Origin of the sequence: Luteolibacter flavescens, from assembly GCF_025950085.1 — a bacterium.
Classification (GTDB): domain Bacteria; phylum Verrucomicrobiota; class Verrucomicrobiia; order Verrucomicrobiales; family Akkermansiaceae; genus Haloferula; species Haloferula flavescens.
The window spans coordinates 1-54,094 of the sequence record NZ_JAPDDS010000015.1 but is presented as its reverse complement, the minus strand read 5'-3'; the positions used below and the strand labels follow the sequence as shown (position 1 = coordinate 54,094).

General features: G+C 65.3%; 58 protein-coding genes (1 of these 58 cut by a window edge). 30 read left to right on the top strand and 28 right to left on the bottom strand.

Going from position 1 to position 54,094, the window contains the following annotated elements; translation table 11 throughout:
• The 3 genes from OKA04_RS20755 to OKA04_RS20745 form a co-directional block, all read left to right on the top strand.
• A protein-coding gene (locus tag OKA04_RS20755; protein WP_264503135.1) for a hypothetical protein crosses the window boundary here: on the top strand, positions 1-321 show its 3' portion. Its footprint begins 219 nt before the window's first position; the window shows 321 of its 540 coding nt (coding positions 220-540); its start codon lies off the left edge, out of view; its stop codon occupies positions 319-321.
• Between the two features lie 97 nt (positions 322-418).
• The gene (locus tag OKA04_RS20750; protein WP_264503134.1) at positions 419-1,060 is read left to right on the top strand and encodes a DNA alkylation repair protein; all 642 of its coding nucleotides are present in this window, start codon (positions 419-421) and stop codon (positions 1,058-1,060) included.
• A gap of 5 nt (positions 1,061-1,065) precedes the next feature.
• Entirely contained in the window at positions 1,066-1,452 is a 387-nt protein-coding gene (locus OKA04_RS20745; RefSeq protein ID WP_264503133.1) for a YybH family protein, read from the top strand.
• A gap of 15 nt (positions 1,453-1,467) precedes the next feature.
• Here OKA04_RS20745 and OKA04_RS20740 read toward each other — a convergent pair whose 3' ends face one another.
• Positions 1,468-1,983, bottom strand: coding sequence for a hypothetical protein (locus OKA04_RS20740; RefSeq protein ID WP_264503132.1), 516 nt, complete (start codon positions 1,981-1,983; stop codon positions 1,468-1,470).
• 23 nt (positions 1,984-2,006) lie between these two features.
• Positions 2,007-2,387 (bottom strand): hypothetical protein, encoded by a 381-nt coding sequence (locus tag OKA04_RS20735; protein WP_264503131.1) that lies wholly within the window; start codon positions 2,385-2,387, stop codon positions 2,007-2,009.
• A gap of 85 nt (positions 2,388-2,472) precedes the next feature.
• Between OKA04_RS20735 and OKA04_RS20730 the strand changes: the two genes are divergently transcribed.
• A complete protein-coding gene (locus tag OKA04_RS20730; protein ID WP_264503130.1) occupies positions 2,473-3,243 on the top strand; it encodes an alpha/beta fold hydrolase in 771 nt (256 codons plus the stop codon).
• An 18-nt stretch (positions 3,244-3,261) separates the two neighbouring features.
• Positions 3,262-4,077 carry a 1,4-dihydroxy-2-naphthoyl-CoA synthase gene (gene menB / locus OKA04_RS20725; RefSeq protein ID WP_264503129.1) on the top strand — a complete coding sequence of 272 codons (816 nt, stop codon included), beginning with the start codon at positions 3,262-3,264 and terminating at the stop codon, positions 4,075-4,077.
• Between the two features lie 39 nt (positions 4,078-4,116).
• Here menB and OKA04_RS20720 read toward each other — a convergent pair whose 3' ends face one another.
• Entirely contained in the window at positions 4,117-4,785 is a 669-nt protein-coding gene (locus OKA04_RS20720) for an EF-hand domain-containing protein (protein WP_264503128.1), read from the bottom strand.
• A 495-nt stretch (positions 4,786-5,280) separates the two neighbouring features.
• Here OKA04_RS20720 and OKA04_RS20715 point away from each other — a divergent pair, with 495 nt between their 5' ends.
• The 7 genes from OKA04_RS20715 (at position 5,281) to OKA04_RS20685 (ending at position 12,245) form a co-directional block, all read left to right on the top strand.
• A complete protein-coding gene (locus OKA04_RS20715) occupies positions 5,281-6,576 on the top strand; it encodes an autotransporter outer membrane beta-barrel domain-containing protein (RefSeq protein WP_264503127.1) in 1,296 nt (431 codons plus the stop codon).
• Positions 6,577-6,676: 100 nt separating this feature from the next.
• Positions 6,677-7,552: a 1,4-dihydroxy-2-naphthoate octaprenyltransferase gene (menA, locus tag OKA04_RS20710; RefSeq protein WP_264503126.1), complete on the top strand. Its 876-nt coding sequence runs from the start codon at positions 6,677-6,679 to the stop codon at positions 7,550-7,552.
• A 13-nt stretch (positions 7,553-7,565) separates the two neighbouring features.
• The gene (locus OKA04_RS20705) at positions 7,566-8,528 is read left to right on the top strand and encodes an enolase C-terminal domain-like protein (protein ID WP_264503125.1); all 963 of its coding nucleotides are present in this window, start codon (positions 7,566-7,568) and stop codon (positions 8,526-8,528) included.
• The gene (locus tag OKA04_RS20700) at positions 8,510-9,601 is read left to right on the top strand and encodes an AMP-binding protein (RefSeq protein ID WP_264503124.1); all 1,092 of its coding nucleotides are present in this window, start codon (positions 8,510-8,512) and stop codon (positions 9,599-9,601) included. Before OKA04_RS20705 ends, OKA04_RS20700 begins: the two co-directional genes overlap by 19 nt.
• Positions 9,602-9,752: 151 nt before the next feature.
• Positions 9,753-11,288 carry a PhoH family protein gene (locus OKA04_RS20695; protein ID WP_264503123.1) on the top strand — a complete coding sequence of 512 codons (1,536 nt, stop codon included), beginning with the start codon at positions 9,753-9,755 and terminating at the stop codon, positions 11,286-11,288.
• 117 nt (positions 11,289-11,405) lie between these two features.
• Complete coding sequence (locus OKA04_RS20690; RefSeq protein ID WP_264503122.1) at positions 11,406-11,942, top strand: RbsD/FucU domain-containing protein; 537 nt, start codon at positions 11,406-11,408, stop codon at positions 11,940-11,942.
• A gap of 18 nt (positions 11,943-11,960) precedes the next feature.
• Complete coding sequence (locus OKA04_RS20685; protein ID WP_264503121.1) at positions 11,961-12,245, top strand: ribonuclease III domain-containing protein; 285 nt, start codon at positions 11,961-11,963, stop codon at positions 12,243-12,245.
• A 204-nt stretch (positions 12,246-12,449) separates the two neighbouring features.
• Here OKA04_RS20685 and OKA04_RS20680 read toward each other — a convergent pair whose 3' ends face one another.
• The gene (locus tag OKA04_RS20680) at positions 12,450-12,926 is read right to left on the bottom strand and encodes a hypothetical protein (protein WP_264503120.1); all 477 of its coding nucleotides are present in this window, start codon (positions 12,924-12,926) and stop codon (positions 12,450-12,452) included.
• Positions 12,927-13,030: 104 nt separating this feature from the next.
• Between OKA04_RS20680 and OKA04_RS20675 the strand changes: the two genes are divergently transcribed.
• A complete protein-coding gene (locus tag OKA04_RS20675; RefSeq protein WP_264503119.1) occupies positions 13,031-13,504 on the top strand; it encodes a hypothetical protein in 474 nt (157 codons plus the stop codon).
• Here OKA04_RS20675 and modB read toward each other — a convergent pair.
• Genes modB through OKA04_RS20650 form a run of 5 tightly spaced genes read right to left on the bottom strand, consistent with a single transcriptional unit; the run spans position 13,499 to position 17,734 of the window.
• Positions 13,499-14,164 carry a molybdate ABC transporter permease subunit gene (gene modB, locus OKA04_RS20670; protein WP_264503118.1) on the bottom strand — a complete coding sequence of 222 codons (666 nt, stop codon included), beginning with the start codon at positions 14,162-14,164 and terminating at the stop codon, positions 13,499-13,501. The two genes, OKA04_RS20675 and modB, sit on opposite strands and share 6 nt — an antisense overlap.
• Positions 14,165-14,893 carry a molybdate ABC transporter substrate-binding protein gene (gene modA, locus OKA04_RS20665; RefSeq protein WP_264503117.1) on the bottom strand — a complete coding sequence of 243 codons (729 nt, stop codon included), beginning with the start codon at positions 14,891-14,893 and terminating at the stop codon, positions 14,165-14,167.
• Positions 14,890-15,381 (bottom strand): molybdopterin-dependent oxidoreductase, encoded by a 492-nt coding sequence (locus tag OKA04_RS20660; protein WP_264503116.1) that lies wholly within the window; start codon positions 15,379-15,381, stop codon positions 14,890-14,892. Before OKA04_RS20660 ends, modA begins: the two co-directional genes overlap by 4 nt.
• Positions 15,371-17,311 carry a TonB-dependent receptor plug domain-containing protein gene (locus OKA04_RS20655; RefSeq protein WP_264503115.1) on the bottom strand — a complete coding sequence of 647 codons (1,941 nt, stop codon included), beginning with the start codon at positions 17,309-17,311 and terminating at the stop codon, positions 15,371-15,373. The genes OKA04_RS20660 and OKA04_RS20655 overlap by 11 nt, the downstream gene beginning before the upstream one ends.
• A 60-nt stretch (positions 17,312-17,371) precedes the next feature.
• Positions 17,372-17,734 (bottom strand): winged helix-turn-helix domain-containing protein, encoded by a 363-nt coding sequence (locus OKA04_RS20650; protein WP_264503114.1) that lies wholly within the window; start codon positions 17,732-17,734, stop codon positions 17,372-17,374.
• A gap of 50 nt (positions 17,735-17,784) precedes the next feature.
• Between OKA04_RS20650 and OKA04_RS20645 the strand changes: the two genes are divergently transcribed.
• Entirely contained in the window at positions 17,785-18,834 is a 1,050-nt protein-coding gene (locus OKA04_RS20645) for a thiamine pyrophosphate-dependent dehydrogenase E1 component subunit alpha (protein ID WP_264503113.1), read from the top strand.
• Between the two features lie 113 nt (positions 18,835-18,947).
• On the opposite strand, the gene OKA04_RS20640 is transcribed toward OKA04_RS20645, so the two are convergent.
• Positions 18,948-19,817, bottom strand: coding sequence for a LysR family transcriptional regulator (locus tag OKA04_RS20640; protein ID WP_264503112.1), 870 nt, complete (start codon positions 19,815-19,817; stop codon positions 18,948-18,950).
• 77 nt (positions 19,818-19,894) lie between these two features.
• On the opposite strand from OKA04_RS20640, the gene OKA04_RS20635 reads away from it, so the two are divergent.
• Entirely contained in the window at positions 19,895-21,091 is a 1,197-nt protein-coding gene (locus tag OKA04_RS20635; protein ID WP_264503111.1) for an MFS transporter, read from the top strand.
• A gap of 90 nt (positions 21,092-21,181) precedes the next feature.
• Here the strand turns inward: OKA04_RS20635 and OKA04_RS20630 are convergent, their stop codons facing one another.
• Both OKA04_RS20630 and OKA04_RS20625 read right to left on the bottom strand, forming a co-directional pair.
• Entirely contained in the window at positions 21,182-21,619 is a 438-nt protein-coding gene (locus OKA04_RS20630; protein WP_264503110.1) for a GNAT family N-acetyltransferase, read from the bottom strand.
• Positions 21,616-22,146 carry a GNAT family N-acetyltransferase gene (locus OKA04_RS20625; protein ID WP_264503109.1) on the bottom strand — a complete coding sequence of 177 codons (531 nt, stop codon included), beginning with the start codon at positions 22,144-22,146 and terminating at the stop codon, positions 21,616-21,618. Before OKA04_RS20625 ends, OKA04_RS20630 begins: the two co-directional genes overlap by 4 nt.
• A gap of 90 nt (positions 22,147-22,236) precedes the next feature.
• On the opposite strand from OKA04_RS20625, the gene OKA04_RS20620 reads away from it, so the two are divergent.
• From OKA04_RS20620 to pheT, 5 genes are all read left to right on the top strand, one after another.
• Positions 22,237-23,205: an ankyrin repeat domain-containing protein gene (locus OKA04_RS20620; RefSeq protein WP_264503108.1), complete on the top strand. Its 969-nt coding sequence runs from the start codon at positions 22,237-22,239 to the stop codon at positions 23,203-23,205.
• Between the two features lie 91 nt (positions 23,206-23,296).
• Entirely contained in the window at positions 23,297-25,015 is a 1,719-nt protein-coding gene (locus OKA04_RS20615; protein WP_264503107.1) for a cation:proton antiporter, read from the top strand.
• Positions 25,016-25,074: 59 nt separating this feature from the next.
• Positions 25,075-26,091 carry a phenylalanine--tRNA ligase subunit alpha gene (gene pheS / locus OKA04_RS20610; RefSeq protein WP_264503106.1) on the top strand — a complete coding sequence of 339 codons (1,017 nt, stop codon included), beginning with the start codon at positions 25,075-25,077 and terminating at the stop codon, positions 26,089-26,091.
• A gap of 33 nt (positions 26,092-26,124) precedes the next feature.
• Positions 26,125-26,604 (top strand): Imm50 family immunity protein, encoded by a 480-nt coding sequence (locus OKA04_RS20605; RefSeq protein WP_264503105.1) that lies wholly within the window; start codon positions 26,125-26,127, stop codon positions 26,602-26,604.
• Between the two features lie 69 nt (positions 26,605-26,673).
• Positions 26,674-29,052: a phenylalanine--tRNA ligase subunit beta gene (pheT, locus tag OKA04_RS20600; protein WP_264503104.1), complete on the top strand. Its 2,379-nt coding sequence runs from the start codon at positions 26,674-26,676 to the stop codon at positions 29,050-29,052.
• Positions 29,053-29,157: 105 nt separating this feature from the next.
• On the opposite strand, the gene OKA04_RS20595 is transcribed toward pheT, so the two are convergent.
• From OKA04_RS20595 to OKA04_RS20580, 4 genes are read right to left on the bottom strand one after another with little or no spacing between them, the layout of a single operon-like run.
• Positions 29,158-29,877, bottom strand: coding sequence for a hypothetical protein (locus tag OKA04_RS20595; protein ID WP_264503103.1), 720 nt, complete (start codon positions 29,875-29,877; stop codon positions 29,158-29,160).
• A 7-nt stretch (positions 29,878-29,884) separates the two neighbouring features.
• Entirely contained in the window at positions 29,885-30,604 is a 720-nt protein-coding gene (locus tag OKA04_RS20590) for a hypothetical protein (RefSeq protein WP_264503102.1), read from the bottom strand.
• A gap of 7 nt (positions 30,605-30,611) precedes the next feature.
• Positions 30,612-31,328, bottom strand: a complete 717-nt coding sequence (locus OKA04_RS20585) for a hypothetical protein (protein ID WP_264503101.1) — start codon at positions 31,326-31,328, stop codon at positions 30,612-30,614.
• Positions 31,329-31,335: 7 nt separating this feature from the next.
• Positions 31,336-32,049 (bottom strand): hypothetical protein, encoded by a 714-nt coding sequence (locus OKA04_RS20580; RefSeq protein WP_264503100.1) that lies wholly within the window; start codon positions 32,047-32,049, stop codon positions 31,336-31,338.
• Between the two features lie 92 nt (positions 32,050-32,141).
• Between OKA04_RS20580 and OKA04_RS20575 the strand changes: the two genes are divergently transcribed.
• Together OKA04_RS20575 and OKA04_RS20570 are read left to right on the top strand one after the other, a co-directional pair.
• Entirely contained in the window at positions 32,142-32,987 is an 846-nt protein-coding gene (locus tag OKA04_RS20575) for a transglutaminase-like domain-containing protein (RefSeq protein WP_264503099.1), read from the top strand.
• Positions 32,984-33,865: a transglutaminase family protein gene (locus OKA04_RS20570; protein WP_264503098.1), complete on the top strand. Its 882-nt coding sequence runs from the start codon at positions 32,984-32,986 to the stop codon at positions 33,863-33,865. Before OKA04_RS20575 ends, OKA04_RS20570 begins: the two co-directional genes overlap by 4 nt.
• A 268-nt stretch (positions 33,866-34,133) precedes the next feature.
• On the opposite strand, the gene OKA04_RS20565 is transcribed toward OKA04_RS20570, so the two are convergent.
• From OKA04_RS20565 to proS, 3 genes are all read right to left on the bottom strand, one after another.
• Positions 34,134-34,838: a hypothetical protein gene (locus OKA04_RS20565; RefSeq protein ID WP_264503097.1), complete on the bottom strand. Its 705-nt coding sequence runs from the start codon at positions 34,836-34,838 to the stop codon at positions 34,134-34,136.
• A gap of 37 nt (positions 34,839-34,875) precedes the next feature.
• Positions 34,876-35,397 (bottom strand): hypothetical protein, encoded by a 522-nt coding sequence (locus tag OKA04_RS20560; RefSeq protein WP_264503096.1) that lies wholly within the window; start codon positions 35,395-35,397, stop codon positions 34,876-34,878.
• 337 nt (positions 35,398-35,734) lie between these two features.
• Positions 35,735-37,252 carry a proline--tRNA ligase gene (proS, locus tag OKA04_RS20555; RefSeq protein WP_264503095.1) on the bottom strand — a complete coding sequence of 506 codons (1,518 nt, stop codon included), beginning with the start codon at positions 37,250-37,252 and terminating at the stop codon, positions 35,735-35,737.
• 218 nt (positions 37,253-37,470) lie between these two features.
• Between proS and OKA04_RS20550 the strand changes: the two genes are divergently transcribed.
• The 3 genes from OKA04_RS20550 (at position 37,471) to OKA04_RS20545 (ending at position 38,759) form a co-directional block, all read left to right on the top strand.
• Positions 37,471-38,181 carry a hypothetical protein gene (locus tag OKA04_RS20550; RefSeq protein ID WP_264503094.1) on the top strand — a complete coding sequence of 237 codons (711 nt, stop codon included), beginning with the start codon at positions 37,471-37,473 and terminating at the stop codon, positions 38,179-38,181.
• A 63-nt stretch (positions 38,182-38,244) separates the two neighbouring features.
• Entirely contained in the window at positions 38,245-38,454 is a 210-nt protein-coding gene (locus OKA04_RS24790; protein WP_425503705.1) for an addiction module protein, read from the top strand.
• The gene (locus OKA04_RS20545; RefSeq protein ID WP_264503093.1) at positions 38,451-38,759 is read left to right on the top strand and encodes a type II toxin-antitoxin system RelE/ParE family toxin; all 309 of its coding nucleotides are present in this window, start codon (positions 38,451-38,453) and stop codon (positions 38,757-38,759) included. The genes OKA04_RS24790 and OKA04_RS20545 overlap by 4 nt, the downstream gene beginning before the upstream one ends.
• A gap of 242 nt (positions 38,760-39,001) precedes the next feature.
• On the opposite strand, the gene OKA04_RS20540 is transcribed toward OKA04_RS20545, so the two are convergent.
• Positions 39,002-40,045: a 3-deoxy-7-phosphoheptulonate synthase gene (locus tag OKA04_RS20540; RefSeq protein WP_264503092.1), complete on the bottom strand. Its 1,044-nt coding sequence runs from the start codon at positions 40,043-40,045 to the stop codon at positions 39,002-39,004.
• A 254-nt stretch (positions 40,046-40,299) separates the two neighbouring features.
• Here OKA04_RS20540 and OKA04_RS20535 point away from each other — a divergent pair, with 254 nt between their 5' ends.
• Both OKA04_RS20535 and trxA read left to right on the top strand, forming a co-directional pair.
• Positions 40,300-40,977: a hypothetical protein gene (locus tag OKA04_RS20535; protein ID WP_264503091.1), complete on the top strand. Its 678-nt coding sequence runs from the start codon at positions 40,300-40,302 to the stop codon at positions 40,975-40,977.
• Positions 40,978-41,185: 208 nt separating this feature from the next.
• On the top strand, positions 41,186-41,506 hold the full coding sequence (gene trxA, locus OKA04_RS20530) for a thioredoxin (protein ID WP_264503090.1): 321 nt from the start codon (positions 41,186-41,188) through the stop codon (positions 41,504-41,506).
• An 82-nt stretch (positions 41,507-41,588) separates the two neighbouring features.
• Here the strand turns inward: trxA and OKA04_RS20525 are convergent, their stop codons facing one another.
• Positions 41,589-42,548: a nitric oxide synthase oxygenase gene (locus tag OKA04_RS20525; RefSeq protein ID WP_264503089.1), complete on the bottom strand. Its 960-nt coding sequence runs from the start codon at positions 42,546-42,548 to the stop codon at positions 41,589-41,591.
• A gap of 113 nt (positions 42,549-42,661) precedes the next feature.
• On the opposite strand from OKA04_RS20525, the gene purU reads away from it, so the two are divergent.
• Positions 42,662-43,522, top strand: a complete 861-nt coding sequence (gene purU / locus OKA04_RS20520) for a formyltetrahydrofolate deformylase (RefSeq protein ID WP_264503088.1) — start codon at positions 42,662-42,664, stop codon at positions 43,520-43,522.
• A gap of 239 nt (positions 43,523-43,761) precedes the next feature.
• On the opposite strand, the gene OKA04_RS20515 is transcribed toward purU, so the two are convergent.
• Both OKA04_RS20515 and OKA04_RS20510 read right to left on the bottom strand, forming a co-directional pair.
• Entirely contained in the window at positions 43,762-44,361 is a 600-nt protein-coding gene (locus tag OKA04_RS20515) for a type II secretion system protein GspG (RefSeq protein WP_264503087.1), read from the bottom strand.
• Positions 44,362-44,409: 48 nt separating this feature from the next.
• Positions 44,410-44,958, bottom strand: coding sequence for a shikimate kinase (locus OKA04_RS20510; RefSeq protein ID WP_264503086.1), 549 nt, complete (start codon positions 44,956-44,958; stop codon positions 44,410-44,412).
• 112 nt (positions 44,959-45,070) lie between these two features.
• Between OKA04_RS20510 and OKA04_RS20505 the strand changes: the two genes are divergently transcribed.
• Positions 45,071-46,111: an L-threonylcarbamoyladenylate synthase gene (locus tag OKA04_RS20505; RefSeq protein ID WP_264503085.1), complete on the top strand. Its 1,041-nt coding sequence runs from the start codon at positions 45,071-45,073 to the stop codon at positions 46,109-46,111.
• A gap of 664 nt (positions 46,112-46,775) precedes the next feature.
• Here the strand turns inward: OKA04_RS20505 and OKA04_RS20500 are convergent.
• The 4 genes from OKA04_RS20500 to murI all read right to left on the bottom strand — a co-directional run bounded on the left by OKA04_RS20500 (position 46,776) and on the right by murI (position 51,666).
• Positions 46,776-48,167 carry an FAD/NAD(P)-binding protein gene (locus OKA04_RS20500; protein ID WP_264503084.1) on the bottom strand — a complete coding sequence of 464 codons (1,392 nt, stop codon included), beginning with the start codon at positions 48,165-48,167 and terminating at the stop codon, positions 46,776-46,778.
• A 116-nt stretch (positions 48,168-48,283) separates the two neighbouring features.
• Positions 48,284-49,027 carry a hypothetical protein gene (locus OKA04_RS20495; RefSeq protein WP_264503083.1) on the bottom strand — a complete coding sequence of 248 codons (744 nt, stop codon included), beginning with the start codon at positions 49,025-49,027 and terminating at the stop codon, positions 48,284-48,286.
• Positions 49,028-49,184: 157 nt separating this feature from the next.
• A complete protein-coding gene (locus OKA04_RS20490; RefSeq protein WP_264503082.1) occupies positions 49,185-49,772 on the bottom strand; it encodes a hypothetical protein in 588 nt (195 codons plus the stop codon).
• 1,090 nt (positions 49,773-50,862) lie between these two features.
• Entirely contained in the window at positions 50,863-51,666 is an 804-nt protein-coding gene (gene murI, locus OKA04_RS20485; protein WP_264503081.1) for a glutamate racemase, read from the bottom strand.
• An 85-nt stretch (positions 51,667-51,751) separates the two neighbouring features.
• Here murI and OKA04_RS20480 point away from each other — a divergent pair, with 85 nt between their 5' ends.
• Entirely contained in the window at positions 51,752-53,053 is a 1,302-nt protein-coding gene (locus OKA04_RS20480; RefSeq protein ID WP_264503080.1) for an NAD(P)/FAD-dependent oxidoreductase, read from the top strand.
• 294 nt (positions 53,054-53,347) lie between these two features.
• On the opposite strand, the gene OKA04_RS20475 is transcribed toward OKA04_RS20480, so the two are convergent.
• Positions 53,348-54,010, bottom strand: coding sequence for a substrate-binding domain-containing protein (locus tag OKA04_RS20475; RefSeq protein WP_264503079.1), 663 nt, complete (start codon positions 54,008-54,010; stop codon positions 53,348-53,350).
• Positions 54,011-54,094 lie beyond the last annotated feature (84 nt).

The following is a 54,094-nucleotide window of genomic DNA, read 5'->3' as shown; positions in this document are numbered from 1 at the left end:
TGGTTCAGCGGATTTCAGGACCGCCTCGATCTCTACCGAGTCCGGGTGTCGCGCGAGGAGTTCGCGAGTCTCCGGCAGGCGGTTCTTTCGAGTGCTGCGGAGGGGGTGAGGGTGGATGATGCGGACGACCTCTCGTCGTGCCCGTTCGGCTTCGCGACCGCGTGGCCACAGATTCCTGAAGGCTCGGAGATCCCCGCATGGTGGCAGGTGTCGCAGCTTCGTTCTTTCGACAGCTTGCGGTGGCAGAGGTCCGATGGTGGCCATTGGCTTTGCCATGATCCGGAGAGGGAGGTGCTGTTCCTTTTAAGCTACGATGGATGATCGAGGGGACGCCGAGCGGTCGTCTCAGGGGCTAGTAGTCCGGGATTGTTTTCGCGCGGCTTGCCTCGGAGGTTTGCAGTGAGAAGATGCTGACGCCATGGCCTTGACTGCGAGAGCTGAGAAATTGGTCGCCGAGTTGACCGGGGGGAACCTGAAGATGGGGGACCTCAAGAAACGCGGGGCGGAGATCAAGCGGGACCACGGGCTGGCGATGGAGCTCTGGTCCACGGGGAAGTATCACCCGCGTCTCTTGGCGACGCTCATCTTTGACAAGAAGCTGCTCACGGAGGAGGTGATCGATGGCTTGGCGGCGGACATGCTCGGGCATGATGCGGCGGAGCGCTGCCAGCTTGCGGACTGGCTGCTGGCGAACCAACTGATGAAGGACAAGAAGCTCGTCGCGCTGCTGGAGTCGTGGCAGCGGAATCCATCCCCGATCCTGCGCCGCCTCTTCTGGTATCATCAGGCGCGGTTGCGCTGGATGGGGCAGGAGCCTCCGGGGAATGGCGCGGAACTGATGGAAGCGCTGGAGCGCGGATTGGCCGACGAGGAGTCGGAGGTGCAGTGGACGATGAATTTCTGCGCGGGCCAGATCGGCATCCATGAGAAGAAATTCCGATCCCGCTGCGTGAAGCTGGGGGAGGCGCTGGGACTCTACAAGGGCGAGCGGGTGTCGAAGGGCTGCACGCCATCCTATCTGCCGGAATTCATCCGCATCGAGGTGGCCAAGCGGGAATGACGACCATGACTGCCGACGAGAAGCAGGTCCGCGAGACCCATGACACGTGGATCGCCGCGGTGAATGCGGCGGACCTGGGCACCTTGCTCGGGATGGTGACGGACGATCTGGTGCTGATCAATCCGAGCGGGGAACCGATCGGGGTGGAGGGCTTCGCGGGGAAATTCACGTCCGCCCACGGGCAGCTCCGCATCCACTGCTCGAGCGAGCTGGAGGAAGTGGTGGTGGCGGGCGATGTCGCCTACACGCGGAGCAGGGATGCGCTGCGGGTTTCGCCACGGGACGGTGATGGCGAGACGCGGCTGGCGGGATACCGCCTCACGATCTACCGCCGGCAGGCCGATGGCCGCTGGCTCCTCGCGCGGGATGCGCACACGCTGGCCGAGGTGTAGGCGGCGGGCGCAGGGTCAACGGGCCTCCAGCAGCTCCGCGTGGAAATCCATGGAGGGCGTGAGCTCGATGCCGCGGTCGGTGACTTGAATGACCAGGCGATTGTCGCGGGCGATCCGGTTGAGCAGCGCCCAGGCGGAGATGTTGTCGGCCTGGAGATCGTATCCGGCGCTCGTGGAGTCGGCGGTCCGGCGGAGGTGGATGGAGATGCCCCGCATGTGGGGATCGGGTTCGGGATCCAGCTCCCGGACGCGCAGGCGGAGGAAATCGACGGCCTCCTCGACGGTGGTGTTTTCGAAATAGACCTGCGGGATGATGATCGCCTCCAGCATCCCGCGCACCCGGCGGGCGAGGGAGGATTCTTCCCCGTGCGGCGAGTCGGATGGCGCCGACATCTCGTGGCCGACCTGTTGGGGCTGGTGATCGCCTTCGGTTCCGCGGGGATCGCCGGAATCTCCGTAGTAACCCAGCGCGAAGCCGATGCCGAGGAGGGCGATGCCTCCGGCGATGCGGGGAGTGAGATGTCTGCGCATGGCTTGATTCGGGAGGGCTCAGTTCACTGATAAGGTACCGGCTCGTCTCCCGGCAGCGGCGGGGCGTCGGGCGGGATGGGTGGCAGGGTGTCGCCGGCGGAGGTGGGCGGGGTCTGGCCCTGCTGGAGCTGGCGGGTGCCTTCGGCGTGGCGATTGATCTCGGCGGCGCGCCTGGCCTTCTCCTCGTCGGCCTCCTTTTTCGCCTTCTCGGCCTTCTCCTTCTTTTCCTTGGCCTTCTCCTCCTCGCTCTTGCCGAAGGCTTTCTTCGAGGCGTTGTAGCCGGCCTTGCCGACATCGGCGGTGCCCTCGACGACGGCCCCGGCGACGCGGAAGGGGAGCTTGATGAGCCCGCACGATGGCAGGGCGGTGGCCAGCAGGCAGGGAAGCAGCAGTCGTCCGTTCATGGGGCGAGCCTAGCGGGACATTCCGCGGGGGCGAGCGGATTGAAAGTCTTCCGCAGGGGGGCGGGGTCTGCATTAGATCACCGGCGTGAAGGGGACATTGTGGTGCCTGCACGGGGCGGTCGGCCAGGCGGCGGACTGGCAGGGGCTCGCCGTGCCGGGATGGGCGGTGAAGCGCGTGGACCTGTGGCGCTTCCTGGCGTGCTGCCCGATGAGCATGCCGGAATTTGGCCGGGCGCTGAATGCAGAAGCGGTAGCAGATGGGAGATCGCAGATCGCAGATGGCCTTTCATCTGCCATCCACCATCTACCATCCACCATCTCCCGGAACGTGCTGGTGGGCTATTCGATGGGGGCGCGGCTGGGCTTGCATGCGCTGCTGGATGGCGGGCCGTGGGATGCGGCGGTGCTGATCGCGCCAAATCCCGGGCTGGAATCCGGGGCGGAGCGTGCGGCGCGCCGCGAGGGCGATGCGGAGTGGGCGGGCCGGGCATTGTCCGGGGAGTGGGACGATTTTCTCGACGCGTGGAATGCGCAGCCGGTGCTGGCGGGCACGGGAGGTGGCCATCGCGCGCGGCTATCCGTGCACTTCCGGCGGGAGGTGGCGCGGAGTTTCATGGATTGGTCGCTGGGCGCGCAGGAGTCGCTGTGGGGGCGGCTCGGGGAGATCGCGTGCCCGGTGCTGTGGTGCACGGGCGAGCGGGACGGGAAATTCACGGCGCTGGCGGAGCGTGCGGTGCCTGCCCTGAGGCAGGGCGAGCTGTGGATCGCGCCGGGGTCCGGGCACCGGGTGCCGTGGGACGCGCCGGAGGCCTTCCGGGCGAAGCTGGGGGAATTTCTTGAGCGGGCCCTCTCCTGAGCCAAGACTGGCGCCGCCATGTGGAGCCCCGTTTGCGAATTCCAAGACATCCGTTTCGAAACCACCGACGAAGGTCAGATCGCCAAGATCACGATCAACCGCCCGGAGGTGCGCAATGCCTTCCGGCCGCAGACGGTGAATGAGCTGCTGCAGGCCTTTGAGATGGCGCATCAGGATCCGCAGGTGGGAGTGATCATCCTGACGGGCGAGGGGCCGGATGCCTTTTGCTCCGGCGGTGACCAGAAGGTGCGCGGCCACGCAGGCTACGTCGGCAGCGATGGCGTGCCGCGCCTGAACGTGCTGGATCTCCAGAAGAAGATCCGCGGCTTGCCAAAGCCGGTGGTGGCGATGGTCGCGGGCTATGCCATCGGCGGCGGCCACGTGCTGCACGTGGTGTGCGACCTCACCATCGCGGCGGACAATGCGCGCTTCGGCCAGACGGGGCCAAAGGTGGGCTCCTTTGACGGCGGCCTCGGCTCCAGCTACCTCGCCCGCATTGTGGGTCAGAAGAAGGCGCGCGAGATCTGGTACCTCTGCCGCCAGTACGACGCGCAGCAGGCGCTCGACATGGGCCTGGTGAATACCGTGGTGCCGCTGGCCGAGCTGGAGACTGAGACGCTGAAGTGGTGCCGCGAGATGCTGCAGCACTCGCCGCTCGCGCTGCGCTGCCTGAAGTCCGCGCTGAATGCCGACTGCGACGGCCAGATGGGCCTGCTCGACCTGGCGGGAAATGCCACGCTGCTCTACTACATGAGCGAGGAGGCAAAGGAGGGGAAGCAGGCCTTCGTCGAGAAGCGCAAGCCGGACTTCTCGAAGTTCCCGCGCGTCCCTTGAGCCGCGGCGGCTTTCACATCCCGGTGCGGCGGGCGAGCGTCACAGGCTCCCTTTCGCCCCGGGATTCCATTCGCTGCGGGTCAGCACGCCGTTGTCGTCGCGGTCGAGCTTGGTGAATTTCTTGATGACCGCCGCGGGCTTCGTCTGCGGGGAGAAGACGGTGGCGTATTCCTCCACCGTGAGGCTGTCGCTGCCGTCCTGATCCGCGAGGGAGAATTTCGCGGAGGCGACCACTTTCACCGTCTTGTTCTTGCGGGTACTGAAGGCGAGCCACTCGGCGAGCGAGACCAGCGAGTCCTCGTCGGTGTCCGCCAGCAGGAATGCGGCGCGCGTGTGGATGAAGGGCTTCTTCTGGATGTGCAGCGCGGCGAATTCCGCGAGGCTGAGCCCCTCCACCTCATCGGCATCGCCTTCGATGAATGCCGCCCATGCCTTCCCCTCCACGGTAGTGGCGCGATAGGCGAGCCATTCCTCCAGGGATACCTGGCCGCTGCGGTCGCTATCGGATTTCTTATGCGCGGCCTTGATCTGTCCTGCCGGGGTATTCGTGGCGAAGGTGGTGGTGAATTCCGGCAATGACAGTCCGCCGGAGACATCGATGTCTGCGGTTATGAACTTCGTCGTGTCATCGATGGGTCCGTGTTCGTGTCCTTCGTGGGCGAAGAGCGGGAGCGCGGATAAGATCAGAAGCGGGAGGGCCTTGGTCATGCAGGCTAGGTGAATATCATAGTGGCGTTGAAGGCAATGCTGCATCGGTGCATTTCATTGGAAGCGTGCCGTTTGCAATATTTCGGCGGCTTGTTTATGCGGGCTAACAGTTAGGCATAGGGGATATTCCCAGAGTGGTAATGGTGTGCGGACTCATTGACGGATGTTTGGGTGGCTGATAGAAAAGAGACTCCCTTCCACCCTCCTCGATTCCTCCCCGGGTCTTCTTTTCCCCCTCCATGGAAAAGACTGAGCATCGTTGTGGCTGGCCGGGTTTCAGAAATTGAACGTCTAACAAACCGATAGATGAAAACCACGAAACCATCGCTTGTTCAGTCAGTGTCGGCAGCGCTCGCGCTATGCGGCGTCGCCAATGCTCATATTGTCGCCCTTGGATGGGAACAGGTGGGTCCCGGAACCCTGCGGTTCCACGCCCTTCATTGGCACGGTGCCAGCGATCAGGATGTCTCCCTCGGAGCCCTGATCTTTGACGGCGTGTCCTATCCCTTCACCTCCGCCCTGCAGAATACCCCGGTGATCTCGGGCTTCGACGGTGGTCTGGTGAATTCCGAATACGCGAGCTACACGCCGGGCTCCGGCACCATCACCACCACCCAGAATGGTGTCGATGACTGGCTCATCGTGACCATCAGCGGCATCGGCCGCGGCGACCACACCGTCACGGCGGACTCCGGCCCGGGGCAGCTCACCGAGTGGACGCTGGACGGCGGCATCACCGACGTCGGCATCATCGTCGGCGGTGGCCTGGATGGCCCGGTGACTTCCTCCGTGGCCTCCTCGACCATCGGCCTGACCCGCAGCATGACTCGCGACGTGGGCAACCGCCTCTTCCGCATGCGCACCGGCATCCGCCCGGAGACCCCGCAGGCCGTGGCCGCACCCAGCTACAGTGCGAAGGGCGGAGCCAAAGGCGGCTCGGCGAAGGGCACCGACATTGTGACCTACAAGACCTGCCCGTGGGAGGTCTATGGCCAGATCTACTACACGCATGACGACCAGGATGCCCAGTTCACCCGCACTCCCGGCGTGGTCGGCGGGCCGAATGGCGGCCTGCTGATGCTGCACCCCGGCACGAAGAGCGAGATCTTCGGCGGCAATGTCGGCATCGACTACGAGATCAACAAGAACTGGGCCGTGGGCTTCGCCGTGAGTGCTGCCAAGACGGACATCGATCTCGGCAGCGTCGGTGACGTGGACGTGGATTCCTGGGCGCTCATCCCCTACGTCTCCTATTACCAGCCATCCGTCTTCGGCTCCGCGGACTTCTACGCGGACCTGATGTATGCGTATGGCGACCATGACTACGACCTGTCCTCGGGCGGCGTCTTTGGCAGCACGGATGGAAATACCCATCAGCTCGAGTTCACCACCGGGCTGAATTTCCGGAATGGCGGACTGGTGCACGGTCCTTACGGCGTGGTCCGCTGGATCGACGGCGAGATCGACGCGCATGCTTTCTCGGGCGGCTTCGATACCGACCTCGAGTCCGTCGCGACGCAGCTCGGCTACCAGGTGTCCTACCCGGTCTCGATGGGCTCCGGCACGCTGGTGCCGCAGGCGCGCGTGGCGTGGGAGCATGAATTCGAGGGCGACCTCGGCACCGTCGGCGGCGTGACGCTGGGCGAGGTGGACGAGGACATCGCCGTCCTTGGCACCGGCATCGGCTACTACCTCTCCTGCGGGTGGAATGTGGTGCTCGACTACGAGGCGCGCCTCGGCAGCGAGAGCCAGTCGCACTACGTGGGGCTGAAGGCCGGCTACGAGTTCTGATCCTGCCGGCACGGCTTGAAACGATCCTGCCCGCCCCGGTGACTTGCCGGGGCGGGCTTTTTGTTTGCGTGGCCGGGCGGGGCCGGGCTTGTTCCCGGGCGTGATCGCGCCGCTGCTGCTCGCCACCCGCCCGAAAACCCTGCCCGCCGCCATCGTGCCCGTGTGGGTGGGTTGCGTGCTGGCGTGGAAGCTCACGGGGAAATTCAGTCTGCCGCTGGCGCTCGCCACTGTGGGCGGTGCGGTCTTCATCCAGATCGCGACGAATCTCTTCAACGACGCGATCGACGCGGCGAAGGGCGCGGACACCGAGCGGCGCACCGGCCCGCAGCGCGTGACGGCCACGGGCCTGCTCTCGCGCACCACGGTCATGACCGGCGCGGCGGTCTTCCTCGCGCTGGCGATCGCCTGCGGCGTGGTGCTGTGGCAGGCGGCCGGGTGGCCCATGCTGGCGATCGGCATTCCCTCGCTCTACCTGGCGTATGGCTACACGGGCGGGCCATTTCCGCTGGCGTATCGCGGGATGGGCGAGCTTTTCGTGGTCCTTTTCTTCGGCCTGGTCGCGGTGTGTGGCACGGTCTTCGTGCAGACGCTGGAGTGGCGGCCGGAGGCGCTGCTGCTCGGCGTGCAGGTCGGCCTGCTCTCCGCAGTGCTGATCTCCATCAATAACCTGCGCGACCGCGAGGAAGACAGCACCACGGGCAAGCGCACGCTGGCCGTGAGGCTGGGGCCGAAGCCCGCGCGGCTGATCGTGTGGATGGAGGTGAAGCTGGCGGCCTTTGCCGGTCTCGCGTGGTTCGTCTTCGACCTGCCGTGGCTGGTGCTTGCTTCCTTCCCGATGCTGAGCCTCGGCATGCGCCTGATCTGGGGCGCGCTGACGATGCCGGAGGGCCGCGGGATGAATCGCCTGCTCGCGATGGCCGCCGCGCAGCTCGTCGCCTTCGCGATCCTCTTCCATATCCTCGCGGTGAAACTCTGAACTCACCTGACCCATGTCCACGCTGCTCTGGTACTGGCACTATCGGCTGAAAAGCCCCCGCGGCCTGAATGCGCGGTCCTCGCGCGGCGAGATCGAGGGGATCCTGGTGAAGGACGCGGACGGCGGGCACGCGTGCATCCAGCCGTGGACCGAGCTGGGCGATCCTTCCCTGCAAAAGTGCCTCGATGACCTCGGCGGCGCGCGACGCTGGCCAATCGTCCGGCGTGCGCTGCGCTGCATGGAGATGGATGGCGCGGCGCGCTCGCTGCCGGACCCGCTCTTCGACGAGCTGGATGTGCCGCAGAGCCATGCGACGCTGGCGGGCTGCGATGTTGCGATGCTGGAGCAGGCGGTGGCTGCGGGCTTCACCACCATCAAGCTGAAGTGCGGCCGGGATCTCGCGCGTGAACGGGAGTTCCTGGCCGGTGCCTTCGCGAGTCATCCCGCGCTGAAATGGCGGCTCGATTTCAATGAAGCGGGCGAGGCGGACGAGCTTGCGGCCTGGCTGGCGTCGCTGGCCATCGAGGACCGCATGCGGATCGATTTCCTGGAAGACCCCTGTCCCTTCTCCGAGGCGAAGTGGCGTGACCTATTTCTGAAGACCCGCGTGCCGCTTGCCGTGGATCGCGAGGCCGCACCGCATCGCGCCGATGCCCAGCACATGGTGATCAAGCCCGCCGTGGATGAGCCGTGGCTGCTCGCGGAGGCGGCGCAGGGATTTGGCCAGCGCGTCGTGGTGACGAGCTACATGGATCACCCGCTCGGGCAGGCATTCGCGGCGTGGGAGGCGGGGCGGCTGGCGCTGCAATTCCCCGGGCTGGTCGGGCTGTGCGGCCTGCAGACGCATCATCTCTTCGAGCCGGATGCCTTCACCGAGGCGCTCGGCCCGTGGACGCCGGACTTCCACGCGCCGCCGGGGAATGGCTTGGGCTTTGACGACCTGCTCGGGAAGCTGCCATGGAAACGTCTCGCCTGATCCGCCCGGACTTCTGGGAGAGCGACGCGCCCGTGATGATGGGCGGCGGCCCGGAGGCGGACGTGCCGGGGCTGGTCTTTTTCCGCACGTCCGGCAGCACCGGCACGCCGAAGTGGATCGGCCTGAGCCGCCGCGCGCTGATGGTGTCCGCGGCGGCGGTGAACCGGCATCTCGACGTCACGCGCGACAGTTGTTGGGCGCTCACGCTGCCGGTGGATCACGTGGGTGGCTTCGGCGTGGTGGCGCGGGTCTTTGAATCGGGCTGCCGGCTGGCGGAGTACGGGCGGAAGTGGGATGCCGCGGAGTGTGCCGCGTGGCTCGGCGAATGCGGCGCGACCCATCTCTCGCTGGTGCCGACCCAGGTGCACGATCTCGTGGCGGCCGGGCTGCGTGCGCCTGCGAGCCTGCGCGCGATCGTCGTGGGCGGCGGCGTGCTGGCCGAGTCCACGGGACGCGCCGCGCGCGAACTGGGCTGGCCGGTGCTGGCGAGCTTTGGCATGACGGAGACGTGCTCGCAGGTGGCGACGCAGCCGCTGGAAGTACTAGATTCACCGTACCATCCGCTGCCCATCCCGCTGCTGCCATGCTGGGAGGCGCGGGTGGATGGTGACGGGCGCATCCTGCTGAAGGGTGACGCGCTCTTCAGCGGCATGCTCGTCCATGGCGATGGCGGATGGAAGTACGAAGAACGTAGTAGCGAGTGGCACGTCACGTCCGACTCCGGTCGGGTGGAGGGCCGCGATGTCTTCCTCACGGGCAGGGCGGACGCGCAGGTGAAGATCCTGGGCGAGCTGGTGGATCCCGTGGCGGTGGAGGCGGAGTTGCTGACGCTTTCGTCACGCAGGGACTTCGTGGTGACGGCCATCCCGGACGAGCGCGCGGGGCACCGGCTGGTGCTGGTGCACGAGGGCGGGGACGAGGCTTTCGCGGAAGCGCTGGCCGCTTATCATGCGGCGTGCGCCGGCTTCCGCCGTATCTCGCGGTGCGTGGCGGTGGAGCGCATCCCGCGCAGTCCGCTGGGCAAGCCGCTGCGCAAGGAGCTGTCACAGATCGTGGCAAATCTGGTGCTTTGAGATTGCCAAAAGCAGGACGCCGGAGAATAGTTTAAGAGTCTTGATCAAAAGACCTCTCCACTTTTTGCCGCCGCGTGGTGGCTTGCCAGAGACCGGTGGCGGACCGGTGCTCAGCCCCTCTTTCTCCGCCCATCCCAAAACCAAACCAGCCATGCTCCATCGTGCCGAGGACGTCCAATCCCGCTTGATCGAAATCCAACCTGGAGGCGGTGTTTCCAGGAAATCCAACGGAGCGGGCAAGCAACGATCACAACCCGGTGACCTCGGACTGAAGGCACCGAACCAGACGTCGAAGAGCTTCGTGCTCGATACGAACGTGCTGCTGCACGACCCGGCGTGCCTGGGTCGCTTCACGGACAATCATATCTGTATCCCGGTGGACGTGCTCGCCGAGCTCGACCGCTTCAAGACCGAGCAGAGCGAGCGCGGTGCGAACGCGCGGAAGGTGCACCGCAAGCTCACGGAAATGTTCTCCTGTGCCAAGCGCGTCACCGAGGGCGTGGAGACGGATGGCGGCGGCTCGATCCGCCTGGTGATCTACGATCCCGCGCTGTGCCCGAAGAACTCGGAAATGTTGCAGCGCTTTCACCGCATCTTTCCGGACAAGGAGCGCGTGGACCACCGCATCCTCGCCTGCACGCTGCTGCTGATGGCCTACAACAAGGCGCCCGTGGTGCTCGTCACCAAGGACCTGAACATGCAGCTCAAGGCCCGCGCGGTGGGCATCGACTGCCAGGACTATCTCAATGACAAGGTGGATGCCCGCGAGGTCTCCAGCTACGATGTCCGTCGTATCGAGGTGGAGGGCATGGAGATGCAGCGCTTCGCCAGCTCCGGCGAGCTGGAGATGGATGGCGACCGCATCGCCGAGCTGGTGCTGAACCAGTATGTGCTGCTGGAAGCCGGGGAGCGCCAGACGATGCCCGCGCGCATGACCACCGGCGGCAAGCTGGTGCGCCTGCAGATCCCGGAGGCGCTGAAGATCCAGGACGGCACCGCCCTGAAGCCGATGAACCTCGGCCAGCGCTGCCTGATCGACGCGCTGCTGAATCCCGATATCTCGATGGTGACGTGCTACGGCCAGGCGGGCACCGGCAAGACGCTGGTGGCCGTGGCCGCGGGCCTGCACGAGATGTTCAACCGCCGCTACAATGGCCTCACCGTCAGCCGCCCGGTGGTGGCGATGGGCGAGCAGCTCGGCTTCCTGCCCGGCACGCTGGACGAGAAGATGCGGCCGTGGCTCCAGCCGATCCACGACGCGCTCGACCTGCTGATGCGCCCGGCGACGCCGCTGGGCCCGCGCCGCAAGCAGCCGAAGAAGGAGGGCGGCGAGGGCGGCGGCCCGGTGAAGAAGCCGTGGGAGCTGCTGATGGAGCAGGGGATCATCGAGGTGGAAGCCCTCGCCTACATCCGCGGGCGCTCGATTCCGAACCGCTTCTTCGTGCTGGATGAGGCGCAGCAGCTCACCCCGCAGGAGGCGAAGACGGTGGTGACGCGCATGTCACGCGGCTCGAAGCTGGTGATGCTCGGCGACCCGGCACAGATCGACAATCCCTACGTGGACAGCCGCAGCAACGGCCTCGTTTACACGCGGAACCGCCTGAAAGGCCTGCCATTCGTCGCCCACGTCTCGCTGAACCGGGGCGAGCGCTCCGAATTGGCCGATGCGGGGGCACAATTGATGTAATTTTCGCGTCTGCGGGGGCGTTGAAAAGCGCCCCCGTTGACATGGAATCCGGGCAGGCTTTTAATCTTCCCGATGTCGCCTTGGCTCCGCCGCTGTCTGGTTTTCGTTCCGCTCCTCATGGCCGGAGGCTGTGGCATGGTGCCGGAGCAGCGGGGCTGGCGGGATGAGCTGGCCATGCGCACGTCGCAGCTCGGCTACCGGAACTGGATCGTGATCGCGGAGGCTTCCTTCCCCGCGCACAGCCGCTCCGGGGTCCGCCAGATCACGGCGGACGCGGAGATCCCGGAGGTGGTGGACGAGGTGTTGCGGACGCTGGAGCGCACCGAGCACGTCACGCCGCGCATCTACGTGGCCCGCGAGATGCGCTCGGTGGAGAATGACTACGCGCCGGGCATCGAGGACTTCCGCAAGCGCCTGCAGCCGGCGATGCACGCGCACGAGACCACGGAGTTGGAGCAGCAGTCGCTGATGACGCTCATGGAGGACTCGAACAAGACCTTCGAGGTGCTGGTGATCCGCACGCCGACCGCGCTGCCCTACACCAGCGTCTTCATGGAGCTGCAGCCGGGCTACTGGAATGCCGACTCCGAGTCCGCGCTGCGCGAAAAGCTGGAGCGCCAGCGGATGGAAAAGCTGGCCCGCCCGATTCCCTGAGGGCAGTCTGCCGCCGCGATGAACAAGACCGAGGAAATCCGGATCGAGCGCGAGGCCGCTTGGATCGGCGATGCCGTGCTGGCGCTCTTTGCCCGCTCGTGGGTGCTGAAGGAGCGCGGGACGATGGATGGCGAGTGGTTCACGCGCCTGACCTCGAATGGCTTCCTCAGCGCCTTTGGCGCGCCGACCGCCGTGGAGGCGAAGATCGGCAAGATCTACCGCGAGCAGGGCCTCGACGCCGCCTTCGCCTGGATGGATGCGGAATTCATCCCCGTCTTCCGCAAGCAGATGGCGAAGCGCTGAGTGCGCAGGGGGCCGAGGCTGATTTTTGAGGTCGGCCTTTCGAGCGGGTCGGGGCATTCATGCCACCGCGAAAGGACGCGAAATCCCGCGGAATTTTTGGATCGGGATTTTCTTCCTGCCTTTCAGATTTCGCGCCTTTTCGCGTTTTTCGCGGTTCGGTCTTTTGCTGGAAGATCGGGGGCGCGGCGGTTCAGGGTGAACGCGCTACGGAACGAAGATGACGGTGCCTTCCACGGGCTTGAGCTCGCGCTTCGGAGCGACGGTCTTGCCGGTGTCGCCTTCCTCGATCCACACGAAAAGCCCGTCGCTGGTCCAGTCGCCATTCACGGCGTAGCGGACTCCCGGGCGGGCGCTGAAGTCGATGGTCGTGCGACTCGTGGCCAGCTTCGCCACGCCGACATAGCGGGTGGTATCGGCGCGGACCATGATGCGGTTCGTGCCGGTCTTCACGGGGAATGCTCCCTGGTCCGCGCGCTGTTTGGGCTTCGGAACCACGCTGCCATTGATGCCCTCGGGCCAGACGGTGAGGGTGCTGCCCGCGCCGGTTTGCCTGAAGGTCCCATGGATCGCCGCGCTGCCGGACGACGTGATGGCGGCGGCATTCTCCATGCGGTTGTCCGCACAACTGGCAAGCAGGAGGCCGAGCGCAAGGGAGGGGAGGAGAAGAATGGAACGAGTCATCTAATCATCATCTGATGCTTTCCGTGGGGCAGAGGCAAGTCGCGAAGTGGGAAGGGATTGATCCGCGGGCACAGCGATGCTTGGATGAAGTCGTCGCATTTCCGATGAGCAAGCGTCAGGTCATTCTCCTTGTCGGAATCCTCGCGGTGGCGGGTGCGCCTTTCCTGCTGCCGTTCTTCATGCCGTGGAGTTCCGTCAATTGCCGGGACGTCGAGATCGACGTGAACTCCGGCAAGAAGCGCGAGTCCCGCTACCTCTATGGCATCCGCGTGGGGCGCGAGGTCTCCGGGACGCTCCTCTCGGCGGAAGTCGCTGACGAGGGAAAGCCGGAGCGTTGGGTAATGGTGAACAGGTTCGGTCCTTACTTGGGACACTCTCCCCACTACCTATTTCACTCGGCCTTGCACCAAGTGCAGCAGTTGGCGTTGATCTGGGACATCGGTGATTTCGATGCCGCCGGGCGGCAATCCTCGGGCAGGGGATTGCTTCGCGAGTGGCAAGCCACCGGATCGGACGCGAGCGCCGATGGCTATCTCCGGCGACTTTTCGAAAGCACGAGGGAGACCGGCGACCTATAGCGACCGTCCCTTCGTCAGTCTCCCTGCCATCCACAGGGCGATGAAGGCGATGGCGGCGGAGACTCCGGCGAGCATCCAGACGCGCTCGTCATCGCCCGCGTGGAAGCTGCGGTAGATCGCGAGCGGGATGGTCTCCGTGACCCCGGGGATGAGGCCGGCGACCATCATGGTCGCGCCGAATTCCCCGAGCGCGCGGGCGAAGCCGAGCACGATGCCGGCCGCGATGCCGCGGCGGGCGAGCGGGATGCTCACGCGGGTGAAGACCTGCCACGGTGTCTTGCCCAGCGTGGCGGCGGCTTCTTCCAGGTGGCGCGGCACTTCCTCGAAGGCGGTGCGGATGCAGCGCAGCAGCAGCGGGAAGGCCATGATGGCCAGCGAGAGCACGACGGCCTTCCACGTGAAGATGACCTCCACTCCCCATTGCTCGAGCAAGCCGCCGAAGGGACCTTTCTTTCCGAAGAGCTTCAGCAGCACCAGGCCGGTCACCACCGGGGGCACCACCATCGGCAGCATCACCAGCGTCTCCACCAGCGCCTTCCCCGGCCACTGCTTGCGGGCGAGGCACCAGCCGAGCGCGAGGCCGAGCGGCAGTGCCGCGACGACCGCCGCCGCGGAGACGCCGAGCGTGAAAAGGATGAGCCTGGTGTCTTCCGCCGTCATTTAGTCCTCCGCCAGCCCGAACCCGCGGGCCGCGAAGATCTTCGACGCTTCTTCGGATTTCAGGAAGCCCGCAAATTTTCCCGCCTCGTCCGCCTGCTTCGTCCCGGTGCAGACGGCCACCGGGTAGATGACCGCGGGGGACTCGCTGGCGGGCACGGTCCACGCGATCTTCACCTTCTTCGAGATCGCGGCGTCGGTCTTGTAAACGATGGCCGCGTCGGCATTCCCGGACTCCACGGCGGCCAGGGCGGCGCGGACATTCTCGCTGCCGATGCACTTCGGGCCGATGCTGTCCCAGAGCTTTTGCCCGGTCAGCCACGTCTTTGCATACACCCCGGCCGGGACCGCGGCGGGATCGCCGATGGCGATGCGCTTGAAGTTCGCGAGGTCCTTCCCGGAGGTGACCGTGGTGGCGGACTCGGCGGGCACGACGATGACGAGCGAATTCGTGAGCAGCTTCGTCACGTCGCGCACCAGCTTTGCCTCCTCCACCTTCTTCATCGTGGCCTCGTCCGCGGAGATGAAGACATCGAGCGGAGCGCCTGCCTCGATCTGGCGGGCGAGCACGTTCGATCCCGCGAAGGCGGGCGTCACCTTTGTCCCGTGGGCCTTTTCATAAGCGGCGGCGATTTCCGTGACGGTCTCCGCGAGGCTGGCGGCGGCGGCGACGCGGAGCTCCGCGGCGGTGGCGGCCAGCGAGGCGAGCAGCAGGAGGAGCAGGGCTTTCATGAAGCGGGGGCGATGGCGCGGGTGAGGATGAGTTGCTTGACCTGGCGGATCCACCGCGAGTGGCGCAGATCATCGCCGGCGACCACCATCAGCGGGCCTTCGTATTCATCCAGCGGTTTTCCATCCACCTGGTCGGCCAGGATGATGTTCTGCTTGCGGAAGGAGGCATCCAGCTCCGCCAGCGAGTAGGCGACCTGGTAATTGTCCGCCGCGGTGAAGAGCACCACGCGGTTCATCTCCGCGCCGCGCAGGGTATCGCCTGCGGGTGCGCCTGCCAGCTTCAGCACCTCCGCGAGCGGGATGCCGGAGAAGCGCTTCTCCTTTCCATCGCGGGCCTTCGCCGTGATCTCCACGCGCGGCAGCTTCGCCAGGGCGGCGGCGTCGAGTTCCTTCCACTCCTTGCCATCGTGCAGGCGGAGCGAGGGCGCGGCGGTGAGCGGGGCGATCAGGCAGATCGCGGCGAGGGTGAGGAGCGGTTTAAAATTCATAGCGAACATCGGCGAAGAAGGTGCGGCCTGGTTCGGGGAATCCGTCGTCGAGCTGTTGGTTGCGATCAAGCAGATTGAGCACGCCGAAGCCGAGCGTCACGTCGGCGGGGAGCTTTGCCTCCGCCTTCACGTCCACGGATGCGTAGGTGCCCACTCGCTTGCCGGTGCTGGCGACCTCGCGCGAGTCCGCCCAGGTGAAGGACGGGATGAGGCGGAAGCGCTCGTGCAGGTCCAGCTTCGCGAAGAGCAGCAGCTCGTGCTCGGGGACATTGATGATGCGGATCGCGGGGTTCGTGCGGTTCTCCGCGGAGATCCACGCGTAGTTGAAGCCCGCCTGCATCGTGTCGGTGAATTTCGACGCGGCGGCGAATTCGAAGCCGCGGTGCTCCACCTCGCCGACATTCCGGAGCTGGAAGAGCCCGGCACCTCCCGGGGTGAAGGCGACATTGTCCACGCGCTGGATGGCATCGTCGATGCGCGAGTAGAAGAGTCCGGCCTCCCACTGGAAGCGACCTTCATTCGCGGTGCCGCCCAGCCCGAGGTCGAAGTGGTTCACCGTCTCGGGATCGAGATTTGGATTCGGGATCGCCTGGCCGAGGCGGTAGGAGTAGCGGTCCTTGATGGTGGGGAAGCGGCTCTTCTGCGCGAAGCCGACGTGGCCCTCGAGGGAGTCGGTGAATTCCTGGCGATAGACGAGCTGTGGATTCCACGAGGAGTTCTTCTCGCCGGTGAGGCCGAGGCCGGTATTCGTGTCCACTGCCTCGCGGATCCTGCGCCAGTCGTGGCTGATGCCCGCGGTGAGCGAGCCGCCCTGGCCGAAGTCGTACTCCGCCTCGAAGCCGACCGATGCGGTCTCATCCTCGAAGGTGAAGACCGGCTCGCCCGGCTCCGTTTCCTCGTGGTGGTCGCGCTGGTAGTGGATCGCCGCGGCGAGGCGGACGTTTTTCAGCGAGCGGTTCTCGATCGTCGCGGAGGCACCGGCGATCCAGTCGTCGTAGTAGGAATTGAAGGCATAGCCGCGCGTCTGGTCCGAGTAGGTCGCGTCGTCGTAGGAGCGCAGCAGGTTCTGGAAGGTATCGTAGTGCCACTTCGTCTCCAGCGTGGTGTCCGTGCCGAGCGAAGTACGAGTGAGCACGTAGATGGTGTCCTTGTCCCAATACGGCCACTGCCAGTAGCGCGGTGCCACGGTGGGATCGTAGCCGGCGTAGGGCGGCGTGCCCTTCTCGCCGCGCTGGCTGCGGAAGCCGAGCACGTATTCATCATCCACGGCGGGCGTCCAGGCGATGCGGCCGGAGGCGTGCCAGTCCTCGCTCCACGAGTTGTTCCTGCGGCCGCCGTTCTCGGTCGGGCGCGGGACGAAGTCATCCGAGAGCGGCACGCCGCTGCGCTGCTGCCACGAGAGGTCGAATTGCCAGTAGAACTTTTCCTCGCGTCCCCCGGCACTCAGGCCCGCCTGCCAGCCGCCGCCGGAGAAGGCACCGGCGTGGACCTCGCCCTCCAGCTTTTCCGTCGGGCGGCGCGTGAAGACATTGATGAGGCCGCCCAGCGCATTCGGCCCCGCGAGCACCGGGCTGATGCCCTTCGCCACCTCGATCTCGCCAGCGCCCGGCATGGCGAAGCGGCCGAGGTCCGCATAGCCGTCATAGGGGACGTAAACGGGGATGCCATCGATGTGCAGCGGCACCTGCCGCAGGTCGAAGCCGCGCACCGTGACCATGCTCTCCGAGCGCGCGCCCATGCGGGTGAGGCTCACGCCGGGCAGCAGGTCCAGCGCCTCCGCCAGATTCCGCCGCTCGAAGTCCTGCACCTCCTCCGCGGTGAGCCGGTGGGTGATGTCCGGCTTCATCGACTCCACGACGAGTTCACCGAGTTCCGTATCGACCGCGGACGCCGCCATCGGCGCGAGGCACAGCAAGGGGAGTGCTTTCATCGGATGCGACGAAAGCACCGTCGTTATACTTTGAAAAGTATAACGGAGGGCATCGCGGCGTCACTGCGATGAATTCGTCTCATCGGGAGCGAGCAGCCTGCGCATCTTCCCCAGCACCGGGCGGCTGGCCTTTTCCGCCGCCGCCACGGCTTCCTGATAGAGTGCGAGCACCTCGCGGCCGGTGGTGGTGAGCGCCGCGCCGCCCTGCTCCTTTCCCCCGCGCTGCAGGGTGACGAGCGGTTCGCGGAAGCGCTCGTTGAGGCCCTTCACCATCTTCCACGCCTTCATGTAAGACATCTCCATGTCCGCCGCGGCGGCCTGCAGGCTGCCATGTGCGGCGATCTTTTCCAGCAGCTCCGCCTTCCCCGGGCCGAAGGAAAGCTCGCCGGAAAGCAGCAGGCGGATCGGGCGGTCATCGGGCATGTCTCCATGCTGGCCAATCGCCCCGCGATCCTGCAAGAGAATCGGCGGCCATGGAATATCGCGAACATGCCGTCAACCGGGACTGGTCCGCGGAGGGGAAGATCGACCTGCTGCGGCAGATGATGCGCATCCGCCGCTTCGAGCAGCAGGCGATGAAATGCTACATCTTCGGAGAGATCGGCGGCTGGCTTCCGCTCGATATCGGCCAGGAATCGATCGCCGTGTCCGTGCGGTCGCTGTTGGGAAAGGATGACCATACGGTCAGCGGCTTCCGGGGATTGGGGCATGGCTTGGCGGCAGGCATCGGCATGAATGGAATCATGGCCGAGCTGTTCGGGAGATCGAACGGCATCTCGAAGGGCAAGGCCGGGGCCGTATCCTGCTTCGCGCCGGATCAGAATCACTGGGGAGCGTATGCTCTGGCCTCCGCGCAAACTCCTCTCGCGGCTGGCTTCGCATTCGCGCTGAAGCAACGCGGGATACCGGGGGCGGCTGTTTGCTTTCTGGGAGATGGCGCTGTCAATCAGGGCGTGTATCACGAGTCGCTGAATCTCGCCGGGCTCTTCGGCCTGCCGGTGGTGTACATCATCGAGAACAATGGCTATGCGATGTCAATGTCGGTGCCGCGCTCGTCCCGCTTCAAGGAGTGTCTCGCCAAGCGTGCCGAGGGATACGATATCGAGTGGGATCGTTTCGGGGACAGCGACCCTTATGAGATCCGGGCCCGTGTGTCGGATGCGCTCCAGCGTGCGCGGGTCGAATGCCGGCCGACCGTGCTCGAGATCGAGACTTACCGGTACCACGGATTCCACATCGCGGACTCGAGGCATAAGATATACCGCAGCAGCGAGGAAATCGAGGAGCACAAGGCCAAGGACCCGCTCGGTCTATGGAGACGGCATCTGGTGGAGGCGTGCCTTCTCAATGAATCCGAGGCGGACGAGATCGATGCGCAGGCGAAGCAGGAAGCGATCGAGTCCGTGAAATTCGCGAAGTCGGGAAGTCCGCCAACGGTGGAGGACATCGTGCGCGACGTGTATTGGGAGAGCGATCACGGGACGGAAGCATCGCGCATCGGGCGGCACTTCTTCGGCGAGTGACGGGCGCGTGAAGCGTGATGCCCGCGTGCGCTTCATCCGATGATCGCTCATCAATGAAGCATGCTAATGCATCGTCATGCCGAGCGAGAGTGACGCTATATAGTATACGTGGATCATCCCCGCTTCGCCTCGACCTTGAGGATCGCGAGGAACTTCGCGAGTGCGGGATTCGAGTCCCCTTTCCTCCAAGCGGCGGCCACGGTCCATGCCGCATCGCGATCGCGCAGCGGGTGCTGGCGCAGTCCGGGGAAGCGGCTGGTGCCGGCGGATTGCGGGATGACGGTGACGCCGAGTCCGGCCTGCACGAGCGCGAGCGCGGTGGTGAATTCCGGCACCTGCTGCACCACGCGCGGGTGGAAGGAATGCTTTCCACAGAGCTGCAGGAAGTGTCCGAAGAAGCCCGGCGAGCGCGCTTCCGAGATGCTGACGAAAGGAAGATCACGGCAACTGCCGAGCGTTGCATTCGCCGGCAGCGGGTAGGCCGCGGAGGACACGAGCGTCAGCCGGTCCTTGATCACGGGCAGCAGCTTGAAGTCATCGGCGCCCGGAAGTCTCACGAAACCAAGGTCCAGCTCGCCCTTGCGCAGCGCGTCGGTCTGCTCGGCGGTGGACATGTCGCGCAGCGTGATCTGGATGCCGGGTGAGGTTTCGCGGAGCTTCACGATGACGCGCGGCACCAGCTCCAGGGTGTGGAAGCCGAAGCCGAGAGAGAGATTCCCCGACTCGCCGCGCGCCGAGGTGTGCGCGCCATCGAGCAGCCGGTCGAAGCCGGAGACCACGCCGCGCGCTTCCTTCAGGAATTGCTTTCCCAGCGAGCTGAGCATGGTGCCGTGGCGGCCTCGCTCGAAGAGCGGCGCGCCCAGCTCGTCCTCCATGCGACGAATTTGTTTCGTGAGCGCGGGCTGGCTCAGGTTGAGCAGCCGCGAGGCCCTTCCGAAGTGAAGTTGTTCAGCCAGAAGGACGAAGGATTTCAGCTCGCGCATCTCCATAACCGGACGTTATCACGGTCATGAAATCATGCCATTGGAAGAATCGCCGGATTTCAGGCACCTTGCGCCGCATGAATCACGGAGCGGCATGCACGGGTCTGGCGGATACGCCGATTGATCAACCACGCGCCCGCTGGGCGGCCTCGGTATTATTCCTCGTCGATGGCATCGGATTCGGCACATGGGCGGCGATGATCCCGTCGGTGAAGCAGAAGTTCGTGCTGAATGAATCCGGCATCAGCATCGTGCTCCTGGCGATCGTCGTCGGCGCGCTCTTCTCGATGTCGCTCATCGGCCGCGCGCTCTCCCGCCATGGCAGCCGCACGATGCTCACGTGGATGGCACCCGGCTACGCGGTGTCGCTCGCGCTGCTCGCGGTAGCGCCCAGCTTCGGCTGGCTGCTCGCGGCGGCGGCGGTCTTCGGAGCGTTCAAGGGCTCGCTCGATGTCTCGGTGAATGCGCAGGCGATCACGGTGGAGAATGCGGGCGACAAGCCGATCATGGCCACCTTCCAGGCGCTCTGGAGCATCGGCGGCCTGGTCGCGGCGCTGCTGGTAGGCCTCGCGCTGAAGCAGGGGATTGCCCCGATGGTGATCACGCTCGCGATCGCCGCGGCGCTGCTGGTCGCGTCTTTCGCGAGCTCCGGCGCGCTGGCCGGTGGCGATGCCGCGCCGGTGAAAGCGAAGAAGCGCGGCTTCTCCCTGCCGAATGGCCGCATCATGCGCATCGGTGCGCTGGCCTTCCTCGCGCTCTTCGCCGAGGGCGTGATGATGGACTGGAGTGCGGTCTATACCCGCACCGTCTCCGGCGCGGAGGCATGGCTGGCACCGCTGGCCTACGGGATGTTCTCCGGCTCCATGGCTGCGGGCCGTCTGGTGGGCGACCGCGTCACGGCCCGCTTCGGCGGTCTCACCGTGCTGCGCGTGAGCGGCATGCTCACCTTCATCGGCCTGCTGCTCATCATCTCGGTGCACCAGTGGCCCGTCACCTTCCTCGGCCTCGGCTTCGCCGGTCTCGGCCTCGCGAACCTGGTGCCCGTCCTCTTCGGGGCCGGTGGCCGCGCGCATGAGGAAAGCGTGGGCCAGGGCGTGGCTGCCGTTTCGATGATCGGCTACTTCGGCTTCCTCGCCGGACCTCCGGCGATCGGCGGACTCAGCCACTGGATCGGCCTGCCGGGTGCCTTCGGCGTGGTGGTCGTCTTCGCGCTGCTGCTCGCCGTGTGGGGTCCCGGCGTGCTGGGCAAGGCCTCGGTGAAGAGCGACGCATGAGACGCCGCGCATCCGATGAGATGTGCTCATGAAGCGAGCCGCTTCTCGCTCCACTGAGTCAGATGATCGGGTTGTCAGGCGAGGCTTCGTTCAATAGCGCCGCGCCATCAGGATCATCTTCGGGCTGACGTAGAAGCCGGCCTTTCCATAGAAGTCCTGCGCGGGTGTGTCGCGAGCGGTAAGCGTGTAGATGCGATTCACGCCTTCTTCCTGTAGGCGGGCGTGAAGGGCCTCCATCAGCAGGGTTCCGATGCCTTCGCCCTGCCGTTCATTCGCGACGCAGAATTCCAGCAGGTAGTAGTGCTTCTCCTCCTGGTAGCGTTGCCAATAGCCGAGGGCGAGAGCGGCGATGCCAGTGTCGTCTTCACCCACCATGCCGAGGAAGTTCGGCGTGAGGGCGCAGTCGGACAGTCGTTGGTGCGAACTCCCGACGCTCCAGTTCTCGTTCCAAGGTTCCGCATTGAAGACGTCGGAAAAGAACCGGGCGCAGTCGGTCAGATCCGCGGTGGTGACATTACGGAAATTCATGGGACGAGCGACTTTGAGAGAATCACGCTACGGTAGTTCGTCGATGACCAGTCGGCGTGTTCGATGAAGCGATAGCCGAGCTTCTCGTACCACTGCCTCAGATGATGGGCGGGCTCGGCGGTATCGAGCGCGAGTTCGCGTGCACCGCGGGCGAGTGCCTCCTTTTCTAACAGCCCGATCATCCTCGCGCCGAGCCCGTGGCGTTGCAGGTCCGGGTGGACGGCGAATTGGCCGAAGTAATGCACGCCCGGCTCGCGGTACCACGCGCAGGAGGAGTCCGGCCCGGCGGTCGGGTAGATCGTGACGGTGGCGACGATGCCGCCGTGCAGCTCCCCGATGAAGGCGGTGCCGCGCTGGAGCCGGCTGAGCGTGACCTCGTCGCCCTGGTGCGTCGCGGTGTAGCGCAGGCCCATCGCCGCGAGCGGTGCGTAGGCCAGATGGAGCAGGGCGGTGATTTCCGGGATGGAGTCGTCGGCTTGCCAGCGACGGAGCTTCACGGGGGAGGTCGGATTTTCGTCCGGGGTCATCGTGTGGGATATCCGCAGGTTTCGCGCGGGATGGCGATGCCGGATTCGGGAGCTTGCCGAAGTCGGCGCGGCGGCGATGATTTCACAAATATGAGTCGGAGAGGAGTCATCGGTCTCGCGGCGGTCGTCGCCGGGGCCATCGCCATTGCCGCGATCTCCGGTTGCTTCCGGGGCGAGGGGATGACGCCGCTGATGCTGGCCGCCCATGGGGGCAGCCTCGCTTCGCTGAAGCGGGGCATCGCCGAGGGCGAGGACGTGAATGCGCGCAGCAGCTACGGGTGGACCGCGCTGATGTTTGCCTCATGGAAGGGTCACCGCGAGCACGTGGTGGCGCTGCTCGATGCCGGGGCGGATCCGAATCTCGTCTCGGGCGCGGTGCCCTCGCGCTTCGAGACGGTGGCGGGCACCCCGCCCACCACCGCGCTGCGAGAGGCGATCAGCAACGGCCACCTGGACATCGCCCGCCTGCTCATGAGTCGCGGGGCGAAGGTGGAGGCAGGTGCCGCCGTAGCCGCCGCGGGGAAGGACGACCGCGCGCTGCTGGAGGAGCTGGACCGGCGCGGCGTGGACTGGAATGAAGCGTGTCCCCACATGTGGCACGGTACGCCGCTCCGGGCCGCCGCCGCCGCAGGCAACCGGAAGAACATCGACTGGCTGCTCCGCCACGGCGCGAACGTGAATCTGGTGGCAGGCTCCCCCGCGCTGAAGGAAGCGGTGGACGATGACGACCCGGAAACCGTCCGCTTTTTATTGGAGCGCGGGGCCGACCCGAACCTTGTCTATTGGTCGAGCGATACGGTCCTTTTTCATGCCACTACAAAGTATGTAGAGGACTACCACTACAAAGATAACCTCGAGGTCATCCGATTGCTGCTGAAGCACGGTGCCGACAGGAACCACAGGGCCACCAGTGACAAGGTCACCGCACTGGAGCTGCTCCATATCCAGAAGAGTAATAGCGCCAAATACTTGCGCGATGCCAAGACGCCCGAAATCCGGGCCCGTCACGAGGCCTCGGACCGTCATCGCGAGGCCGTGATGAAGCTGCTGGATTCCTAATTCGGGAAAATTCTCCAACAGGACAAAAAAACGGGGACAAGTTGTAATCGGTCCGTAAGGGTGGGGCGGATTTTTTGCCCTCATCCCCAACATGCATGACCTCATCCTCACATTCGCCGGTGGCCTTGGTATCGCTCTCATCTTCGGCTATCTCTCCCACCGTCTCGGTCTCTCCCCGATCGTCGGTTATCTGTTAGCCGGTATCGTCGTCAGCCCGCATACGCCCGGCTTCGCGGCGGACCAGGGGATGGCGGATCAGATGGCGCACATCGGGGTCATCCTGCTGATGTTCGGCGTGGGCCTGCATTTCCACTTCAAGGAGCTGCTGGCCGTGAAGCGGATCGCGGTGCCCGGTGCCATCGTCCAGAGTGCGGCGGCCACGATCTTGAGCATGGTCATCATGCGGAGCTTCGGGTGGTCGTGGGCATCGGGCGCGGTCTTCGGCATGGCCATCGCCGTAGCCAGTACTGTGGTGCTCACCCGCATCCTGGTGGATAACAAGCATCTGCACACGCCGACCGGTCACATCGCGATCGGCTGGCTGGTGGTGGAGGATATTTTCACCGTCTTTGTGCTGGTCCTGATCCCCGCCATCTTCGGCGGCGAGGCTACGGGAGCCGGGGCAGTGACGCTGGCGCTGTTGTGGACCACGCTGAAGATCGGCGCTCTGGTCGCTTTCACCTTCATCGTCGGCGGCTGGGCGATCCCGCGGCTGCTCACGAGCATCGCGCGCACGGGGTCCGGCGAGCTTTTCACGCTTACCATCCTGGTGCTGGCGCTGGGCATCGCGCTCGGCGCGTCGAAGTTCTTCGGCGTCTCCATGGAGCTGGGTGCCTTCCTCGCCGGCATGGTCGTCGGCCGCTCGGAATTCAGCAACCGCGCCGCGACCGACGCGCTCCCGATGAAGGATGCCTTCGCGGTGCTTTTCTTCGTCTCCGTCGGCATGCTCTTCGACTATCAGGCGCTGATCGCCAGCCCTTGGCTCGCGCTGGCCACCATGGGCATCGTCATCATCGGCAAGCCGCTGGCGGCGCTGATCATCACCGTGGCGCTGGGCTACCCGCTGAAAACCGCGCTCTCCGTGAGTGCCGTGCTCTCGCAGATCGGTGAGTTCTCCTTCATCGTCGCCACCATCGCGAAGACGTACGGGCTGGTGAATGAGGAGGCCTTCAATGCCCTGGTCGCCACGGCGATCGTCTCCATCACCCTCGCGCCGCTCCTTTACCGCTCCGTGGATCCCATCGAGCGCTGGGTGGCGAAGCGCCCCGCGCTGTGGAAGCTGTTCAACCGCAATGCCATCGGCGGCGATGCCGCGGACCTGGATGACGGCATCCACCGCCGCGCCGTGGTCATCGGCTACGGCCCGGTCGGCCAGACCGTCGTCCGCCTGCTGAAGGACAACGGCTTCACGCCGATGATCGTGGAAATGAACGTGGATACCGTGCGCCAGCTCAATGCCGCGGGCGAAAAGGCCCAGTATGGCAATGCCAGCCACCCCGCCACGCTCCAGGCCGCGGGCACGGACAAGGCGGACATCCTGGTGCTGAGCGCCTCCAGCGTCAGCATGGGCTGCGAGGTCATCAAGGAAGCCCGCTCGCTGAATCCGAAGATCCGCGTGGTGGCCCGCACGTCCTACCTGAAGGAGGCGAACGAGCTGCTGGAAGCCGGGGCGAATGCCGTCTTCTCCGGCGAGGGCGAGGTCGCGCTGTCCATGACCGAGGCCATCCTGGACAACTTCGGCGCCACGCCCGAGCAGATCGAGCGGGAGAGCGAGCGGATCCGCCGCGAGCTGTTTCCGCGGGCGACCTAGAACTGCCTTTGACTCCGCCCCCGGCAGCGAGTAAGCCCTGCGCCCCGCTTTTCCCTGCCATGAAGGACCAGATCGAAGCCATTCAGGCCGAGGCACTCGCCCGGATCGCCGCTGCCACCGACACCCGTGCGGTGGAAGACGCCCGTGTCTCCGTGCTCGGGAAAAAAGGCACCCTCACCGAGGTCTCGGCCGGCATGCGCGACGTGCCGAAGGAAGAAAAGGCCGCGATCGGCGCCCTGCTGAATACCGCCCGCGCCGCGATCACCGCGGCGCTGGAGGAAAAGCAAGCCGCCCTGCAGGATGCCACGGACAAGAAGGCGCTGGAGGGGATCGACCTCACCCTCCCGGCGCGCGCGCTGAACCACGGCTCGCTGCACCCGCTGACCATCCTGCGCCACCAGGCCATCTCCATCCTGCGCCGCATGGGCTTCGCCCTCGCCGAGGGGCCGGAGATCGAGGACGAGTTTCACTGCTTCGACGCGCTGAACACGCCCGCCGACCACCCGGCTCGCAACGAAAAGGACACCTTCTACTTCGACTCCGGCAAGCTGCTGCGCACGCACACCTCGTCCGTGCAGGTCCGCACGATGGAGTCGGCGCAGCCGCCGGTGCGCATCATTGCCCCCGGCTCGGCCTACCGCCGCGACGAGATCGACGCGACCCACCTGTCGGTCTTCAACCAACTCGAGGGCCTGTATGTGGATACGGATGTCTCCCTCGGCGACCTGAAGGGCACGCTGGAGTATTTCTTCCAGGAGATGTTCGGCTCCGGCACGGAAGTCCGTTTCCGCCCGCACTTCTTCCCCTTCACGGAGCCCAGCTTCGAGATCGACGTGAAGCTCCACGTGAAGGGCCAGGCCCCGCGGTGGATCGAGGTCGCCGGCTGCGGCATGGTGGACCCCGCCGTCTTCGAGCAGATCAATGCCTCGCGGAAGGACGGTACCTACGCGCCTGAAAAGGTCACCGGCTTCGCCTTCGGTATGGGTCTCGACCGCCTCGCGATGATCCGCTGGGGCATCAAGGACATCCGTCTCCTGATCGAGAACGACGCGCGTTTCCTCAAGCAATTCGCCTGAGGACGTGCGAGGGAGCCGCGCGCAACTCATGCCATGTCAGATCAACTGGGGCAGCCCGAGTATCCGGTGGAGCAGGCAGCGATTGACCTGATCCGCGGTCGTGACCTTTTGATCGGGCACTATGGCGGGTGGCCTGCCTTCATCGATGCGGAGGTGATCCGCATGACCCTGGAGCGGGCACCGACCGGCCATGCCGCGGCCCATTCTCTCCGGGCGGTTTTTCTCACCTTCGACATCCACCAGGCTCCGGACTCCCCGATGAGAAAACAGGCTCACACCGAGATCCTTTTTTCCAGTGTGGGACGGCTGTCGGTGACAGAGTGGCAGCATCAGAATCCCATCCAAGGCCTCTCAATCACACGTCGCCGTGACGATAAGCTGAACGCCGATCTCTTTCTCGTCCGCTGGGGTGGGCTCGGCCACGAGGTCGGTTTCGACTGCGACCGGATCACGGTGGTCGATCTGGTGGATCTCAACCCGTTCCAGAAGTCCTTCCCGCAGCTCCTCCCCTAAGCCGAATTTGTTTCTTCCCATTGGCCGTCCCAAGAAGACGGCAGAATCCATTTAGAAAGCACCTACGCCATGAACGTTTCACTCAACTGGTTAGCGACGCACGTCGATCTCAAGGGCAAGACTCCCGAGGAGTTGGACCGTCTTCTGACTTTCGCCGGTGTGGAAGTCGAAGGCATCGAGGTAAAGGGCGTCGCTTCGGACAAGATCGTGGTCGCGCAGATCATGGAGGCCGTGCAGCACCCGGATGCGGAGAAGCTGAAGGTGACGCAGGTGGATGCGGGCGAGGGCCAGCTCCGCCAGATCGTCTGCGGTGCGAAGAATTACAAGGTGGGCGACAAGGTGCCATGCTGCCTGCCCGGCGCGGTGCTGCCCGGTGGCTTCACCATCGGCGAGGCAAAGATGCGCGGCGTGGAGTCGAAGGGCATGCTCGCCTCCGCTTCCGAGATCGGCCTGGTGGATGCGGTGGATGGCCTGCTCATCCTGCCGGAGGATTCCCCGATCGGCAGGCCGGTGAAGGAGCTCTTCGAAAGCGACGTGCTCCTCGAGGTCGAGGTCACGCCGAATCGCCCGGACCTGCTCAGCCACCACGGCATGGCGCGCGAGATGGCGACACTGCTGGAGGTGCCGCTCGCCCCGCTGGAGATCCCGGCGCGCGAGGGCTTCACCGCGGATGGCGTGCGGATCGAGTCCCCGGAGGCCTGCCCCTTCTACACCGCGGTGCGCATCTCCGGCGTGAAGATCGCGCCGAGCCCGGCGTGGCTGCAGGAGCGGCTGGAGGCCATCGGCCTGAAGCCGATCAACAACGTGGTCGATATCACGAACTTCGTGCTCCACGAGATCGGCCAGCCGCTGCACGCCTTCGATGCGGCCAAGGTCAGCGGCGCGCTGGTCATCCGCGCGGCGCGGGAGGGCGAGGAATTCCTCGCGCTCGACGGCCAGACCTACCCGCTGCTCGCCGAGGACTGCGTGATCTCGGATGAAGCGGGCAGCGCCCTCGCCCTCGGCGGCGTGATGGGTGGCGCGGACAGCGGCGTCTCCGACGGCACCACGGACATCCTACTAGAGTCGGCGTACTTCACGCCCTCGCGCATCCGCCGCACCTCGCGTCGCACCGCGCTTTCCTCGGACTCGTCGTACCGCTTCGAGCGCGGCGTGAATCCGGATGGCGTGCTCGCGGGCTCCGCGCTGGCGGTGAAGCTCATCACGGAGATCGCCGGCGGCACCGCCGAGTCGGTGACCATGAAGGCCGGTGAAGCCCCCGTGCTGACGCAGCCGGTGGCGCTCGATCTCGCGAAGCTAGACCAGCTCACCGGCGCGAGCATCCCGCATGATGAGGCCGCGACCATCCTCACCCGCCTCGGTCTCTCCAAGAGTGCCGACGGCACCTGGGCCGTGCCGTCATTCCGCGCGGACCTGCAGCGCCACATCGACCTCGTCGAGGAGATCGTCCGCGTGAAGGGCCTCGATGCCGTGCCGTCGCGCCTGCGTGGCACCTTCGTCCCGTCCAGCGCGGTCGATGCCGCCTACGATGCGGACATGCGCATCCGCGAGCGCCTCGCCGCCCTCGGCTTCCACGAGTGCCAGACCATCAAGCTGATCTCCGACGCACAGGTGACGGATGCCCTGCCGCTGAAGCCGCTGCTGCCCGGCGATACCATCCGCGTGAGCCTGCCGCTCAGCGAGGACCACGCCGTGATGCGCCCCAGCCTCATCCCGGGCCTCGTGGCCTCCGCCGCGCGGAATATCCGCCAGAATGCGAAGGCGCTGCGGTTCTTCGAGATCGGCCGCGTCTTCCGCAATGCCGGCGGTGGCAAGGCAAAGGACCTCGAGAGCGATTCGCTCGGCCTGCTGCTCTCCGGCCACTCCCTGCCCGCGGGCTGGGCCACCACGGAGTCCGCTGCCGATCTCTACGACCTGAAGGCGATCGTCTCCGCGCTGGTCCCCACCGCGGTGCTGCAGCTCGTGCCGCGCCCGCGCGATGGCTTCGCGCTCGCCGCGGACATCCAGGCGGACGGGCAGAATCTGGGCACCTTCGCGATGCTGCTGCCGTCCCGCCAGCGTGCGCTGGATGCCTCCACGCCCGTCTTCATCGCCGAGCTCGATCTGCCAAAGCTCCGCAAGTTCGTCGCGGGCAGCCGCGAGATCGCCGAGCTGCCGCAGTATCCCGGCTCCTCGCGCGACCTCGCGCTGGAGGCCCCCGCCGCTCTCGCGAATGTCGAGATCGAGCGGGTGCTGGCCAAGGTGAAGGAGCCGCTGCTGACCGGCTTCGAGTGCTTCGATGTCTTCAGCGATGCCACGGGCCAGAAGCTCGCCGCCGACCGCAAGTCCATCGCCTACCGCATGCAGTACCGCGCCGCGGACCGCACGCTGAAGGCCGAGGAAGTCGATGCCGCGCACAAGTCCGTGGTCGCCGCCCTCACCGGCGGCCTCCCGGTCACCCAGCGCTGACCTCCCGCCACCGGCCAAGCCATCGCGACCTTCACGAAAACCCGGCACTCCCGCAGTGCCGGGTTTTTTCGTGGGCTCGCAGCGATCTCCGGTGGGAAGCCCGCGCTACTCCGGCCACTTGATATCCGGGCCCTTGCCTCGCCAGTAGGGCTGCCGCGGGTCGAAGATGCTCAGGCCGCCGATTATCACGTGGCCGTCCTTGTCGATGGGGTAGTGCTTCACCGAGCCGTCGACGTGGAGGACGACGGCCTTGCCTTGGAATGGCTTTGGATCGAATTCCCATGTGCCGGGGATGACGGGAGTCATCATTAGTGGGGCGGACGGATCCGAGGAGGATGAGAGTCCGGCGATGTAGGTGAAGCCGCACTCGCCTTTCGCGAGAGTATTGCTTCCCAAAACGTTGTTTGGCTTGCGCGGAGATACGGCGGTTTTTGCCCAGAAGATTGATTCGACGTTCACACCGTACGCGATCAGTTGCCGGAAAAGCTCGTTGGAACTACTACCGCTGCCAAGATTGAGCTTGGTGCCGGTGTCCGTCTTCACGACACGGCTGGTGGAGGTGTCAGGAAAAGATCCGAACTCCGACTCGAAGTCTAACAGGGCGATGTGAACCTGCCGGATATTTTGCGACGCCTCAGTGCGGTCCGCTATCCTGCGGTTGCGCTCGCTAGGCATTATGATGAACCCCGCGAAAAAGATGGTCAGCATGCAAGCGATGCCGATCCAGAGAATCCCCTTCATCTTCCGGCGCGACTTCACCGCCTCCGGGCCCGGCGGTGGGGCCGGGACGTCGGGCGGTGGCTGGGGTGGCAGGGTGGCGTTCATGGATGGTTCATTCCGGCCACTTGATGTCCGGGCCTTTGCCGCGCCAGTAGGGCTGACGTGGGTCGAAGATGCTCATGCCGCCGATCATCACGTCGCCGTGCTGGTCGATGGGGTAGGGCTTCACCGAGCCATCGACGTGGATCACCACGGCTATCCCGACAAACGACTTGGGGTCGAACTGCCAGGTGCCTCGGATGACCGGGGCCATCATGAGCGGTGCGGTGGGATCGGATGAGGTGGAGAGTCCGGCGATGTAGGTGAACGAGCATTCCCCTTTCTTGAGGGCACCGTTTCCCAGCACGTTGTCGGGCTTGTGTCGGGTATCGGAGGTCTTGGCCCAAAAGATTGATTCGCTTGTGGTGGTGCGGTAGGCGATCAACTGCCGGAACATTTCATTCGAGCTGCCTTTGCCGAGCGAGAGGGGGGTGCTTGTGCGCGACTGAACAGCGGAAATGGTGGACCCGTCCGGGAAAGTTCCGAACTCGGACTCAAAGTCTAACAGGGCGACGTAAACCTGCCGGATATTTTGTGATGCCTCCACCTGGTCCGACTTCGTGGATGAGCGCACGATCTTTGGATTAGCCAAGCCTGCGAGGACGGAGAGGAGCAAGCAGCCTCCGCCGATCCGGAGAATCCACTTCATCTTCCGGCGCGACTTCTCCGCCTCCGTGCCCGGCGGTGGGGGCGGGGCGTCGGGTGGTGGCTGGGGTGGCAGGGTGGCATTCATGGATGGTTCATTCCGGCCACTTGATGTCCGGGCCCTTGCCGCGCCAGTAGGGTTGACGCGGGTCGAAGATGCTCATGCCGTCGATCATCACGTCGCCGTTTTTGTCGATGGGGTAGTGCTTCACTGAGCCATCGACTTGGATCACCACGGCATCGCCTTCATACCGTGTCGGGTCAAATCGCCAGGTACCCGGGATGACCGGGGCCATTGCCAAGGGTGCGGAGGGATCGGAAGACGACGAAAGTCCGGAGATGTAGGTGAAGCCGCACTCGCCTTTCTTGAGAGCCCCGCTTCCGAGCACGTTGTCCGGCTTGCGCGGAGATCCATCGGTCTTTGACCAGAAGATCGATTCCACGTTCACATTGTAGGCGATCAGTTGCCGGAAAAGATCATTCGAGCTGCTCGTGCCGAGAACGAGGGTGGTGCCGGTGTCCGACTGCACTGCGCTGACCGTGGATGCATCGGGAAAGCTTCCAAACTCGGCGTCAAAATCCGCCAGCATGAGGTGAACCTGACGGATATTGTTTGAGGCCTCGACGAAATCCGCCCTCACAGGAGAGCGGACAACCACCAACCGATCCGAAACCGCAAACATAGCGAGGAGCGCGCAGATGCCGCCGATCAAGATCACCAACGTCATCCGGTCTCGCGACTTCTTCGCCTCCGGGCCCGGCGGTGGGGCCGGGAGGTCGGGCGGTGGCTGGGGTGGCAGGGTCGCGTTCATGGGTGGATCATTCCGGCCACTTGATGTCCGGGCCCTTGCCTCGCCAGTAAGGCTGCCGCGGATCGAAGATGCTCATGCCGCCGGTCATCACGTGGCCGTTTTTGTCGATAGGCTCAAATTTTGAGGTGCCGTTAACATGGAGGATGATGGCCATTCCATCGAATGGCTTGGGGTCGAATTCCCACGTGCCGGGGATGACCGGGGCCATCGCGACCGGGGCGAAGGGATCCGAGCTGGAAGAAAGCCCGGCGATGTAGGTGAAGCCGCACTCGCCTTTCGTGAGGGTATGGCTTCCCAGCTGATGGTCCGGCTTGCGCGGAGAGCCGGCGGTTTTTGCCCAGAAGATCGACTCCGTTCTCGCAACAGAGGCGAACATCTGCCTGAAGAGTTCATTCGAGCTGCTGTTGCCAAGCGATAGCGTGGTCCCCGTGCGCGATTGCACCACGGGGATGGTCGATGCGTCCGGGAATGCTCCGTATTCAGATTCGAAATTCAAAAGGGCGATGTGAACTTGCCGGATGTTCTGCGACGCCTCGACTGGGTCCGCATTCTTGCGTGCCTTGAAAGGGGGGCGACTCAGAACGAACGGCGTCAGAATCAACAGGCAGATACCACCGAGCAGGAGGATCGACGTCATCCGGTTCCAGGACTTCTCCGCCTCCGGGCCCGGCGGTGGGGCCGGGACATCGGGTGGGGGTTGGGGCGGCAGGGTCGGTTCCATGGCTTTCCTGAATTTCCACGCTTCCGGCCTTCCACTCAAGCTCGCGCTCCGTCGTTTGCGTAATTCCGCATTCGCGCCAGAATGGCCGGATCATGCCCTTCCAGATCCACGCCGAGCTCCACTATCAGGTCCTCCAGCGCAGCACCGTGCTGCTGAATCTCCACGCGCTGAAGACGCCGAACCAGACGCTTTCGAATGAGGTCTTCGAGATCACGCCGGGGGTGAAGTGGGAGGAGCTGCCGATCGAGACATCCGGGGACAACCGCTACATCCGGCTCGATACCGGGGATGCGACGCAGCTCGACATCGCCTACTCCGTCACCGCGGATATCCGCCCGCAGATGGTGAGCCACCAGTCCCTGCGGGACGTGCCGGTGTCCCGCATCCACCGCTCCGCGCTGCCCTTCCTCTTTCCCAGCCGCTACTGCCAGGCGGACCTGCTGGGGAAGCTCGCGTGGAAGGAATTCGGCGGCATCGCCCATCCCTACGATCAGGTGGTGGCGATCGCGGACTGGATCTTCGAAAACATCGACTACCTCTCCGGCAGCACGGATACGGCCACCTCGGCATTTGACACCGTGACGCAGCGTGCGGGCGTGTGCCGGGACTTCGCGCACCTGGGCATCGCGCTGTGCCGCGCACTGTCCATCCCCGCGCGCTACTTCACCGGCTATGCGTGCGACATGCAGCCGCCGGACTTCCACGCGTGCTTCGAGGCGTGCATCGGGAACCGCTGGATCATCTTCGACCCCACGCGCCTGGCCTCGCTGAATGGACTGGTGCGCATCGCCACGGGCCGCGATGCGGCGGATGCCTCGGTGGCGACGATCTTCGGCTCGCTGCAATTCAACGGAATGGTGGTATCGTGTACGTCGCCGGATTTCAAACCGCTCGGCCCCGATGACCTCGCGGGCCAGGCCATCGTCATCGACTCATGAGCGACAGCCACCTGCTGAAGATCGTCCACCGCACGCACTACCGCTATGCGGAGCCGGTGACGTTTCAGCCGCACCGGCTGGTCATCCGCCCGCGCGAGGGGCACGACCTGCGGGTGGAGAGCCTGCTGCTGGAGATATCCCCGCAGGCGGACGTGGTGTGGACGCGGGATATCTTCGGGAATTCCGTGGCGCACGCGCATTTCCATAAGCCGGGGAGCGAACTGAGATTCGACGTCGAGGTATCGGTGCGGCGTTTCTTCGATCCCGAGGTGCCCCCGCTCATCGCGCATAGCCCGAGCCCGTATCCGCTGGAGTATGATACGATGGAGCACGGCATCGTGGTCGGCTACCTCACGCCGGTGTATGCAGAGGAGACGGCGGCGGTGAAGGAATTCATCGGCACGCTGCCAAATCCCGGGGACTTCCCCAGCGCCGAGGCATTCGTCGTGAGGCTCGCGGGGATCATCCATGAAAAGATCCGCTACGAGCGCCGGGAGCAGAAGGGCGTGCAGACGCCCGCTACCACGCTCTCGCTCGGCACCGGCTCCTGCCGGGACGTGGCCACGCTGATGATGGAGACGCTGCGGCACCTGGGCATCGCCGCGCGCTTTGCCAGCGGCTACCTGGATTGCCAGGCGACGCGTGCCGCGCGGGGCTCCACGCACGCGTGGACGGAAGCGTATTTCCCGGATCTCGGCTGGTGCGGCTTTGACTCCACCACCGGTCGGCGTTGCGATCACCGGCACATCGTGACGGGCACGAGCCATCATCCGCGCGGCGTCATGCCCGTCAGCGGGCGATACTTCGGCGCCAGCGGCGCCTTCCTCAGCATGACCGTGGCAGTGGAGTTTTCCACGCCGGAGGAGATGGTGGTGTGAGGTCGGAGGTCGGAGGTCGGAGGTCGGAGGTCGGAGGTCGGAGGTCGGAGGTCGGGCACGCGCACGCGCACGCGCACGGTCAGATGGGGCGGTGGGGCTTGGTAATCGGGTTCTTCAGGGCCAAAGGCCCGGCCATCCCTCAGCCCGGGCCATCGGCCCGGGTCCCGTTACTGGTAGATCGGCGGCCTGAAGGGCAGCGATAGGGGGAACGACCGCCTCCGCCAATGCGCCCCTTTGCCCGATGATCCACCGACATCATCGGCCTTCTTCACCGATGAATAACCCAACTCCTATCGCGACCCTTCAGGCCGCCTTTATCCCCGCGTCCATAACCCGGGCCGATGGCCCGGGCTGAGGGATGGCCGGGCATGGCAGAAGTCGGGAGGGCGGGATCACTTGCTCTTTCCCTCCTCCGAATGGACCACGGCTTGGATTCGCTCGTGCAGATATCACAGCGGATGAAGCCGCCGCCGTGATACGCCAGTGCCTCGTGGCAGCCTTCGCAGATGATGACCTCGTGCCGCTCGGCTCCCTCTCCCCAGCGGACGTACCAGTCTGCGTGAAATCCTCCGCAGCCCTTGTGGCCCAGCCATGGCTCGTAGGTGTCGGCCGAGGCAAGGATCTCCGCAAGCTGACCGGCCTGAGCATCGGAAAGCGCGGGGTCATTGCACCAAAAGGCATGTCCGTGTCGGACGGCCCGAGGGCAAAAGATGACCTGCGCCGAGAACATCAGGGGGGCGAATCCGGGGTGCGCCATTCCCGAGCGGATCTCATCCGGCTTCTGCGCGGGGGGCAGGAAGTATTCGGACAATGGAGTGTAAACCACCGCGCCCCGGGTGTTCCAACCGGTCAAAGCGGAAGCAACAGGCCATGCCCGCCATGCGATGAGGCCGAGGATGATGATCGCCACCAGCTTGCGCCTCCGCTTCCTGCCGGACGCGATGGGAGAGGATGTTTCTCGGGAGGGGGCCATAGATCGCGAAGGGGTGCGGAGATTTGTGAAGGGTGGACTATTCCGGCCACTTGATGTCCGGGGCCTTGCCGTTCCAGATGGCGTAGCTTGGTTCGAAGAGGGTCTTCCTTCCAGCGACGGCGACTTTGTGGTTGTCGGTCCTGATGGTCTCCAGCTTCACCGATCCATCGATGCGAAGGATGATCGCCTTGTCGAAGAAGGGGTCGGGATCGAAATGATCGGTGCCCGGAATCATCGGTGTCGCTGCGAGAGGTGTCGCTGAATCGGAAGACGAGGAAAGTCCCGCGATGTAAGAAAAGGAGCACTCGCCTTTTTTCAGGGCGTCCGCTCCGAGAGTTTCATTCGGCTTGCGCGGGGTGGCTGGCACATCCGCCCAAAAGATTCGCTCGGTCTTGGCGTCACCGGTGGCGAGCAGCTGGCGGAAGTAGTCATTGGAACTCGTGGTGCCGAGCGAGAGGGTGGTATGCGTTCTGGACCTCACATCGGCGATGGTCGAGGCGTCGGGAAAGCGTCCGTAATCTGCCTCGAAGCCGAGCAAGGCGATATGGACTTGCCTCATATTCGAGACGGCTTCCGTCCGGTGAGGGGCCTTCTTCGACTTCAGGAAAAGAGGCGGGAGGAGGCCGGTTCCGAGAAGTGCCAGGAGCCCGCCGACACCCCACATCATATACAGGTTGGAGCGTGACCGCATCGCCTCCGGCCCCGGCGGTGGGGCGGGGACATCGGGGGATGGCTGGGGCGGGAGTCGGACCTCCATTGCCATGTATCATCCCTGCGGCACGGCCGGGAGACAAGATAATGCGACCGATGCGGAGAGATCCGAACTCCCACGCAGAAAGCAAAAAGCGGCGGCCCGTGGAGGCCGCCGCTTCTTTCCTTGGAGATCGATCTTGGGATCAGTAGCTACGCCCCCAGATGGCGCGCGACTTGGTCGGCTTGCCGGTGAGGATGCAGTTGGCTTCGGGCTCGTCCTGCTTGTCGAGCGGCAGGCAGCGGATGGTGATCTTGTGCAGCTTGGAAAGCTCGTCTTCCTCGTCCGGCGTTCCGGCCCACGGGGTGAGCAGCCAGCCGGGATTATCCTTCGACCAGTGCGCGTGGAAGTCGGCGATGGTGTCGCAGGGCGCGATGTTCGCGTCGCGGAATTCCGTGGCGCGGGTCAGCAGCGTGACGTGGATGTCCTGCAGGATGTCCGTGGCGGAGCGGAGGAAGTCCTCCTTGTCCATGAATTCCTTTTCGTTCGAAGCACGGTCGCGGCGCTGGACGCAGACCTTGCGGGTCTCGATGTCGCGCGGGCCTATCTCGATGCGGATCGGCACGCCCTTCTTCACCCACTCCCACTTCTTGATGCCGCCCTGGATGTCGCGGGCATCGACGTGCACGCGCAGGGGATCGCCGTGGAAGTTCTTCTCCAGGCGCAGCGTCTCGGCGAGCGCCTTGCAGGCGTCGAGCACGGCTTGCTTCGAGTCTTCCTTCGGCGTGACGGGGATGATGACGATCTGCTGGGTGGCTACGCGCGGCGGCAGCACCAGTCCATCGTCATCCGCGTGCGCCATGATCAGCGTGCCGATCATGCGCGTGGAGACGCCCCACGAGGTGGTGTGGACGTATTGCTTCACGCCATCGCGGCCGGTGAAGGCGATCTCCTGCGCCTTCGAGAAATTTTGGCCGAGATAGTGCGACGTGCCGGCCTGGATGGCCTTGCGGTCCTGGACCATGGCCTCGACGGTCAGGGTCATGTCGGCACCGGGGAAGCGCTCGTTCTCGGTCTTCTCGCCGGGGATCACGGGGATCGCGAGGTGATTCCGCAGGAAGTCCTCATAGACGCGATGCATCTGGCGGGTCTCGTCGATCGCCTCCTCCTGCGTCTCGTGCGCGGTATGGCCTTCCTGCCAGAGGAATTCCGCGGTGCGGAGGAAGAGACGCGGGCGCATCTCCCAGCGCATCACATTCGCCCACTGGTTGATCAGCAGGGGCAGGTCGCGGTAGCTCTGCACCCAGCGCGAGAATGCCGCGCCGATGATGGTCTCGGAGGTCGGGCGGATGATGTAGGGCTCGGCGAGCTCGCCGGTCGGGATCATCTTCGTCTTGCCCGTCACCGGGTCCTTCTGCGGCTCCAGGCGGTGGTGAGTGACCACGGCGCACTCGGTGGCGAAGCCCTCGGCGTGCTCGGCTTCCTTCTCCAGGTAGGAGATGGGGATGAGCAGGGGGAAGTAGGCGTTCTGGTGTCCGGTCGCCTTGAACTTCCGGTCGAGCTGCTGCTGGATGAGTTCCCAGATGCCGTAGCCCCACGGCTTGATCACCATGCAGCCGCGGGTTTCCGAATTCTCCGCCATGTCGGCGGCTTTGATGACCTGCTGGTACCACTCGGGGAAATCCTGGGCACGGGTCGGGGTGATGGCGGTCTTGTCGGACATTGGCTTGGGATGGAGAAACGCGAGCCGCCGACCGGGACGAATCACTGTCCGCCGGGTCGCGCGGCCCGCGGATTTGGTCCCGGACGCGGCCGATTTGCACGCCAATTTTGAGTGCCGGCGGCGGACCCGGCGGCATCGTGTTGCCCGCTCGGTCCAAATTTCCATTAGCCCGCGCGGGGATTCTCGTTAGAGGTGGAGGCATTACCCTGATCCGATCCATGCACCTGCGTCGCCACGCCATCCTTGCCGTTTCGCTTTCCCTGCTCGCCCTCGTTTCCGCCCGCGCGGAGGAATCGGCCGCCTCCTTCCCGGGGCTGAAGTCCGTGGCCGTGCCGGAGGATCTGTCGCCCTTTCCCGGCAAGCTTTCCTACGACCCTGCGGTGACGCAGGTGCTCGACAAGGAGCTGGCCGTGGAAGAAGGCGAGCCGGATGCCCGGCGGCTCGTCTCGACGAAGATCAACCGCGAGGAAGGGACGACGTACTTCATCGACTTCGACTCCGGCCCGAGCGCCGATCCCGCCTTCGTCATCACGGACGAGAAGTCGGGCAAGGTGCTCGGCAGCATCGGCGGCGAGAGCCTCATCGTCCCGGGCAATGGCTTCCTCTACGTCAGCGGCCGGGCGAACCGCCTGCACCAGGAGCAGGCGAAGTATGCCATCCGCGGCGGCAAGCTCGTGGAGATCGAGCAGCCCTTTTCCTACGTTGGCATGAAGACGAAGGCCAAGGTGGCGCTGAAGCTCCTAGCGAAGAAGGACGGCGGCGAAACCATCGCGAATGTCCCCGCGGGCGAATCCCTCGAAGTCGTGCTGCGCGACGGCGAGCACCTGCTGATCAAGACGAACTTCGGCCTGCTCGGCTGGTGGAAGGCGAACACGAACGTGATGGCGGACAACGCGGAGATCGAAGGGATCTACTTCGCGGGGGATTGAGGCATCGAACTGCTTCCTGGATGGGGAATTGACTCCCGTCGTCATCGGGGTGATCAATATGTCGTGAGTATTGCCGACATCCCATTCGAGGAATTCACAAAGGCCGACAAGATCGCGCTTATGGAGAAGCTATGGGACGAGCTTTCGGAAGACGGCCCCCCTGCTTGGCACGCGGACGTATTAGCGTCTCGGGCGGAGGAATGGGAGCGTCGGGATGAAGTGAGCGAAGACTGGGACACAGCCAGGGCAAAACTCGGATCACGCGGGAAATGAGGGTCCGTGTCCTGCCGTCAGCCCTACGTGACCTGGATATCGGCTATGAATTCTACGAGCGGCAGGAGTTGGGTGCCGGGGATTATTTCATTGATTCGATTTCTTCCGATATCGGCTCGTTGCGGATTTTTGCCGGGATTCACCGCAAGCGCGGTGACTACTTCCGATTCTCATCCAAACGCTTTCCCTATTGGATTTATTATGGGGTAAGCGGCGATACCGCTTATGTTGCTGCGGTTCTGGATTCCCGACAAAATCCGGTCCGGATCCGTGATCGGGAAAAGGACTTGGGAAAACGCGAGTAGAGCATTTTACCTTGATGCTGTAGCCGTCCTCTAGGCTTCAGAGAAAAGAAGATCGAACCGCGAAAAACGCGAAATCCCGCGAAATTTGTTAGAGTGGGATTTTCTTCCTGCCTTTAGATTTCGCGTCTTTTACCGTCCTTTCGCGGTGGCAACAAAGCCCCGACCTCTTCGGAGGCAGATTCTTGCGGCCTTGAACCAGCGGCTGCGTCTTTTTTCGTGAAACGCTCTAGCCCGGTCATCGGCTACAGCATCCCCGCCGCCTCGTGCAGCAGCGCTTCCGTGGTCTCCCAGTCGATGCAGGAGTCGGTGATGGACTGGCCGCGGATGAGCTGGTCGAGCGGCTTGGGAAAGGTTTGGCTGCCGGCCACGAGATTGCTCTCGAGCATCGCGCCGATGATCGCGCGGTCGCCGCCGGCGCGCTGGCGGACGATTTCGCGGAAGACATCCGGCATCTTCTCGCAGTCCTTCCCGCAGTTGGCGTGCGAGGCATCGATCACCAGGCCGGGCGGCAGCTTGGCGGACTCCAGCGCGGTGCGGGCGGCGGCGATACTGGCGGCATCGTAGTTCGGCCCATGGTCGCCACCGCGCAGGATGACGTGGCAGTCGGGATTCCCCGTGGTGGTGACGGAGGAGGCGATGCCTTCCTCGGAGACGCCGAGGAAGGTCTGCGGGCGGGAGGCGGCCTTCACCGCATTGATCGCCGCGACCAGGTCGCCGGAAGTCGTGTTCTTGAAGCCGACCGGCATCGAGAGCCCGGACGCCATCTGCCGGTGCGTCTGGCTCTCCGCGGTGCGCGCGCCGATGGCCGACCACGAGACGAGGTCCGCGATGTATTGCGGCGTGATGGGGTCGAGCAGCTCCGTGGCGGTCGGCAGGCCGAGGTCGATCACGCTGCGGAGGAAGTGCCGGGCGCGGCGGAGGCCCTCGGGGATATCGTCCGTGCCGTCCAGGTGCGGGTCCATGATCAGGCCCTTCCAGCCCACGGTGGTGCGTGGTTTTTCAAAATAGACGCGCATCACCACGTAGAGCTTTTCCCGCAGGCGCTCGGCCAGGGCGGCCAGGCGGTGGGCGTATTCCAGCCCGGCCTCCGTGTCGTGGATCGAGCACGGGCCGACGATCACCAGGAAGCGCGGGTCATTCCCGGAAAGCAGGGTGCGCAGGGTGACGCGGGATTGCGCCACGAAGTTCGCCCGGGAGTCGCCGCGCGGGATCTCCGCCTGCAGGCGGGCAGGGGACGGCAGCGGGACATTGCGGGCGACGTGGAGGTCGGTGACGCGCGAGGACATGCCGCTAGGAAGAAGTGGCAAGGGCGAAGTGCCAAGTGCCAAGAGAGACACGATCTGGCACCGCGCGGGAGGGCTTTCGCGGCGGGAGAATGGATTTCCTGCGGGCGCACGCGGCCCTGCATTCCCGTGATGGCAATAAAGTCGCTGGAAATCGCCGGAAATTACCCTTCCTTCCGCGAGATGGAGGTTTGACACGTCCGCGGGCGGCTGGTTGTTTCCTGCAACCTAGCAATTAATTCAAAAAAACGCCCCGCATGAGCGAAAACGAAATCCCACCGCCGAAGGCCACTTCTTCGATCCCAGCACCACGCGGGACGTCCTCGATCCCGGCCTCGAAGCAGACTTCCTCCATCCCGCTGAAAAAGGAAACCGTGCGGGTGACCCTGAAGGCGTCCGACGCGCCGCCAGCCGCCCCGGGAGCCCCGGTGCTGGCCGCCACGAAGCCCCCGATGCCGACCGGCGTGGGTGCTCCTCCGGCCCCGTCCCTCGCTCCTACCGCCCCGGCACCTACCGTGGGCGCGCCGAAGGCTCCGGCCCCGGCCCCGACCATCGCTCTCCGCCCCGCCGGTGCTCCTACCGCCCCGGCTCCGGCCCCTACGATCCGCCTGAATACCCCGGGTGCCCCCACGGCTCCCGGCGCACCGGCACGCACCGTCCCGCTCGGCGCCGGTCCGGCCGCCGCAGGTGCCACCGTGTCCCTGCCAAAGGCCACCGTGCAGCTCCAGCCGCCGACCCAGCCGCTCGGCACCGCCACCCCGACCTTCTCCACCTCGCCGACCATCCGGACCGAGGAAGACGAGTCCGAGAAGGGTGAAGCCGTCGCAGGCATCCTGTCCATCGTCGGCTTCCTCGCCGCCGCTGCCGTGCTCGTCATCCAGTTCATGACCTTCAACATCTGGAGCACCGAAGGCATCGGCCAGTTGTTCGAATAATCCTCTTCCGAACTTCCGATCACCGAACTTCCGATCATGATCTATCCCATCATCACCTTCCTCCTCGGAGCAGCCGTCCTGGCCATCGCCATGACCGCCGGCAACCTGCCGCTCTGAGGTTTTTCCAGAGACCGTTTACGCAAGGACCGCACTGCCCCCGGGGTGGTGCGGTCCTTGACTTTTTCAGGACCCTATCCACCTTCCGCGCATGGCTCAGCAATTCAACGAAAGCAATTTCCAATCCGAAGTCATCGACTCCACCCAGCCGGTCCTCGTGGACTTCTGGGCGGAATGGTGCGGACCTTGCAAGATGATCGGCCCCGTCATCGACCAGCTTTCCGGTGAACTGGAAGGCCAGGCCAAGGTGGGCAAGGTCAACGTCGACGAAGCCCGCGAGCTGTCCGTGAAGTACGGCGTGAAGAGCATCCCGCTGCTTCTCTTCTTCAAGGACGGCGAGGTGAAGGACCAGATCGTCGGCGCGAACGTGACCAAGGACATGCTCAAGCAGAAGCTGCTGGCACTGGCCTGAGCCGCGACTTGATTTCGATTTTCCCCGAGGGCCGGCCGGAGCAGATGTCTCCCGCCGGCCTTCTTGTTTTCCCGCATGCGGCTCACCACGCGGGCGGCTGCTCGACGAACGCGGGCTCCGGCCTCTCGCTGCCGTAGTAGCGGTGGAAGACGGGGCAGGCCGAGCCGGACAGCGGCGGCACCAGCCAGGACCAGTCTCCCGGCACCTCACGGCCGCAGCCTTCCTCATTCCGCACGTGCTGCATGAACTGCGTGGAGGCGGTGTGGTGGTCCACGATCGCGACCCCGGCCTCGCGGTAGGAGTGCAGCACCGCGGTATTCAGCTCCACCAGCGCGCGGTCCTTCCAGAGCATCCGGCGGGCGGTGCGGTCGATCCCCATCTTCTCCGCGATCACTGGCAGCAGGTTGTAGCGCGATTCATCGCCGAAGTTCCGCGAACCGATCTCCGTGCCCATGTAGTAGCCGCTGAAGGGCGCGGCGGGAAAGCGCAGCCCGTCCCCGACCAGTGCCATGTCCGAGATGACGGGCACCGCATGCCACTTCAGCCCCAGCTCCGCGAACCATGGCAGGTCCGGGTGATGGATCGCCACCTCCAGCACCGCGTCCGCGGGGAGGGTGTAGAGGCGCGGCCGGTCGCCGGGGACATCGATCACCAGCGGCAGGATGTCGAAGGCGGTGCGCTCCCGCGGCGGCTGCCAGCCCATCTCCATGACCCGCGCGGTGAAGTCCGCCTGATCCGGATCTCCCAGCACGCTGCCATCCGCCGCGCGATACCCGGCGTAGCGGACGAGCTGGCGATTCCAGATGCGGATGCCGCGCTCACCCTCCGCCGCCGGGGCGAAGAGAGTCACGGCGGAGCGGATTTTTCCGCCATTCGTCGAGTGGCGCAGGTGGGCCACGCAGGCCTCGAAGATCTCGTCTGCGCCAGTCGCAGTGCGCGCGTTGAGCAGCTCGAGGGTGTTCCAAAAGAGCCTGCCGATGCAGCGGGCATTGTTCCGCCAGGCGATTCTCGCGAGCTGGGTGAGGTCGTCGGCGGTCGGCATGTGCGGGGGGAAAGTGAGGCATCCCGGGCGATGCGCCATCGCAAATCGATGGCGGCATCAAGTCACCCTCGCGTCTTGCCTCTCCCCGCCCGGCGCGTCTGAATCCGCGGCGCATGGCCCGCCCCGGATTGATCCTCAAGCTCAGTTGCCCCGACCAACCCGGCATCGTGGCAAAGATCGCCAGCTACGTCGCGGGCCACCGGGGAAACCTGATCGAGTTCGCCCAGTTCACCGACAAGCTCTCGCTGAAGTTCTTCGCCCGGCTCGAGATCGAGACCGGCGAGCTGGACGTGGACCCGGAGGATTTCATCGAGGGCTTCGGCACGCTCGGCCGCTCGATGCGCGCGCAGTGGCACTTCCGCCGCCTGCCGTACAAGATGCGCACGGCCGTGCTGGTGACGAAGACCGACCACTGCCTGAATGAGATCCTCTGGCGCGCGGAGATCGGCGAGCTGCCGGTGGAAATCACCAGCATCATCGGGAATCGCGATGCCTGCCGCGGCATCGCCGAGCGCGCGGGCATCCCCTTCCACCTCATCGGGATGGATGGCGGGGAAAAGGCCGCAGGCTTCACCCGCATCCGCGAGATCCTGCAGGAGGAGAAGGTGGAGCTCACCGTGCTCGCGCGCTTCATGCAGATCCTGCCGGATGACTTTTGCCGCGAGTTCCAGGGGCGGCTCATCAATATCCACCACAGCTTCCTGCCCGCCTTCATCGGTGCGAATCCGTACCAGCAGGCCTACGCGCGCGGCGTGAAGCTCATCGGCGCGACGTGCCACTACGTCACCGCGGACCTCGATGCCGGGCCCATCATCGAGCAGGAGGTGGAGCGCGTGCAGCACTTCCACGCGCCGAATGACCTCGTCCGCCTCGGCCGGAATTGCGAGCGCATCGCCCTGGCAAAGGGCATCCGCTACCACGTCCACGACCGCACCATCATCGACGGCCACAGGGCAATCGTGTTTCCGGATTGAGATCGGGCACGTGGCGAAACGTCCAAGTGGTGGCGAAACGAATTCGTAGCGAAACGACTGCGTCGTTTCGGCTGTGCGAGGCGTGAAGGAAAATCGCCACTCGGATATCAAGATACGGGCTGCCCCCAAGCCAGAACGACGAAGTCGATCTGCTACGCTACAGATGTGGCGGGGAGAAGGGGCGGGACGCGCCTTCAACGGACTGGGGCAGGATGCCCCAGCTACGAGGGTGGGCGGGGCTACTTGGGCGCGGGTGTTGCCTCTGGCTCTACCTCTGCCTGTGGCTTTTCCTTGGCTTCCGCTTCGGGCTTGGCGTCTGGCTTGGCGTCCGCTTTGGCGTCGGCCTCGGGGGGAGGGTTCAGCGTGGGGTCCTTGACGGGCATTTCAATGTCGTCGGCGAGGTCATCGAGGTCCGGGCCGTCGCTGACGATGAGGTGGATGGGCTTGTCGTCCTTTACTCGGATGATGAGGCGATACTCGCGGCCCCAGGCATCCTGGGGGACCTTGTCCATGATGCGGACCCAGCGTCGGGGGAAGGGGGCGAGGTCGGGCTTTTCGACGAGGGCCTTGAGGCCTTGCTTCTCGGTGGGGAAGTCTCCGCTCTGAAGCCGGTACATGAGGAGTGCGGCGGAGATCGTGCGGCCATCCGCCTCGACACGCTGGAGCTTCAGCTTTTCCGTGCGGGCCTTGAGGAGCCCGGTGACGATGCCGTCGCCTTTCACCTCATCCTTGGCTTTGTCCCGGTCCTTGTCCTGGTCTTTGGCATCGGCGGCGGGAGCGGTGGAAAGGCAGGGGAGGATGAGGAGGGCGGCGAGGGAGAGGGCGCGGGGTTTTTTCATGGCCGGGGAGGGGATGATGAAGGGCGAGCGGCGAGGAGCGCAGCGCGCTCAGGAGCGGGTGAAGTGATAGCGGGCGCTCTCGAGGATGCCGCAGGCGATTTCCTCGGTCTCGAGGCCGGCGGTCTCCAGCTCGAGATCGGCGATCTCATGGTAGAGCGGGCTGCGCTCTATGATGAGCTTTTCGATCCTTTCGCGCGGATTCGCGGTCTGGAGGAGCGGGCGGTCGCGATTGCGGGCGGTGCGCTGGAGGATGACGTCCACGGGGGCCTGCAGCCAGACGACGTAGCCGAGCTGGGAGAGGAGCCGCCGGTTCGCGCGGCGGCCGACGATGCCGCCGCCGGTGGCGATGATGCGGCGCGGGGTGCCGGGGGCGGAGAGCTCATTCAGCACGGCGCTCTCCAGCTCGCGGAAGGCCTGCTCGCCGCGGCGGGCAAAGATGTCGGTGATGGTCAGGCGGGCCTTTTCCTCGATGAGGTGGTCGGTATCCACGAGGGGGTAGCCGAGCATGGTCTGGAGCTTTCGCCCCACGGTGGTCTTCCCGCAGCCCATCAAGCCGACGAGCACGATGTTCTTGGGAAGTCCGTCGGCGGGTTGCATGGCGGGATCGTAACGGCGGCCCGGGGGCGCGGAAAGATCCAATCCTGCGAATGTAAATACGGGCGCTAAATCCGGGCTGGCCCGCCGCGCCACGGGTGGCCAAGCTCGCGCCGTGCCCGAGATTGAGACCCGCATCCTGTCCGCCGAGGAAGAAGACATGAAGACCGCCGTGAGCCAGGCCACCGCCTTGCTCGCCGCCGGGGAAATCGTGGCCGTGCCCACGGAGACGGTGTATGGCCTGGCGGCGGATGCCTTCAATGCGGATGCGGTGGCGAAGGTCTTCGCCGCGAAGGAGCGGCCGGCATTTGACCCGCTGATCGTGCACATCTCGTCGCTGAAGGAGCTGCCGGAGGTGGCGGAGCTGCCGGAGGACATCGCGCCGGTGGTGAAGAGCCTGGCGGGGGCGTTTTGGCCGGGGCCGCTGACGATCGTGCTGCCGAAGTCGGCGAAGGTGCCGGACATCGTGACGAGCGGGCTGCCGACGGTGGCGGTGCGGCAGAGCGGGAGCGTGATTTTCCGCCAGATCGGCAAGGCGCTGGGCCGGCCGATCGCGGCGCCGAGTGCGAACCGGTTTGGCCGCATTTCGCCGACATCGGCGAGCGCGGTGATGAAGGAACTGGACGGCCGCATCCCGCTGATCATCGACGGCGGTGCGTGCAGCGAGGGCGTGGAGAGCACGATCGTGAAGATCGAGTCGCGGGGCGAGCAGCGCCCGCTGATCCATGTGCTGCGGGCGGGCCCGGTGACGAAGGAGGACCTGCAGAAATTTGGCAAGGTGGTGATCCAGAAGCGCTTGGTCTCCGAGCATCCGGAGGCACCGGGCCAGCTCGCGAGCCACTATGCGCCGCTGACGCCGCTGCTGATGTTTGAGAAGCCGGAGGACTTCAAGCCGGAGCCGGGGAAGAAGTACGGCCTGCTGAGCTACCGCGGCGATCCGAAGGCGGGCTACATCGATCTGCACGAGTGGGAAGTGGTGGAGGAGCTGAGCCCGGGCAGCGGCAAGCTGATCGAGGCGGCGGTGCGGCTCTTCTACGTGATGCGGCACCTGGACGAGCAAGGGCTGGACGCGATCGTGGCGGAGCCGGTGAGCGAGACGGGCCTGGGCGTGGCGATCATGGACCGCCTGAGACGCGCGGCGGTGGGGAGGGAGTGATTTGGGATTGTGGACTGCGGATTGGTTGGGCGGGAGTTGGATGGGTCGGCGGAGCCGGGAGTGCTGGCTTTGGCCGGCTTGGAGGGTGGGCGAAGTATGGGTAGGAGCTGCTTTTCGTAAGCAGGCCCCGCTGGGAGCGCGTGCCACCGGCTCGCTTGGAAAGTTCGGCGAAGCCACTCATAGAGCCCGCCTTCCCAAAGGCCTCCCATCAAAGCCGCTTTCACCCTACGTTCCCACGACCGTCCAAGCGAGCCAGTGGCACGCGCTCCCAGGGGGCCGCCATCGTAGTCCGCATCGCTGTGTGTGCGGCCCGCCGGTCCGACGAAGCTGCGAAGAAAGCCTGCCTTCATCAGAGACGTCGCCAAGAGCGGCAGATGCAGCCCGCAGCGATCACTGCTTCGCCGCACGCGGAGCGATGCGGACCACGATGCGGACCACGATGCGGACCACGATGGGGGCGCGCTTGGATGGTCGTGTGAACGCAAGGGTAAGAGCTGCTTTCTTGTGAGCGTCTCGGGGAGTCGTGCTGGACTGGTGGCTTCACCGATCTGTCCAAGCCGGCTGAAGCCAGCGCTCCCGGCTGCGCCGATCAGAGGCACGGGGTTTCCATCGGCATGGAGAACTGCTTCGGGCCGGTCTGATGACCGGCGCTCCCAGGGGCTGTTTACACTCCGGCGGGGACTCGGGCGGTCTTTTCCAGCTCGCTTGCCAGCCGGGTCGCCAGCGCCGCGGTGTGGAGGCGGAGCTCGGGGACGGCGGTGGCTTCGAAGTAGCGCGCCCGCAGCATGGGGCCGGTGACATACAGCCACTCCAGCGGGAAGCCATCGCGGCTGACGGCGCGGTAGTCGTGGTGGATCTCCGCACCGAGGCGGAATTCATCCGGCACGAGGAAGCCGCGGCGGAGGAGATTCGTGATGAGCGGGTGCTGGATGGTCGTGATGTCGCGCGCGGGGCCGGTGGCGTCGATGATGTGGTCGGCATCCAGCCAGCGGGTGACGGCGGCGCGATTCCGCGGGGCGAGGCCGAGGCGCAGGCGGCCGTCGCGGTTTTCCACGGAGACGATGGTGCCGCGCTTCAGGTCCAGCTTCCCCTCGTCGATGAGGGTCTGGAATTTGTGGAAGGTCTCGGGCGCGCACTGGTGGCGGTGCACTTCCCAGAAGGGGCTGATGAAGCGGAGGAACTTCCGCCGGTCGCGCGAGGACATCTCCTGCCACAGCGACGGCGTGGCCGGGCGCAGCGCGGCGAAGACATCGCGCCAATCCCCGCCCTCGGAGGTGTGGCGGGTGACGGCCTGGCGGAAGAGACGGAGGCTGCGCGGCAGGTCGGAATCCGGCAGCTCGTCCAGTTCCGGCGGTGCCACGCGGGACGCGGCCTGGTAGGGGCGCGGCAGCAGGCCATTGCGAGAGATCGCGTGGATGGCGGCGGGGGTGCCGCGGCGTTCCAGCTCCAGCACGGCATCGATCATCGTGAGACCGGTGCCGATGACGAGGACGGTCTCGCCGGGCTTCACCTGGTCAAAGGTGGAGGTCTTCCGCGCGGGCAGCGTGTGCTGCGCCCAGAGCGAGCTGGAGAAGGCCGAGCCCTGGTTCCCGGTGGCGAGCACCACGCGGGAGCACATCAGCGCGGTCTGGTCCTTCAGCGTCAGCACGGCGACGCTGCTGCCGGGATTTGTCTGCACGTCGATGACTGCGCGGTGATCGACGCGCAGGTTGCTACAGTTCTTCCGCGCTTCTTCCAGGCAGTGCTTGATGTAGTCGCCGTAGATGCGGCGCGGAAGGAAGTCGTCCGGTGTGATCTGCTCGCCGAGCACGCGGCGGGCGAACTTGAAGAAATGGTCCGGCTCGTCCTGATACGCGCTCATGCGGCGCGCGGGGATATTCAGCACGGCGTGCGCGTCGTCCCGGCGATACGCGAGACCGGGCCCAGCCTCGGGGCTTTCCTCGAAGAGGATCACCGGCCGGTCCGGCAGGCGCAGCGCGAGGTGGATGGCGGTGAAGGTGCCGCTGAAGCCGCCGCCGATGACGGCCACGGGGGTCTGGGTCTGGCTCGCGCTCATGATGGGACGTGGGTGGAAAGGGGTTGGGTAAAGCAGTTAGAATGGTAGAGTATTTCGTGAAAAAACTGCCGGCCGCCTCCTGGTGGGAGACGACCGGCAGCCATCCGTTCCACAGCTCAAGAAATCTTCTGACAGGCGGCCACCTTGCTGCCGAGCTGGCGGCTGAGACGTGTCTGCGCGTGGAGCACGCGGACGAGGAAGCGCGCCACCGCGTGGATCGACCGCGGGTCATCCCAGCCGGAGGGCACCAGCAGGCGGAGCTGCCAGCGCTCCTCCGGGTGCACCGGCTTCACCTGCAGTGCGGTTGGCACGGCGATGCGGCCGCGCAGCGCGGGGATGGTCACGCCCACGGACTTGATCGCCTGATGGAGTGTCGGCGGGATCTCCCCGGCGACGGTGAAGCTCTGCACGTCCGCGGCATGGACCTCGATGAGCCCGTGGGACGCCTGGTTCTTGAATTGCTCGGCGAGGTGGCCCAGCAAGTCCCAGTCCTGCAGGTCCGGCGCGTCTTCATCCAGCTCCAGCGCCACGGGATTTGCCACCGGGAGCAGGCGCAGGATCGCATTTCCCGCCACGCGGGGGTGCTGCGTCAGGATCTCGATGAACTGGAGCAGCACCTGCGAGGCGAGCTGCGAGGTCGGGGTATTCCACCCGACGAAGCCGACCACCGGGCGGTCCTCCCGGTCGTGCCCGGGGCCCACGTGGGTGAAGACGGGCGCGCCGTATTTGAAGCCGAGGTAGTAGAGGGGAAAATCGATCCTGCCCGTGAGGTGCTCGGAGAATTCGCAATGCTCGACGTAACCTTGGAGGAGATTCCTCAGGTTCTTGCGCAGGTCGGGATGCAAGGTCGTGATGTGCATGATTCGGTAGGGTTCGGATTTTAAGGAAAAGGCCCGGCCGAAAGCCCGTGCCTATTTCCTACCTAATCGTATATTTTCACCCGTCGAGGGAAAATTTCGCGCCGCGGTTGCCCGGGGTTGTCTTCGGAATTCGGTGCAGACCTTGATCCAGAGCGCCTTACTCCACCCCGTAGGCCGCCAGCACGTCGGCGGATTTCTTTGCCTCCAGGAGCTTGAGGGCCTCCTTCCGGTGGTCCTTTGCCTCGTCGCCGGGGTCGATTTCCTTCTGCTCTTTCTTCCCCACGGCCTCGGTGAGCTTCCCGCCCGCTTCGGTGGTGGCGCTGCGCGTGAGGCGGCGGACGCAGGTCTCGCCCTTGTCATCGTAGTAGTAGCGGTCCTCGGTGCGGGTATCGATGGTCTTCGGCTTCTCGTCCGTGGAGTCGGGGTGGAATTGCCAGTAGGTCGTGATGACGTAGGCAAAGAAGAGCTTCCCGTTCTTGTAGTAGTAGTGCTCGTCGATGACGGCGTGGTCGCCTGCGCCGTAGGAGGCGGTGACGGTTTTCCAGCCGTCGTCGTAGTCGCGCAGGACGACGTCGCCGCTCATCGGCTCGCTGGATGCCTCGAAGGCGATCTTCCGCTCGGCGGTGTGCTTCGCCTTCTGGACCGTCTCATACCATTTCCGGATCTCCGTTACCCGCTCCCCCGGCTCCGCCATCGCAGGCGCGGCAAGACAGATCATGGCGAGATAGGGCAACGCGGTTTTCATGGTCATGGCGTGTCACATGAGCACGCATTCCGCTGCCGCGCAACTTGCTCTCATCGCCCGAGGTGCCGCAGGCGGAGCGCTGGCTTCAGCCGGCTTGGATGGGCGGGCGAACGCGCCTTCAAAGCCACTTCACACCAAGGGCCGCCCTGAGAGCGCGTGGCCACTGGTCCGCTTGGAAAGTCCGGCGAACGCACCTTCAAAGCCACGCCGGCACCGGGTGCCAACCCTGGGAGCGCCGGTCATTAGACCGGCCCGAGCGGTCCCCGGCGGATGGCCGCGTGTGGCGGGGAGAAATCGCCCGCAAGCTCCGATCCTCTTCCACAGGGCCAAGGGCCCGGCCATTCCTCAGCCCCGGCCATCGGCCGGGGTATGTCGTGCAGGAGATTCCGGCGGCCTGAAGGGCAGCGATACGTGGAAGGTTTCTCTCACCGGGATGCGATGAGGCGGGCAGGCGTGAAAGGTTGCGCTTTCCTGCGGATCTTCCTGCGGACTGCGAGGGCGGAAACAGCGCTCGTTCGTGGCGGCGTTCATCCCCCGATATCGCAGCCCTTCAGGCCGCCGATCCGGGGCATTGCCCAACCCCGGCCGATGGCCGGGGCTGAGGGATGGCCGGGCCGTTGGCCCTGTGGAGGGACGCGGGTGAAAGCGGGCATCACCGATAGCTTCCCCGGACCGGCGGCCGCACTTGGAGCGATGCGGACCACGATGGCGCAGGGTTTTCGTCGGCATGGAGAAGTGCCTCGGGCCGGTCTGATGACTGGCGAAGCAACCCTCAAAGCCGCCTTTCACCGGGTGCCCCGCTGGGAGCGCGTGGCCACTGGCCCGCTTGGAAAGTTCGGCGAAGTAACCTGTGGAGCGTGGCTTCTTGGAGGGCTTTAGATGGGAGCAGCTTTTTCCTTGGGTTCGCATGACCGTCCAAGCGAGCCGGTGGCACGCGCTCCCAGGGGCTTCAGGTGAAAGCAGCTTTTACCCTTACTTCGCACGACCGTCCAAGCCGGCTGAAGCCAGCGCTCCCGGCTGCGCCGAGCTTCTCGCGCTCCGCGTTGTGCCGAAGAATCGATGACCGATGACCTATCGACGATAACCCCAATCACAAACTCACCCGCTGGATCTTCCCCGGCGACCGGGAAAGGAAGCGCCGCGAGAGATCCTCGAATTGATCCGAGAGGTCCGTGAGGTGGATCTGCAGGCTGCCGGTTTCGGTGTCCGGCTTTTCCGTGAGGAGGTCGAGCTCGGTCAGGCGGGACTTCACCAGCTCCGCGCACGTCGTGGCGGAGTCCACGAGGCGCACGCTGTCCGGCAGGAATTTCTTTAGCACGGGAATGAGCAGCGGGTAGTGCGTGCAGGCCAGCATCAGCGTGTCGATGCCGCGGTCGAGCATCGGGTCGAGATACGTGTGCAGCGCGGCGTGGGTCGCGGGGTGGTCCAGCCAATCCTCTTCCACCAGCGGCACCAGCAGCGGCGCGGGCGTGGCGTGGATGATCAGCCCGGTGCGGCGCAGCGCGAGCGCGTGCTGATACGCGTGCGAGCGCACGGTGCCGCGCGTGGCGATGATGCCGATGCGTTGCGCGCCCTCGTCTGCGAGGACCGCTTCCACCCCGGGCTCGATGACGCCGATGACGGGCACCTGATACCGCTCCTGCAGCGAGGGCAGCGCGTGGGCGGTGGCCGTATTGCAGGCGACCACCACGGTCTTCACCCCGCGGTCGAGCAGGAAGCGGACGTCCTCATGCGAGAATTGCCGGATCGTCTCCGGGCTCTTCGATCCATAGGGCAGGCGCGCCGTATCGCCGAGATACACGATGTCCTCGGCGGGCAGGAGTTGCTGCAAGGCGCGCACGACGGTCAGCCCGCCGACACCGGAATCGAAGACGCCTAACGGGGCATTACGCATGGCCGGGAGGAAAGCCGGGAATCCCCCGCGCGGGAAGCGGAAAGAGGGCGTTGCACGTCGGCCCCGGGAAGGATAATCAGGGGGCGTGAACGGAAAGATCGAAGTGGCGATCGTCGGCGGCGGACCGGCCGGCTGCACCCTGGCGGCCCTGCTTGCCCAGCGGGGCATCCGCACCCTCGTATTCGACGATGACAAGCGCCCGGAGCTGCTCGTCGGCGAGTCCCTGCTGCCGCGCGTGGTGAAGCTGATGCGACGCCTCGGCATCGAGGACCGGGTGAAGGAATTCTCCCAGTTCAAGCCCGGCGTCGGCTTCATTTCCCGCGACAGCAGCCGCCTCGATTTCTTCTTCCCGCAAAAGGCGATCAAGGGGATGCCGAACTACGCGTACAACATCCCGCGGCCCGAGTATGACAATCTCCTCCGCACCCGCGCGCAGGAGCTGGGCGTGACTTTTGTAAAGGGCCGCGCCGCGCTGGAGCAGGGCACGGATGGCCGGGAAATCCAGCTCACCGCCGAGTGCCTCGCCTCCGTGCCGGAGCTGGGCGGCGTACATCCAAAGCTGCTGGTGGACTCCACCGGCCGGGCGCGTGCTTTCGCGAAGGTCATCGGCATCGGAGCGAAGCGCGGGAAGCGCAACGACGTGGCCTACTTCGCGCACTTCGAGAATTTCGACGTCGAGGCGATGCAGGAGGGCCAGGTGGTCATCACCACGCTGGAGCACGGCTGGAGCTGGCGCATCCCGCTGCCCGGCCGCCTGTCCGTCGGCGTGGTGGTGGACAAGTCCTGCCTGAAGGGCCACGGGGACAATCCCGAGGAGCGCCTGGAATCCATCATCGATGCCGAGCCGCTGCTTGCCAAGGCAGGCCAGGGACGCCGCCGCGTGACGCCGGTGATGACGTACACGAATTACCAGCTCATCTCGGACCGCGGCCACGGCCCCGGCTGGGTGGCCACGGGGGATGCCTTCGGCTTCGTCGATCCCATGCTCTCGCCCGGGCTCTTCATGGCGATGCATTCGGCGGACCTCATCGACCAGCATGCGTTTTCGCAGGGAGCTGGCATCCTCGACCAGCCGGCGAAGCTCTCGCGGGCATTCGACAAGGTCTTCGAGGAAATGCTCGATTGGCATGAGGCGTGGGCGGAGCTCATCGAGTACTTCTACGACGGCCGCATGTATGCGCTGCACTCCGCGGGCGCGCAGCTCTCCGAGAAGTATGGCGAGGCCGCGCTGCCGCGCCTGATGGAGCGCCACCTGACGAAGCAGATCACCCGCCTGCTCTCCGGCGTGGCCACGCGCAGCCGTTATGGACGCGGGCTGTTGAGATTTTCGCTGAAGCACCTCGTCTGGGACGTGGCGCCTGCGGAGACGTATGCGATCCGCGGGTAAAGCATTTCACACAAAGTCGTAGCCGCTTGTGCGGGATGATTGGGGTCGGCTCTCTCAAGGGATTGAGGCCTTCAGTTCACCGCGAAAGGACGCGAAAAAGCGCGAAATCTAAAGGCAGGAAGAAAATCCCAATTAAGAAAATTTCGCGGGATTTCGCGTTTTTCGCGGTTCGATCTTCCTCTCTCTCTTCCACGCGCGGTGGCTACAATTCAGAGTGAAATGCTCTAAAGGGTGACGGGCGGTCTTCCGGGTGTGGAGAGGCTGAGAAATTGCCAAAGCACGCTGCCCGCACATCTACCCGAGCAGCTTTGCCGCAAAGGTGGCGAGCTCGATGAAGACCTGCTCCACCGCGCTCGGCTCGCGGTAGTCGGTGGTGTAGATTCCCCAGCGCCGCTCGATGGGTGCGCCCGGCACTTTCACCTGCACCAGCCTGCCCGCGTCGAGCTCCCGCCGCGCCACCCAAGGTGCGGCGATGCCCACGCCATGGCCGGTCCGCAGCAGGGCGGAGAGCGAGCCCATGTCTCCCACCACCACGGGATCGCGAGGCTTCACGCGGAGTTTCCAGAAGTAGTCCGCCACCATCGGTCCGGTCTCCGCGGTTCGCGCGTGGAGCAGGTACTGCATGCCTGCCATGGCCTCGGCGGAGGGTTCCTCGCCATCGCTCCACGGGTGCGCGGGACCGACGAGGAATGCCATGCAGTCGCGGAAGACGGGCAGGAAGAACTTCCCGTCCGGACTGGCCTGCCGCAGGCCAAAGGCGAGATCGAGATCCCCCGCGGCGAGCCGTGGCAGCAGCTCGCGGCTGTCCCCGGCCACCACCACCGGCTCGCAGTCCGGGAAGTAGTCCTGGAACTCCCGCACCACCGCGGGCAGCAGGCACTCGAAGAGCGAATACGGCGCGCCGATGCGGATCTGCCGCTGCTTCATCCCGCGCATCGCATCCAGCTCGCGCTCCACCTTCCTCAGAAGCCGTCTGAAAAATAACTCATGCTGTAATTCTCGCCAGCATGCGCCTCGACATCGACAGGTGGATGAGGGCTT

What these genes read in the sequence shown, in the direction of transcription:
- OKA04_RS20700 (WP_264503124.1), top strand. Translation starts at nt 8,510, where the DNA reads ATGGAAACGTCTCGCCTGATCCGCCCGGACTTCTGGGAGAGCGACGCG.
- OKA04_RS20580 (WP_264503100.1), bottom strand. Translation starts at nt 32,049, where the DNA reads ATGGAACCGACCCTGCCGCCCCAACCCCCACCCGATGTCCCGGCCCCA.
- OKA04_RS20645 (WP_264503113.1), top strand. Translation starts at nt 17,785, where the DNA reads ATGGAATATCGCGAACATGCCGTCAACCGGGACTGGTCCGCGGAGGGG.
- OKA04_RS20535 (WP_264503091.1), top strand. Translation starts at nt 40,300, where the DNA reads ATGAGCGAAAACGAAATCCCACCGCCGAAGGCCACTTCTTCGATCCCA.
- OKA04_RS20525 (WP_264503089.1), bottom strand. Translation starts at nt 42,548, where the DNA reads ATGCCGACCGCCGACGACCTCACCCAGCTCGCGAGAATCGCCTGGCGG.
- OKA04_RS20490 (WP_264503082.1), bottom strand. Translation starts at nt 49,772, where the DNA reads ATGAAAACCGCGTTGCCCTATCTCGCCATGATCTGTCTTGCCGCGCCT.
- OKA04_RS20630 (WP_264503110.1), bottom strand. Translation starts at nt 21,619, where the DNA reads ATGAATTTCCGTAATGTCACCACCGCGGATCTGACCGACTGCGCCCGG.
- OKA04_RS20745 (WP_264503133.1), top strand. Translation starts at nt 1,066, where the DNA reads ATGACTGCCGACGAGAAGCAGGTCCGCGAGACCCATGACACGTGGATC.
- OKA04_RS20625 (WP_264503109.1), bottom strand. Translation starts at nt 22,146, where the DNA reads ATGACCCCGGACGAAAATCCGACCTCCCCCGTGAAGCTCCGTCGCTGG.
- modB (WP_264503118.1), bottom strand. Translation starts at nt 14,164, where the DNA reads ATGACGGCGGAAGACACCAGGCTCATCCTTTTCACGCTCGGCGTCTCC.
- OKA04_RS20655 (WP_264503115.1), bottom strand. Translation starts at nt 17,311, where the DNA reads ATGAAAGCACTCCCCTTGCTGTGCCTCGCGCCGATGGCGGCGTCCGCG.
- OKA04_RS20680 (WP_264503120.1), bottom strand. Translation starts at nt 12,926, where the DNA reads ATGACTCGTTCCATTCTTCTCCTCCCCTCCCTTGCGCTCGGCCTCCTG.
- OKA04_RS20590 (WP_264503102.1), bottom strand. Translation starts at nt 30,604, where the DNA reads ATGAATGCCACCCTGCCACCCCAGCCACCACCCGACGCCCCGCCCCCA.
- OKA04_RS20705 (WP_264503125.1), top strand. Translation starts at nt 7,566, where the DNA reads ATGTCCACGCTGCTCTGGTACTGGCACTATCGGCTGAAAAGCCCCCGC.
- OKA04_RS20540 (WP_264503092.1), bottom strand. Translation starts at nt 40,045, where the DNA reads ATGTCCTCGCGCGTCACCGACCTCCACGTCGCCCGCAATGTCCCGCTG.
- OKA04_RS20585 (WP_264503101.1), bottom strand. Translation starts at nt 31,328, where the DNA reads ATGAACGCGACCCTGCCACCCCAGCCACCGCCCGACCTCCCGGCCCCA.
- OKA04_RS20650 (WP_264503114.1), bottom strand. Translation starts at nt 17,734, where the DNA reads ATGCCCGATGACCGCCCGATCCGCCTGCTGCTTTCCGGCGAGCTTTCC.
- proS (WP_264503095.1), bottom strand. Translation starts at nt 37,252, where the DNA reads ATGTCCGACAAGACCGCCATCACCCCGACCCGTGCCCAGGATTTCCCC.
- OKA04_RS20560 (WP_264503096.1), bottom strand. Translation starts at nt 35,397, where the DNA reads ATGAGGCAAGTCCATATCGCCTTGCTCGGCTTCGAGGCAGATTACGGA.
- trxA (WP_264503090.1), top strand. Translation starts at nt 41,186, where the DNA reads ATGGCTCAGCAATTCAACGAAAGCAATTTCCAATCCGAAGTCATCGAC.
- pheT (WP_264503104.1), top strand. Translation starts at nt 26,674, where the DNA reads ATGAACGTTTCACTCAACTGGTTAGCGACGCACGTCGATCTCAAGGGC.
- OKA04_RS20575 (WP_264503099.1), top strand. Translation starts at nt 32,142, where the DNA reads ATGCCCTTCCAGATCCACGCCGAGCTCCACTATCAGGTCCTCCAGCGC.
- OKA04_RS20510 (WP_264503086.1), bottom strand. Translation starts at nt 44,958, where the DNA reads ATGCAACCCGCCGACGGACTTCCCAAGAACATCGTGCTCGTCGGCTTG.
- OKA04_RS20675 (WP_264503119.1), top strand. Translation starts at nt 13,031, where the DNA reads ATGAGCAAGCGTCAGGTCATTCTCCTTGTCGGAATCCTCGCGGTGGCG.
- modA (WP_264503117.1), bottom strand. Translation starts at nt 14,893, where the DNA reads ATGAAAGCCCTGCTCCTCCTGCTGCTCGCCTCGCTGGCCGCCACCGCC.
- OKA04_RS20740 (WP_264503132.1), bottom strand. Translation starts at nt 1,983, where the DNA reads ATGCGCAGACATCTCACTCCCCGCATCGCCGGAGGCATCGCCCTCCTC.
- OKA04_RS20690 (WP_264503122.1), top strand. Translation starts at nt 11,406, where the DNA reads ATGGCCGGAGGCTGTGGCATGGTGCCGGAGCAGCGGGGCTGGCGGGAT.
- OKA04_RS20685 (WP_264503121.1), top strand. Translation starts at nt 11,961, where the DNA reads ATGAACAAGACCGAGGAAATCCGGATCGAGCGCGAGGCCGCTTGGATC.
- OKA04_RS20660 (WP_264503116.1), bottom strand. Translation starts at nt 15,381, where the DNA reads ATGAATTTTAAACCGCTCCTCACCCTCGCCGCGATCTGCCTGATCGCC.
- OKA04_RS20635 (WP_264503111.1), top strand. Translation starts at nt 19,895, where the DNA reads ATGAATCACGGAGCGGCATGCACGGGTCTGGCGGATACGCCGATTGAT.
- OKA04_RS20565 (WP_264503097.1), bottom strand. Translation starts at nt 34,838, where the DNA reads ATGGCCCCCTCCCGAGAAACATCCTCTCCCATCGCGTCCGGCAGGAAG.
- OKA04_RS20550 (WP_264503094.1), top strand. Translation starts at nt 37,471, where the DNA reads ATGCACCTGCGTCGCCACGCCATCCTTGCCGTTTCGCTTTCCCTGCTC.
- OKA04_RS20515 (WP_264503087.1), bottom strand. Translation starts at nt 44,361, where the DNA reads ATGAAAAAACCCCGCGCCCTCTCCCTCGCCGCCCTCCTCATCCTCCCC.
- OKA04_RS20735 (WP_264503131.1), bottom strand. Translation starts at nt 2,387, where the DNA reads ATGAACGGACGACTGCTGCTTCCCTGCCTGCTGGCCACCGCCCTGCCA.
- purU (WP_264503088.1), top strand. Translation starts at nt 42,662, where the DNA reads ATGGCCCGCCCCGGATTGATCCTCAAGCTCAGTTGCCCCGACCAACCC.
- menB (WP_264503129.1), top strand. Translation starts at nt 3,262, where the DNA reads ATGTGGAGCCCCGTTTGCGAATTCCAAGACATCCGTTTCGAAACCACC.
- OKA04_RS20570 (WP_264503098.1), top strand. Translation starts at nt 32,984, where the DNA reads ATGAGCGACAGCCACCTGCTGAAGATCGTCCACCGCACGCACTACCGC.
- OKA04_RS20695 (WP_264503123.1), top strand. Translation starts at nt 9,753, where the DNA reads ATGCTCCATCGTGCCGAGGACGTCCAATCCCGCTTGATCGAAATCCAA.
- OKA04_RS20605 (WP_264503105.1), top strand. Translation starts at nt 26,125, where the DNA reads ATGTCAGATCAACTGGGGCAGCCCGAGTATCCGGTGGAGCAGGCAGCG.
- OKA04_RS20720 (WP_264503128.1), bottom strand. Translation starts at nt 4,785, where the DNA reads ATGACCAAGGCCCTCCCGCTTCTGATCTTATCCGCGCTCCCGCTCTTC.
- OKA04_RS20545 (WP_264503093.1), top strand. Translation starts at nt 38,451, where the DNA reads ATGAGGGTCCGTGTCCTGCCGTCAGCCCTACGTGACCTGGATATCGGC.
- OKA04_RS20620 (WP_264503108.1), top strand. Translation starts at nt 22,237, where the DNA reads ATGAGTCGGAGAGGAGTCATCGGTCTCGCGGCGGTCGTCGCCGGGGCC.
- OKA04_RS20750 (WP_264503134.1), top strand. Translation starts at nt 419, where the DNA reads ATGGCCTTGACTGCGAGAGCTGAGAAATTGGTCGCCGAGTTGACCGGG.
- OKA04_RS20615 (WP_264503107.1), top strand. Translation starts at nt 23,297, where the DNA reads ATGCATGACCTCATCCTCACATTCGCCGGTGGCCTTGGTATCGCTCTC.
- OKA04_RS20500 (WP_264503084.1), bottom strand. Translation starts at nt 48,167, where the DNA reads ATGAGCGCGAGCCAGACCCAGACCCCCGTGGCCGTCATCGGCGGCGGC.
- OKA04_RS20495 (WP_264503083.1), bottom strand. Translation starts at nt 49,027, where the DNA reads ATGCACATCACGACCTTGCATCCCGACCTGCGCAAGAACCTGAGGAAT.
- OKA04_RS20595 (WP_264503103.1), bottom strand. Translation starts at nt 29,877, where the DNA reads ATGAACGCCACCCTGCCACCCCAGCCACCGCCCGACGTCCCGGCCCCA.
- OKA04_RS20640 (WP_264503112.1), bottom strand. Translation starts at nt 19,817, where the DNA reads ATGCGCGAGCTGAAATCCTTCGTCCTTCTGGCTGAACAACTTCACTTC.
- murI (WP_264503081.1), bottom strand. Translation starts at nt 51,666, where the DNA reads ATGCGTAATGCCCCGTTAGGCGTCTTCGATTCCGGTGTCGGCGGGCTG.
- pheS (WP_264503106.1), top strand. Translation starts at nt 25,075, where the DNA reads ATGAAGGACCAGATCGAAGCCATTCAGGCCGAGGCACTCGCCCGGATC.